The sequence below is a fragment of the Loktanella sp. SALINAS62 genome, assembly GCF_018263905.1.
Classification (GTDB): Bacteria; Pseudomonadota; Alphaproteobacteria; order Rhodobacterales; family Rhodobacteraceae; genus Loktanella.
This window is the reverse complement of record NZ_JAAFZU010000023.1, coordinates 278515-336185: the sequence shown is the minus strand read 5'-3', so window position 1 is coordinate 336185 and position 57671 is coordinate 278515. Positions and strand designations below refer to the sequence as shown.

Sequence of the window (57671 nt, the reverse complement as noted above, 5' to 3'; positions counted from 1 at the left end):
CTGATATAGCTGTCAGCCGGATTACGGGTCAGGATGATTTTTGCACAGCGCGGGTCGGTCAGCGCGATATCCAACACGCGCGGGTCATGGTCGTTAAAGAACCGAAACCCGTTCAGCTCGGGTGCCGCGATCACAGCATCGATCAGGCGCTGCGGGTCGGTTTCGCGGTCCCGCTGGGTCACGCCCAACACATCGTCACTGTCGGGATATCCGATGAAATGAGGATTGAACGCTTCACCCAGGCAGGAAATGCCGTCAAAACTGTTCAGGTTCGCTTCTAGAAAATTAGAGCCCGTGCGCATTTCCGCAAACAGGATGAAGTAATCGAATTTTGACAAATCATTTCACCAGATAGGGTTTGCGAGGCTTTGGCGATTGGTTCAGCGGTGCAGCCTCTACCGGGAAATCACCCATCAGATAGGGGTGCATCCCTTGGTTTTTCAGGTTTTGCAGAAATTGGCCAAAGCCTGTCAAATCATGCATGCGCGGTGCTTCGGTCAGGCGGCGGGTGGTTTTTCCGGTCATTTCATCGACGATCATCTGTAGCGATTCCATCGGATTTTCGATGAATTCAGCCATTGTCCAAACGCGCACGCGCGCCTTTGTCCAAGGGGATCGCAGGACGCTCAGGTGGTCGTTTTCAATCTTTTGCAGGCGCGCCGCTTCATGCCGCAGTTCGGCAAAATTGCGATTCGACTGAAACAGGGGCACGGCCCATGCGCCAGAGATGACGGACACCTGCGCATTGCCGTCCTTGGCCAGCATCCAGTTGATGTTCTGGCTATCGCCGGGCCCGAATTGGAACGCCTGCCGTTCGCCACGGGTGTTCCAGATCAGATTGGTCAGAAACATTTGCGGACTGTGGTCACGCATCGGGGCACTGTCGGACAGCGCGCCGTTGAAACAGGTCTGCCGCCCGTCAAATTCAACACGGTCCGGCGCATACAGATGCCCATGCACCCGCGCGCCAGAAATTTTGGCCAGCCACGGTTCAAAGTTGTCAAAAAGCTCGGTGAAGCCCTGAAAGACGGAATAGGGCGACGCGGTGATGCCGTTTTCCCAATCCTGATTGGGCCACCTGCTTTGCATATAAAGCCCACGACGGCCCTGCGTGCGGCGTTCCACAGCCTTTGCGAAAATGCGGTCGATCTTGGCGGGGTTGGGTTCCGCGCCTTTCATGGATGCCGCGTCGTCGGACAAAAATACCTGATAAAGACGATCTGCAAAGGGCCAGATCTTGCGCGCGACAAAGCAGTCCGACCGCCGCAGCAATTGCAGGTGATCGTCATAAAAGATGTGCGGCTTACCCTGAAAATCGAATTTTGACAGCGTCAGCGACCGGCTTTCGATGTTGAACGAATAGCTGCGCGCAAGGGTCTGGAAATAGCTTTCGTCCGGAATCCAGACCTTGCGGAAATATTTGTCATAAACCGGGCGATCCGGGTCTTGCAGGATTGCGGACAGGGTCTGCCGGGTCAGGCACCACCACTGTGACCCCATGTGCGGCACAAGCCCGTCGGGTATCCTGCGACGGATGCCAAACATGCGCTGAAATGCGACGTATTTATCGAACATGTAACGGTTCGTCCGCCACGAAAACGGGAATCGCAGGGTGAACCGTTCCTGATCCAGCCCCCCCACCGTCCAGGGCACGTCTGCGGTCGTCGCGCTTTCGATGAAATCGGTGCGGGGGCGGCTGTCAAGATAACGGCGCAGCTCGCGCACAGGGCGCAACGGCATGCAGACCCCGGACGCCAGATAGACATGGCGCACATCGGGATAACTGGCCAGCATCACCTCTGCTGCGGATTGGGTGCCGGCGACGATACCCCAGGTGCCCCATTCGCAGCGGTGCCGTTTGCAAAACTTGATGATACCGACATCCGCCAAGGCGGACTTGAACGCCTGAAATGTCTGATCGGGCACGTTTTTATCGACGTGGATGACAACCGGGCAGCCGCCCTTGACCCAATGGCGCGCGATCTGTTCGGCACGGTCGAATGCCGTATGCACCAACATGATGATGCCAAGGGTCATGCCCAGTTCCCTTTGGACATGATTCCCAGAATTTCCAGCTGACGCCAGTTGATGTAACGCTCCGACCACGGGCACCACAGATCAGGCGAATCGTCCTGCGCATAGGCGCGGTATTCGTGGCTGTTGGCGTAGTGCTGTTTGCGCTCCATCTCCTCTTTGGCCTTGTCGGAAAAGGACGACAGGAATTTCGTGTGCAACAGCGCGCCACTGGCTTTTTCGCCACCCCATTCGTCGTAAACAAGGTTCAACCCGCGCGGCAGCAGCATATGCGTGGAACTGACATAGGCATAGCGCCGGTTCCATTTGACCAGCGGCACCTTGTTCAGCGCGGGCGCGCGTTCGGGTTCGCCGGCAAAAAACGTGCGCGATCGCGGACCACCCTGAATCCACAAATTCGCGAAATTCGGGTTGCGGTTGATCGTGTAATTGCCGCTGTCGAACCATTCCGCGATCTGCAATGGATCGGTGCCACGCTGATAGGGCACATCGTTGATACGCCCCTTGGGGTACATATCCAGCAGCATCGCGCCAAAGGATTTGATCGACGACGCATCCAGCCAGTCTGTCAGGGCGCGCAACGGTCGGGTATCGCAGAACGGATAAACCAGCAATTCGTCCGGATCGACCACAAGCGTCCAGTGCCCGTGACCATACCGGCTTTGCAGCCAGTTCAGCCAATCCACACCGAAACGCGCGCGTTTGTAGCTGCCTTGCGCCAGAAAAAGCGTGACGTCCGGCTGTTCCTTCAAAAAGGCGCCGCCGCCATCTGTGCTTTGGTTATCGACCATGATGAAATGATTGACGCCAAGCTTGCGATAGTAATCCAGAAAATAGGGTAGCCGGATGTCTTCGTTGCGGAACGTGGAAAAGACGAGGATATCATTGGGTTTGATCTGTGCAGTGCGGTTGACCACGGCCGTTAGCTGCCGCCGCTTGCGAAAAGCGCGGACAAGCCAGCGCTGACGCTGCACCCTTAGCCGGTAAGACCGCCAGACGCCCACCGATTTCCTTTCCTCAATCCGACCTGCTCAATCGTCAACCAATGCGGTTAACATCTTATCAAAATGTGCGTCCCATGTGGGGACATCGCGTTGTTCATTGCGGCTGTACGGGCTGTGCCGCACCAACGTCTTTATTTCAATTTCCCAATTATAGCGATCAGTGTGCTTCAGGTAAACGGGCCAGTCTTTCATCACTTCGCGGCAGGCTGGCAAATCGGCACATATGACGGGCACGCCCAAAGCAGCCGCTTCGATCGGGGGCAGACCGTATCCTTCGGCCATCGACGGAAACAACAAACCCTGCGATCCCTGCAACAGGGCCGCGATGGCACCGTCGGACAAATCGTTCGCTTCGGTGACGTGGGGGATACCGGCATCCAGCCGCGCGAAAACATCATGGTTCAGCCAGCCCCGCCGTCCACAGATCAGCAATTCCGGCGCGCCGCTGCCCAAGTCATCCCAGATATCCAGCAGCATGGCGTGATTTTTACGCGGCTCAATGGTGCCGACCGTCATGAAATAGGGTCGTAGTGGCATCAGACCCGGTGGGATTTCTTCGGGGGCCGGCACCGGGGGTTCAACGCCAAGCGGCGCGACCACGATATTCGGTCCGCAAGCGGTGCGGCACGTATGCCGCAGCAGATCGGCAGCGCAGGCGTCGGTCGAACAGATCAGCACGTCCGCGTGATTGACCGACGCGGTCAGCAGTTTGCGAAAACGCGGCACTGTCCCCGCGCGCTGTTGCGCAGGAAAATCCAGCGGGATCGTATCGTGGATCAGCACGGCTATCCGTGCGCCGGGATGGCTGGAAATGGTGCGCAACAGCGCCGCTGACAGGTTGCTATGGCCCACATTGAAATAGGTCATCGGCCCCGGCACCCGCCGTAGCATCCGCGCCAACCCGCGCGGCCTGCACCGCCCGACTGCGCGCCAACGTACGAACGTCTGTCCGCGCCGCGCCGCCGGTGACAGGTTCCGGTTCAGGCGCGACAACACGTCAGGCAGGTCAAACCGTCGACTGCGCCAAGCTGCGGCAAACGCTTCCAACCCCGTACGGTCCAGCAAAACCAGCCCCAGCGCCGTGCGCGACAGGCCAAAGACATTGATCGACGTGTCCCGCAGGAACCAGTCCAGATAGGCCAGTTCAACACGGTCAACGCCCGTCGGCATCAAGCCAGCACGCGATACCAGACGGGAAATGTCCAGTAGGCGGGTCCGGGGTACATCAGCCCTTTGCAACGATCTCGTTCAGGTACTTGCGGAAACCTTCGCCCAGTTCCGGGTTGGCCAGCGCAAAGGCTACCGTTGCTTCCAGATAGCCCGCTTTGGACCCGCAATCGTAGCGTTTGCCTTCGAAACGGTAGCCGAACACGTCACGATCCTGTCGGATTTCAGCGGCAATCGCGTCGGTCAACTGCACCTCGTTGCCCGATCCACGTCCGATGTGGTTCAGGTTCGACATGACGTCGGGCGTCAGGATGTAACGCCCGATCACGGCCAGATTGGACGGTGCGGTGCCCGGCGCAGGTTTTTCGACCATGCCGCGCGCGCGCACCAGCCGGTTCTGGCCTTGATCCGCATCGGTTTCCGCAACGTCCAGAATACCATAGGATTTCGTCTGCTCGGGTGCGACTTCCATCGTGGCCACCATCGAGCCGCCGCAGTCCTCGTAGGCGTCGACCATCTGCGCCAGACAGGATTTTTCGCTTGCGATCACATCGTCGGGCAACATGACGGCAAAGGGTTCATTGCCGATCAGACGGCGGGCACACCAGACGGCATGGCCCAGCCCCATTGCCTTGTGCTGGCGAATGTAGGCGATTGCCCCGCTTTCCATATTGGTGGATTTCAGGGTTTCAAGCAGTTCGGTCTTGCCGTCCTTACGCAGGCGATTTTCCAGTTCCGGTGCGTTGTCGAAATAATCCTCCAGCGCATTCTTGCCGCGCGCGGTGACAAAGATGAATTCCTTGATCCCGGCTTCACGCGCTTCGTCGATGGCGTATTGCACCAGTGGCCGATCCACCAAAGTCATGATTTCTTTCGGCACAGCCTTGGTCGCGGGCAGAAAACGTGTGCCCATCCCTGCGACTGGAAAGATGGCTTTGGAAACTTTTCTGCGCATGTTGGCCTCACGTTCAAAACATTTTCAAATTGGATATGCGTGTAGGCGAGTGCTGCAACAAATCCAAGACAGGATGGCATTTCACATATGCCCATCCGGTGGGTGAGGGATACGTAGCTTGGCGATCCTTTGTTCCTCTTGTATGGCGCGGCCTTCGGCGGTGATCAGCCGAAACAGCGGTCCATCACGATCGGCGCGCCCAAATTGACCGCCCGATTGTTCCCAAAACCCGGCATCGGTGAACCGCACCCGGTGAAACAGTGTCGAATAGGAAAATAGGTAAAGCGTCACGATGGACCCGGCCTGCACGTCGGCGCGAGCCTGGGCACGCAGGGCACGGGCCTGCCAGAACCGACCGCGCAAAACGACATGGGGGCGCACGCGCGTTGGAAAATCAACGCGGGGCGCGGCCATGGCGGCGATCTGCGACTGTCCTGCCTGCCGGGTCAGCCCATCGGTCCATCCAGCGTCAAACGTGGCCAACAAGCGCCCGACATCACCGGGCATGATCCGGCCAGCGACCATGTGGTTCAGCAATCTGCGGCGCTGCGCCCTGCGGTGCATCGTCGGTGACGGGGTGCGGGTTGGCCCGTGTTTGCGCAAAAACACCGCAAGGCTTGCGCCGATCTCAAACAGACTGCGCGGCACGCGGTCATGCGTCCGCCGCGCGCTGGGGGCATATCCGTGATGAACCTGCGCCATTGGGACTAGCGCCGTCACCGCGCCCAGCGCGGCCAGCCGCATGTTCAGATCAGTTTCATCAAGGTAGAACGCAAAGGATTCGTCAAAGCCGCCCAGTTGCAGCAGCACATCCCGGCGGACCGCCATATTGGTGCCTTCGGTCTTGACCGCACGGCCCGCAGCGCCTGCGACGCGCAATGGTGCATCTCCATCAACCGGCAGATCGGCGGTCTGGGCATCACCGAACACCATCCGCCCGCGCCATTGAAAGCTGATCCCGTTGCGCCCGCGCACAAAACCGCCAGCCGCCTGCACTGCATCGTCGGCAAAGGGCGCGATCAGATGCGACAGCCAGCGCGGTTCTGGCACGGCGTCGTCATCGATAAACGCGACCACGTCGCCGGTCGCCTGTGCGACACCCAGATTGCGCGCGGCAGAGATATTGGGCACATCGCAGGGGATCAGCCTGACGACATCACCCAGCCCGGCGCGCGCAATCGCGGGTGTGGACCCCGCGTCTGCGACCACGATGATTTCGACATGGGGATAATCGATCTGCGACAGCCCGGTCAGGCAACGAAACAGCGCATCGGGTCGGTTTTGACTGACGACAACGACGCTGGCGGTCAGCATTCAGTCCAGACCCATCTTTTGCAGCATCGCTTCGATCCGGGGCACGTCCTGGGGGTTGTTCAGCTCCCAGAATTCACGACCGCGCGCTTCGACGCTGACGCACAGCACGCGTTGCGCCTGTTCCAGGAACCGGAGCTGTTCCAGACCTTCAAGCTGTTCAAGCGGACCCACAGGCCACGTGGTATAGGCGCGCAAGGCGTCAGGGCGGTAGGCATAGACACCGACATGGTGCCACACCGGGGTCATCGCATCGTCGGCATAGGTTTCGCCGCGATAGGGAATGACCTCTTTGGAAAAATAAAGCGCGTTCATCGCAGCCCCGAACACAGCCGTCGTGCCGCCGACACGGCCCGCCTGACGATCTTCCAGAAAACCGCGCAGGGCAGCGCCTTCGGTCTGCAAAACGGGGGTGGCGACCATTGCGTCGGGATCCGCGCGCAGACCGTTTACCAGATCCTCGACGAACCAGGCGGGAGTCAGGGGGGCGTCGCCCTGCAGGTTCACAATGATGTCGGGGGTCGGTCCATCCAGCACATCCAGCGCAGCCGCACAGCGGGCCGTGCCGTTTTCACAGGATGCGGGGGTCATCACGACCTCTGCCCCGAATGCCTGTGCGGCGTCGCGGATACGGTCGTCGTCGGTGGCGACCACCACCCGGTCCACCCCGGTCACCGACATGGCGGCATCCCAGCTGCGGCGGATCAGGCTACGGGCCTGCCCGGATGCCCCGCGTAAATCAACCAGCGGCTTACCCGGATACCGGGTAGAGGCATAGCGCGCCGGAATGACGATCACGACGCTCATTGCGTCAGCAATTCGACGTCGGGCGCGCAGGCGATAAAGAACGGATTGGCAAACCCAGCCTTGCCATAACGCAGCGGCTGGTGATCGTCGAAACGCACGACACGCCCGCCCGCACCGTTCAGCACGGCATGGCCCGCGGCGGTATCCCATTCCATCGTGCGGCCCAGTCGCGGATAAAGATCCGCCTCTCCGGTGGCGATCAGGCAGAATTTCAGCGACGAACCCGCCGATTTCATATCCTTGACCATATACAGATCGATGTAATCATCGGTTGCCTGATCACGGTGCGATTTCGACGCCACAACCATCAGCGCATTGTTGTCGGGACGCGAGACCCGGATCGGTTCGGCGTCTGTGACCGTATCCTTGTCGAATGGTCCCGATTCCTCGACCGAGGTGCCATCGGCTTGCGTGTAGAACATGCGCTGTTTCGCGGGGGCATAGACCACGCCGCGCACCGGTTCGCCGTCGACGACATAGGCGATGTTCACGGTGAAATCGCCGCGCCGCTTGATAAATTCCTTGGTGCCGTCCAGCGGGTCCACGATCAGAAACGTGCTGGCCGTTTCGCCATGGGTTTTCGATTGTTCTTCTGTCACCAGCGCCACGTCGGGAAAGGCCGCGCGCAGGCCCACACTGATAATCGCATCGGCGGCTTCGTCGGCGGCCGTGACCGGGCTGTCGTCGGATTTGGACCGGACGTCGAAATCGGGGCTGTCATAGATTTCCATGATCCTGTCGCCCGCTTCTAGCGAGAGGCGGCGCATCACGTCGGTCAGTTTGTCAAAATCCATGGTCATACTTTTTTCGCAATCCTGAGGCACACATTGAATTGATTGATGAACGATGTTGCGGCCCTTATGCTGCGACCCAGCACAGACGGCAAGAATTTCGTCGCACGACACCGTTAGGCAGGCACATGTTCCGACCCACACTTCAACGCACGCGGACCAGGACGGTCTTTGGCATGATGGAATTGATCTATCACAGCGCCGTCCGTGACATCCGCAAAAGCCATCGCAACGCGTTGCTGGGTCTCATGTTGAACATATTCCAGACGCTGCTGTTTGTCCTAAGCTTTTATGCCATGTTCATGCTGCTGGGTATGCGCGGGGCCGCCGTGCGCGGCGATTTCCTGCTGTATATCATGTCGGGCATCTTTCTTTACATGTGCCATACCAAGGCGATGGGCGCGATTGTCCAGTCCGAAGGGCCGGCAAGTGCGATGATGCAGCACGCGCCGATGAATACCGTCATTGCGATCTGTGCCGCCGCCCTGTCATCGCTTTACCTGCAAATCCTGTCGATCCTCGTGGTGCTGTTTTTTTACCACGTGATCTTTACCCCGGTGTATATCCACGACCCCATCGGCGCACTGGGCATGATCATCCTGTCGTGGTTTTCCGGCTGCGCGGTGGGCACGATTTTTCTGGCAATCAAACCGTGGCTGCCCGAATTCGCCAAAATCGGCAGTTCGATTTATGGCCGGGTCAACATGATCGCCAGCGGCAAGATGTTCGTTGCCAATGCACTGCCCGCCACCATGCTGGCGATGTTCGACTGGAACCCGCTGTTTCACTGCATTGACCAGATGCGCGGCTATGTGTTCGAGAACTATCACCCCTACAACAGCAACATCAGCTATCCGATCAAGGTGGCGATTGTCCTGGTGGTATTGGGCCTGCTGGGTGAATTCTACACCCGACGTCATGCCTCTGCATCGTGGAACGCGGCGCGCTGATCTTTTGGCAGCTTTGGCTGTCGCTGAAAATATCCCGGCAAAGATTCTGCGCCGTTCTGTCGCGCATCCCGGTTGCAGGCCCTGAAACCCCTTCCTATATACGGCCAGTCGGCGTCACGGGCAAAGCCCTGCGCCAGAAACATAAACCAGGCGCAGGTGCCGCAACGGGTCTGCGCCTCTCAAACCGCCTGATGTAAAAGGGATTTGAACCATGGCCAAAGTGATCGGTATCGACCTCGGTACGACGAACTCCTGCATTGCCATCATGGATGGCAGCAAACCACGCGTGATCGAAAACAGCGAAGGTGCCCGCACCACGCCGTCGATCGTCGCATTTACGGATGACGAACGCCTTGTCGGCCAACCGGCAAAACGGCAGGCCGTCACCAACCCCGAAAACACAATCTTTGCCGTCAAGCGTCTGATCGGTCGTCGGTTCGACGATTCCGATCTGGCCAAGGACAAGAAGAACATGCCGTTCACCGTCGTCGACGGTGGCAACGGTGACGCATGGGTTCAGGCCAAGGGTGAGAAATATTCCCCCAGCCAGATCAGTGCGTTCATTCTGGGCAAGATGAAAGAAACCGCCGAATCCTATCTGGGCGAAGAAGTGACGCAGGCCGTCATCACCGTGCCCGCCTATTTCAACGACGCCCAGCGTCAGGCCACCAAGGACGCAGGCAAGATCGCCGGTCTGGAAGTGCTGCGGATCATCAACGAACCCACTGCTGCTGCGCTGGCCTACGGTCTGGACAAAAAAGACACCAAAACCATTGCCGTCTATGACCTTGGCGGCGGTACGTTCGACGTCACGATCCTGGAAATCGACGACGGTTTGTTCGAAGTGAAATCCACCAACGGCGACACGTTCCTGGGTGGTGAAGATTTCGACATGCGGATCGTCAACTATCTGGCGGACGAGTTCAAAAAAGAACACTCTGTCGATCTGACGAAGGACAAGATGGCGCTTCAGCGGCTGAAGGAAGCTGCCGAAAAGGCCAAGATCGAACTGTCCAGCTCGTCCTCGACCGAGATCAACCAGCCCTTTATTTCGATGGGGTCGAACGGTCAGCCGCTGCACATGGTCATGAAACTGACCCGCGCCAAGCTGGAAAGCCTGGTGGGCGACCTGATCAAAAACTCGATCAAGCCGTGCAAGGACGCGTTGAAAGACGCCGGTCTGTCCGTCAGCGACATCGACGAAGTCGTGCTTGTCGGCGGTATGACCCGCATGCCCAAGGTCAAGGAAGAAGTCGCCAAGTTCTTCGGCAAGGAAGCGCATCAGGGTGTGAACCCCGACGAAGTCGTCGCCATGGGTGCCGCCATTCAGGCCGGCGTTCTGCAAGGTGACGTCAAGGACGTGGTCCTGCTGGACGTGACGCCGCTGTCGCTGGGCATCGAAACGCTGGGTGGCGTGTTCACCCGTCTGATCGACCGCAACACGACGATCCCGACCAAGAAATCGCAGACCTTCTCGACCGCCGAAGACAACCAGAACGCCGTGACCCTGCGCGTGTTCCAGGGTGAACGCGAAATGGCGGCCGACAACAAGATGCTGGGCCAGTTCAACCTTGAAGGCATCCCGCCCGCACCGCGCGGCATGCCCCAGATCGAAGTGACGTTCGACATCGACGCCAACGGCATCGTGTCGGTCGGCGCCAAGGACAAGGGCACGGGCAAGGAACAGACCATCACGATCCAAGCCTCGGGCGGTCTGTCCGACGATGACATCGAGGAAATGGTCAAGGACGCCGAAGCCAACGCAGAGGCCGACAAGGAACGCCGTGGGCTGGTCGAAGCCAAGAACCAGGCAGAAAGCCTGATTCACTCGACCGAAAAGTCGATGGAAGAACACGCCGACAAGGTGGACCCGACCACCATCGAAGCCATCGAACTGGCCATCGCCGCCCTGAAGGACGATCTGGAAAAGAACGACGCCGCGAAAATCAAATCCGGCATCCAGAACGTCACCGAATCCGCGATGAAGCTGGGTGAAGCCATCTATAAGGCCAGCCAGGACGCCGAAGACGGCGGTGCGGACGAACCGAAAAGCGCCGACGAGGATGATATCCTCGACGCCGATTTCGAAGATCTTGACGACGAAAAGCGCAACTAAGGCATCCGCCTGACGGGATAGACCGGCCCCTTTAACCGGGCCGGTCTTTTTCCATTCCCAAGGGGGACGAAATGGCAAAACGCGATTATTACGAAACACTGGGCCTTGCCCGTGGGGCCGACGCGGCAGACATCAAAAAAGCCTACCGCCAGAAGGCCAAGGAACTGCATCCTGACCGCAACGCGGACAATCCGCGCGCAGAAGAACAGTTCAAGGAAGCCAACGAAGCCTACGAGGTTTTGAAAGACGCCGAAAAGAAAGCCGCCTATGACCGCTACGGTCACGCTGCATTCGAAGGCGGCATGGGCGGCGGCGGTGGCCCGCGCGGTCCGCAGGGACAGGGCGATTTCGCATCTGCCTTTTCCGACGTCTTCGACGACCTGTTCGGCGATTTCATGGGTGGCCAGCGCGGTGGCGGTGGTGGACGAGCACGGGCCACGCGGGGATCGGACCTGCGGTTCAACCTGCGTGTGAAACTTGAAGACGCCTATACCGGTCAGCAAAAGACGATCACCGTCCCGACCGCCGTACAATGCGGCAATTGCAAAGGCACCGGTGCCGACGACGGATCAGAAGCCGTCACCTGTCCGACCTGTTCGGGCATGGGAAAGGTGCGCGCGCAGCAGGGCTTTTTCACGGTCGAACGGACCTGCCCGACCTGTAACGGCGCGGGCCAGACGGTCAAGAATCCGTGCCATGTCTGCCACGGGGCCGGTCGCGTCGAAAAAGAAAAATCGCTGTCGGTCAACATCCCTGCCGGTGTCGAAACCGGCACCCGCATCCGGCTTGCCGGTGAAGGCGAAGCCGGGATGCGCGGCGGGCCGGCGGGTGATCTGTATATCTTTATCGAAGTCGAAGATCACAAGCTTTTCGAACGTGAATCGACCAACCTGTTCTGTCGCGTGCCGGTCAGCATCGCCTCTGCCGCCTTGGGTGGCGAAATAGAGGTGCCGACCATCGACGGTGGCCGGTCCCGCGTAAAAATTCCCGAAGGCAGCCAGTCAGGCCGCCAGATGCGCCTGCGTGGCAAGGGCATGCCCGCCCTGCGCGGCGGCGGCGCGGGGGATATGTTCATCGAACTGGCCGTTGAAACGCCGGTGAACCTGACAAGCCGCCAAAAGGAAATCCTGCGGGAATTCGACACTCTGTCAAAGGAAAACAACCCGCAAGGGTCGTCATTTTTCAAAAGCGTCAAAGGCTTCTGGGATTCGATGAAGGGCTAGATCCAGTCACATCGCAGACAGACTGTGATTATCGAACGGCGCTCCATCGGGGCGCCGTTTCACTTTGCAAAAGGCGGACGCTGCGTCGTCAGCTGACGTTAACCGACGATTCATTCCTGCAAAGCTACCTTGAGGCATGATGTCAGGATTTCAGGATGCCCTCCCGCTGTTCGGTGATCCGGACGAAGCACCGGTTCAGCCGGTCACAGGCCGCTTGCCATCCTACATCCGTGACCACCGTGCACGTCTGCGCGCGCGGTTCAGGTCCGGCGGTGCCGCCGCGCTGCCGGATTATGAATTGCTGGAATTGCTGCTGTTCCGGTCCATCGCCCGGCAAGATGTAAAACCGTTGGCCCACCGTCTGATCGACCGCTTCGGGGATTTGGCGGGGGTGCTGTCCGCGTCCCCGGATCATCTTGCGAACATCGACGGTGTCGGTGACGCCGTCATCACAGACCTGAAACTGGTCGAAGCCGCGACGCACCGCATGGCGCGCGGACGCGTCATGCAGCGCCATGTGGTGTCCAGTTGGGCCGCGTTGCTGGATTATTGCCACACGGTCATGTCGCACCGTGAAACAGAACAATTCCGCATCCTGTTTCTGGACACCCGCAACACCCTGATTGCCGACGAAGCACAGGCCAGCGGCACCATCGACCACGTCCCGGTCTACCCGCGCGAGGTTGTGAAACGTGCGCTGGAACTGAATGCCGCATCGATCATTCTGGTCCACAATCATCCATCGGGCGACCCCACGCCGTCAGACGCCGATATCAGCATGACAAAACAGATCGCAGCTGCGGCGGATGCTTTGCGCATCACAGTTCATGACCACCTGATCATCGGAAAATCGCATGAACTGTCTTTTCGCGCCGAAGGATTGCTTTAGTCACCGATCCAGACTTCGACCCGCCTGTTCATACGGCGTCCGCGTTCGGTATCGTCACATCCGATGGGCAAGGCCTCGCCAAAGGCTTCTGTCGTGATCCGGATCTGATCCGGCACATCACCCAACACGGCCATCAGTCTGCTTTTGATTTCTTCTGCACGCCCAGCCGAAAGGTCGTGGTTGGCCGCAGCCGGTCCTTCACCGTCGCTGAACCCCATCAGCAGAATTTCGCGCCCGTCATAGGCGCCTGCCCGGATGTTGTGCGCCAGCGTCAACAGATTTGCGCTTGATACCGGGTCCAGCGTCGTACCGCCGACTTCGAACCGGAACGTCAGGGACGACCGCGCGCGCAGATGCATCATGGAAACCATGCGCTGCAATTCCGGAAGTGGCGTATCGACGCCTGCAATCGTGATGGCATGGGCAAGGCGACCGCCTTGGGCATCCAGCGGAATAGGCACGACACCCAAATCCATCAGCCCAGATCGACGGATGATCAAATGTGCCTCTGGTGTGCGCAGAAAGGCCAGAAAATCCACCACGATCTGCGGTTGCCGTTTCTGGGCCAGCGTCAGAAAAACCGGGGTCGTCAACGGATAATCCTGCGTTTTGACACCGGCCAGACGTGGTGCAGATGTCAGGCCGCAGGCATCGGACAGCCCCAGCGCCTGTGCGACGCCGGTTGCATTCAACGCCGTCACCCCCAACGCGCCGGGATCGGCGGCAACAGCGCGGCTTAGCGTTTCGGCGTCCGTATGAAAGGTGATCGCGCCGGGATCGTCCGGCAATGAGGCCAGAAACGCATCCACCTGACCATCTGACTGCGGTCCAAGATGCAGGGACAGCGCCGCGCCATCAGGCCAAGTCTGCAAACCACCCGTAAAAGCCGCATCAAGGTCGGCAGGGTCAATCGTGCGAACAGGATTAACGGGCGACACGATCGGCACCAACGCATCGATACCCAGAACAACCACATGCCCAAGCCCACGCAGGTTGGCCAATCCCACGTCCGCCGCACGCATGTTTTCCTGATCGGACGCTTCACGAAATGCCAAAACCGCGTCGGCCTGAAACGCCACGATGTCGGCAAACCCTTCGGCGCTGTTGGACGATACGATCGGCAGATCCAGCACCGGGACATCCTGCCCATCGACCAGTGACACATGCGTTGCGTTCGGGGTGACGATTTTTTGCACGGCGGACAAACCCTGTGCGCGGGCAAATCCATCCAGCAAGGCAGGCAGCAGGATTTCAGTCAGCCGTCTATCGCCCACCACCCGCAGTCGTGGCACGAAATTGGCCGGGTCAGGACAGGCATCGCCGCGGCAGGTCACCCGACTGTAATCCACCGCCAACGGGCCGTAATCCGATTCGATCCGCAGGTATGTGCCGTCGTAGCTGACGATCCGGCCAGTCAATTCCAGACCACCCTGCGCCGACGTGATGGTGACGTCCTGGGCATAGGCCGCTGACCAAAAGAAAAGACATGCGGCAACCAAAGGCGTCGCATGTCTTGTCAGGTATTTCAAATTGTCACGCGCATTCATTTCGCGGCGAGTGTCAGGTCCTCGAACATATTATTCAACACCAGAAATTCACCCACAGCGTCGCAGCCCGGCATCGTCATCACCAGATCGGTGGCGTCGGTCAGGGCGTCAGGGCCGACCTGCAGGCTTTGTGCCGCAACATCGCGTCCGCAGTTGCGATCCGACACTTCGGCCTCGACGCTGAGCAGAACACTGCCATCGCGGGCATTCGCGCCGCTGGGAAAGGTGTAGACCTCTGCCATGAACGCGTCGCTGATCGCCACGTTGCCAAGCCGCGTCAGCACGCCGCCCTGCCCATATTCAGCCGCTTCCAAACTGCCGGTTGATCCGTTCCAGATGTGACCCTCTTCGAAATAGGCGGCCCCGAATTCAAGCGCATGCAGCTCTACCTGCGAATCACCCTGCCATTGCAGAACGGCGCGGTGAAACTGTTTCAGTTGGGGCACGGCCACACTGGCAGACACCCCTTGACCGGAACCGAAATCGGCGACGAACAGCGCATCGGACGACAGCGCCGGGATCGTGACCTGCAACAGACCGTTGGCGTCCGTCAGTTCCTGAAACATCATGCCGCGGTGATGTATCGTGACGACCGTATCGGGTCGGCAGGCATCGGACAATGTCACCTTGACCATTGCGATCGGCTGAATTTGCGCATCCATTGTTGGGTTGCAAACAACCTCTTCGGTTGCCGGTTCAGGCAGTACCGGTGTGTCCGGCACCATCATCGGCACATCGTCAGGTGCCGCGACCGGTACATCAACGGTTACAGATGCGCTGACGGGGTCCGGCATGATCGGTTGCGTCAGCATCGGCGCGGGCGTTTCGACGGGTAAATCACCAATCGCAGCCATGCGGCTGTCGGTTGGCCCGGCAGGAACAGGCGTTGCGACAGTGGCCGCGCGCACCTGTACGGGGGCAGATGCCGCGACCGGCGGCGTCACCATCGCAGAAGGCGCATCGTCAGTATCACCGCCGATCCGGGACGCAAGTGCGTCACCGTATTGCATGATCGTGCCAATTCCCAACGCCGCGCAAAACGTCACGCCGGCGGTCAGAATTTTCTTTACCTTCAGTCGCATCGCGAAATCCTTGCCTGCAAACTCTGGCGCCAGAAGTGCAGGACAAAGGTGTCCCTAGAATGATGCAATATGGCAAAACATGTGGCCATAACGTGGCCATCCGCGATGCAGCACCCGTCGTGGGGCGCTGCATGCTAGGTTTGGCTTCGTGATTTCAGGTCAGCGCGACGGCGTCAAACGCGCCCGTGGCAATGTTTGAACTTCTTGCCCGATCCACAGGGGCACGCATCGTTACGTGCCGGGTTGCCCCATGTTTTGGGATCGTCTTCGACGAAACCGTCACGTGCTGACGCATCGCCTGCTGTCTTGGCGGATGTTGCACGTTCCACAGCACTGTCTTCGCGCGCTGCGGCCTGTGCTTTCATTTGGGCGATCAGTTGCTGTTGCTGTTCCGGCGACATCGGCTGGATCTGTGCCAGCTTTTCCGTCACGTCGATCCGCAGACCGTCCAGCAGGCGTTCGAACAGCTGAAAACCTTCGGTCTTGTATTCGTTCAGCGGATCACGTTGTGCATACCCCCGAAAGCCAACGACAGACCGCAGATGTTCCAGCGTGATCAAGTGTTCACGCCACTTGCTGTCAATCGTCTGCAGCAGGATCTGCTTTTCGACGCTGCGCATGGTTTCCGCACCAAAGGATTCTTCCTTTTTGCCCATCGCTTCGTCACTGGCGGCTTCAAGCCGTTCGCGCATGATCGCGTTGTCGACGCCTTCTTCTTCGCCCCATGTCAGCACGGGCACGTCGATCCCCAGCACGCGCTTTACCTCTGCATCCAGTCCGTCCAGATCCCACTGATCGGCATAGGACCGTTCGGGCATATGCTCATCGACCATGTCTTCGATCACCTGATGGCGCATGTCGCTGGTGATTTCGGACAGATCCTGCGCTTCCATGATTTCGCGGCGCTGGCCAAAGATGACCTTGCGCTGCTCGTTCATCACGTCATCGTATTTCAGCAACTGCTTGCGGATGTCAAAGTTGCGGCCTTCGACCTTGGCTTGCGCACGTTCTAGCGACTTGTTCACCCATGGGTGGATGATCGCTTCGCCCTCTTTCATGCCCAGCGTCGACAGCACTTTTTCCAGACGCTCGGACCCGAAAATCCGCATCAGATCGTCTTCGAGCGACAAAAAGAACACCGAACGACCGGGGTCGCCCTGACGCCCGGACCGGCCACGCAGCTGGTTGTCGATCCGGCGGCTTTCATGGCGTTCGGTCGCCAGAACGAACAGGCCACCGGCTTCCAGCACCTTGTTCTTTTCGCTTTCGTGTTCCGCGTTGATCCGCTGGCGCAGCGCATCGGGGTCGGCATCGGGATCGGCGGTCAGCGATTCCTGCACCTTTATCTCGACGTTGCCACCCAGTTGGATGTCGGTGCCGCGCCCGGCCATGTTGGTGGCGATGGTCACGGCCCCCACCTTGCCCGCGTCCGCGATGATCTGGGCTTCCTGTTCGTGCTGGCGCGCGTTCAGGACGTTGTGGGTAATGTTTTCCTTGGTCAGCAACTGCGACAGGAATTCCGACTTTTCGATGGATGTCGTTCCAACGAGCACCGGCTGACCCTTGGCATAGGCCAGTTTGATTTCGTCGACCACACCCGCAAATTTTTCCTGCGCCGTGCGGTAAACCTGATCGTGTTCGTCCTGCCGCGCGATGGGCCGGTTCGTCGGCACCTCGACCACGCCAAGGCGATAGATTTCCCGAAATTCGTCCGCTTCGGTCAGGGCGGTGCCTGTCATGCCTGCCAGCTTGTCATACAGCCGGAAATAGTTCTGAAAGGTGACAGAGGCGAGTGTCACGTTTTCGGGCCGGATCTTGACGCCCTCTTTCGCTTCGATGGCTTGGTGCAGACCGTCGGACAGACGCCGCCCGGTCATCATGCGGCCAGTGAATTCGTCGATCAGCACCACATCATCGTCACGGACGATGTAATCCTTGTCCTTGGTGAACAGCTTGTGCGCCCGCAAAGCCTGATTGACGTGATGGACCAGCGATGCACTTTCGGGATCGTACAGGGATTGGCCATCGGGCAATTGGCCCGATTTAGACAGCGCGTCCTCGATGAAATCGTTGCCTTCGTCGGTATAGGTGACCTGGCGGGTTTTTTCGTCCAGCGTAAAATGCTCATCCAGAATACCCGGCACGATCTTGTCGATTTCGCGGTACATTTCCGACCGGTCCTGCGCAGGACCAGAGATGATCAGCGGCGTCCGGGCTTCGTCGATCAGGATGCTGTCGACCTCGTCCACAATCGCAAAATTGTGCGGACGCTGATACATCTGCTTCAATTCCGACTTCATGTTGTCGCGCAGATAATCGAAACCCAGCTCGTTGTTCGTGGCATAGGTGACATCGCACTGGTAGGCATGGCTTTTTTCGGCGTCCGGTTGCTGCGGCACCACAACCCCGGTCGTCAGTCCCAGCGCACCATAAACCTTTGCCATCCAGTCCGCGTCACGGCGCGCCAGATAATCGTTGACCGTCACGATATGCACGCCCTTGCCGGACAGTGCGTTCAGATAGGCCGGAAAGGTCGCGACAAGGGTTTTACCCTCGCCCGTCTTCATTTCTGCGATATTGCCCTGATGCAGAAAAATCCCGCCCATCAACTGGGTGTCGAATGCCCGCAGACCCAGCGCGCGGCGCGCAGCTTCGCGGCAGTTGGCAAAGGCTTCGGGCAACAGATCGTCCAGGCTTTCGCCGTTGCGGGCACGTTCCTGCAGGGACCGCGTCCGGGCAAGGATGTCTTCGTCGGACAACGCGGTGAATTCGGGTTCCAGTTCGTTGATCTTGGCGACCAGCGGGCGCGCGGATTTGACCTTGCGGTCGTTGGAGGTCCCGAAGACCTTTTTGGTAATGGTTCCAAGACCCAGCATATATTCTCCGCAGGCGATTGCCGCCCATGTGATCCGATTGACAGAGGAGGTTGCTTGAAGGCTGTCGCATGCGCCCCTAAACAGGGCCCAAGACCTGCCCCCTGTCGGCTTTGAGCCGATGTAAGGGGCGGACCCTGCACTGTCAACGTGCGCCCCCCTTGGGCGCCACGCACAAAGGACAAAAGACTATGACCAGACTATCCGCGCTGATGGGCGCAGCCGCCATCGCCATGACCGCACAGACGGCTTCGGCACAGGACGCATCCACCGTTGTCGCCACCGTCGGCGACACTGACATCACGCTTGGCGAAATGATCATTGCCCGCGCCAGCCTGCCTGAACAATATGACCAGTTCCCGCCTGATGTCCTGTTTCAGGGTATCGTTGACCAGTTGGTCCAGCAGCAACTGCTGTCCGAACAACTGGAAGACGTTCCGTTCCGGGTCGACATGGCGCTGACCAACGAAGAACGCTCTCTCAAGGCCGGTGAGGTCATCACCCAGATCAGCGAAAATGCCGTCACGGACGAAGCCGTGCAGGCGCGCTATGACGAAATCGTCGCAGAATTCGAAGCCAACCCAACAACGGAATACAATGCCAGCCACCTGCTGGTCGAAACCGAAGAAGAAGCACAGGCCGCTGCGGAACGCGCGCAGTCAGGTGAAGATTTCGCTGCATTGGCACAGGAATTGTCCACGGGTCCGTCCGGCCCGACTGGCGGTGAACTGGGTTGGTTCGGACCGGGTGCGATGGTCGCTGAATTCGAAGAAGCGGTCACCGGGATGGACGTCGGTGCCGTATCCGACCCCGTCCAGACCCAATTCGGCTGGCACGTGATCAAGCTGAACGAAACACGCCCGGTCGAAGCGCCAGCATTGGATGCCGTGCGCGACGAAATCCGCGGTGAAATCCAGCAAGAGGCCATCACCAGCCGGATCGACGAATTGCGCGCAGCGACCGAGATCACTCTGCCGGAAGAAGGCGCCTTCGACCCTCAGGTGCTGAACAACCTCGAACTGCTGGAACCCTGATATGCCATTGTCCCCGCTTGCACCTGCAGCCTTTCCCGACTTACCCGTCATTGACGGCGTCACCTTTGCTGCGGCGCAGGCGGGGGTGAAATACAAGAACCGGACCGACGTGATGCTGGCGTTGCTGACAGACGGTAGCACAGTCGCCGGTGTGTTCACCCGCTCCGCGACCCGGTCCGCCCCTGTGCTGGACTGTCAGGCCAAACTGGGCGCGGGGACCGGCCCCGCCGCGATTTTGGTGAATTCCGGCAATTCCAACGCCTTTACCGGGCGGGCGGGCACAGGATCGGTCGATGCGATCTGTGCAGCGGTATCCGATGCGACAGGCGTGGCGCAGGACCGCGTTTTTACCGCGTCCACCGGCGTGATCGGTGAACCCCTGCCCCATGACCGCATCATCGCGTCATTGACCACGTTGACGGACAGCATGTCACCCAACGGGATCGGTGACGCAGCCCGCGCGATCATGACGACCGACACCTTTGCAAAGGGCGCGACCAGGACCGTGACGATCGACGGACAGGATGTGCAGATTGCAGGTATCGCAAAGGGGTCGGGCATGATTGCGCCCGACATGGCGACCATGCTGGTCTATATCTTTACCGATGCGGTCTGCGCCTATGACGTGCTGCAACCGATGCTGGCACGCCTGACCGACCGGACATTCAACAACATCACCGTCGATAGCGATACATCAACGTCCGACAGCCTGATGCTGGCGGCAACCGGCGCCAGCGGTGTCGATGTCGCGGGGAACCCCGCGTTCGAGGATGCACTGCATTCCGTCATGCTGGATCTGTCACATCAAGTCGTGCGCGACGGCGAAGGTGCGACAAAATTCGTGACCGTCGCGGTCACCGGCGCTGAGTCGGATTCCGATGCCCGGCTGGTGGCGATGGCGACCGCGAACAGCCCGCTAGTGAAAACCGCGATCGCGGGCGAAGATCCGAACTGGGGCCGCATCGTCATGGCCGTCGGCAAATCCGGCGCGCAGGCCGACCGTGACCGCCTGACAATCAAGCTGGGTGATCTGACGCTTGCCGAAAATGGCTGGCGGTCCCCCGATTATTCGGAATCCGATTGCGCCGCCTATATGAAAAACGCGGACCTGACGATCGGGATCGATCTGGGTTTGGGCGACGGTGCCTGCACTGTCTGGACCTGCGATCTGACCCACGAATATATCCGGATCAATGCAGATTACCGGTCGTGAAGACAGTCCTCGTCTCTGCCGTTGCGTTGATCGATGTCGACGGACGCGTGCTGCTGGCCCAACGCCCCAAAGGCAAATCGCTGGCGGGACTTTGGGAATTTCCCGGCGGCAAGGTTGATCCGGGCGAAACACCGGAAATCGCCCTGATCCGCGAACTGCAAGAAGAGTTGGGCATCGACACCTGGGCATCGTGCCTTGCACCGCTGACGTTCGCATCGCACAGCTACGATGATTTTCATTTGCTGATGCCGCTGTTCGCCTGCCGCAAATGGAACGGCACACCGACCGGGCGTGAAGGCCAGACGTTGAAATGGGTCCGCGCCAACGAATTGCGCGACTATCCCATGCCACCCGCCGACATTCCGCTGATCCCGATTCTGCGCGACTGGATCTAGCGCGGCAACGCTTGTCGGGGTTTTCAAACAACTCAGAACGCGGTGCCTGCAACGCACGGCAAATTTTCCATCCCGCACTGACAAACGCAAACGGCCCGCAGGATTTCTCCTGCGGGCCGTATTTTCAAGAAGACCGGTTCAAAGCGACCGTTCGACCGATTCGCGTTCGAAGATTTCGATCACGTCACCTTCGCGGACGTCTTCGTAGTTTTCAAACGCCATACCGCATTCCTGACCCGACTGGACCTCTGCCACTTCGTCCTTGAAGCGCTTCAGCGTTTTCAGCGTGCCTTCGTGGATGACCACGTTGTCGCGCAGCAGACGGACACCGGCGGACCGGCGGGCAACGCCTTCGGTCACCAGACAACCCGCGACCTTGCCGATACCGGTCACCTTGAACACTTCCTTGATGTTCGCGTAACCGATGAACTTTTCGCGGATTTCCGCGCTCAGCAGGCCAGAGGCCGCGGCTTTCACGTCGTCCACAAGGTCATAGATGACCGAGTAATAACGGATCTCCACGCCCTTTTGGTTGGCGGTGTTCCGCGCCGTGGCGTTGGCACGGACGTTGAACCCGAACACCGGCGCGCCGGATGCTTCGGCAAGACCGATATCGGTTTCGGTGATCGCACCCACGCCCGAATGCAGCACGCGCACGCGGACTTCGTCGTTGCCGATCTTTTCCATCGCCTGAACGATGGCTTCGGCTGACCCCTGCACATCGGCTTTCACCAGAATAGGCAGTTCGTTGACGTTTGCGTTCGCCTTTGCGTTTGCCATTAGCTGTTCCAGCGTCGTGGCGGCACCCAATGCGGCGCGCTTGTCCTTGGCGACCTGCGCACGATAGTCCGCAATTTCGCGGGCTTGCGATTCGGTTTCGGTCACGTTCAGCACGTCGCCTGCTTCTGGCGTTCCGTTCAGACCCAGAACCTCGACCGGGACGGACGGGCCGGCTTCCTTGATGCGGTCGCCCTTGTCGTCGATCAGCGCACGGACCTTGCCCCATTGTTCACCGACGACAAAGATATCGCCCTGCCTCAACGTGCCGTTCTGCACCAGAACCGTCGCAACGGGGCCACGGCCCACGTCCAGCTGCGCCTCGATCACGGCACCCATGGCAGCGCGGTCTGGGTTGGCTTTCAGTTCCAGAATTTCCGCCTGCAACGCGATGGCGTCCAACAGCGCATCAAGCCCCTGACCCGTCTGGGCAGACACTTCGACGTCCTGCACATCACCGGACATCGCTTCCACGATGACTTCGTGTTGCAGCAGATCCGTACGCACCTTGTTGGCGTCGGCAGCGGGCTTGTCCATCTTGTTGATGGCCACGATCATCGGCACCTTGGCCGCTTTGGCGTGATTGATCGCTTCGATCGTCTGCGGCATCACAGCGTCATCCGCTGCAACCACCAGCACCACGATATCCGTGACCTGCGCACCGCGCGACCGCATCGAGGTGAACGCGGCGTGACCCGGTGTATCCAGGAACGACAGCGTCTGACCCGATTTCGTGATCACCTGATAGGCACCGATGTGCTGGGTGATCCCGCCCGCTTCGCCCGCGACAACGCGTGCGTTGCGAATGGCGTCCAGCAGCGATGTCTTGCCGTGGTCGACGTGGCCCATGATCGTGATGATCGGGGCACGCGGTTTGAGATCGGATGCCTTGTCTTCGGTCTGGTCAATGACCTGTTCAACGTCGGAATCGGACACGCGCACGACACGGTGACCGAATTCTTCGATCAGCAGTTCCGCTGTGTCAGCATCGATGGTTTCGGTCTGCGTGACCATCATGCCCATCTGCATCAGCGATTTGACGATATCGGATGTCCGTTCGGCCATCCGGTTCGCCAGTTCACCGACAGTGATCGCTTCGGGCAACTGGACGTCGCGCACGACCTTTTCACGCTCGACCTGACCGCCCATCGCCTTTTGGCGATTCCGTTCCTGCTTGCGCTTCATGGCGGCCATGGATTTCGGACGACCACCGGCACCGCCGCGCAGAGCGTCGTTTACGGTCAGCTTGCCGGACCGGCGACCATCGTCGCTGCGGCCGGGTTTGCTGTCGCGCGGTTTCACATCGCGGTCACGATCGGTCTTGCGCGGAGCGGCGGACGGACGCGACACGGCGGTTTCGCCCGGTGCAGCAGCAGCCGGGTTCGGCGCAGCAGCGGGGGCAGGCGCGTTCTTGGCGGCCTCTTCCTTGCGGCGCTTTTCGTCTTCTTCCGCAGCTTTCGCCTTGGCGCGCTCTTCGCGTGCGCGATCCTCGGCCTCTTTGGCTTCGATTTCGGCACGACGGCGCTCGCGCTCTTCGGCGCGGGATTTTTCTTCGGCTTCACGCTTTGCGTTGTCTTCGGCTTCACGAGCCTTGGACATCGCCAACGCCTTCATCCGGCGTTCCAGCTCGACATCGGAAATGCCGGCAGGACGTTTCGACGGATCACCGCCGATCCGGGTTCCGGTTGTCGTCGTTGTTTTCGCCGCGCCGGGCTTCGGCACGACCACGCGCTTGCGCTTGGTCTCCACGACAACATTCTTGGTCCGCCCATGCGAAAAGCTTTGCTTTACGTTGCTGGGTCGAGAGCCGCCAAGGCCGAGTGGTTTCTTGCCGTCAGTATCGCTCATCTAGCTACATATCCTTCCCGACAGCCGGATCGCTGTCGTCAATCTCGCGCAGGCCGCGCAGTCTTGCGGCCTCCATTACTACACGGTCGCTAATTCCGCCAGCGGCGAGCGCGCCATGTATCACACTTTGCCGACCAAATGCCAAACCCAGTTCGGCGCCCGTCAGGCAGTTGAAATAACGGGCCCCTTCCGGGGTCCAAAGTTTTGCCTTACCTCGTTCCGATCCATCGGCGGCTTGCAACAGGACACGCACACGCGCGCCCCCTGCCAACCAGCCCTTGACCTTTTCGAAGCCACAGACCGCAAGTCCGGCCTTGCGGGCCATTGCGATCAGATCGACGACCCGGCGGGACAACTGGCGTTCCACCTCTGCCGTCAGGGCGTCTGGCACCGTCACCGCCTGTTTTGCGGATCGGCTGAATTGCCCCTTTTTGGCCGCATCAAGTGCATCGCGGGTCGATGCCACATAGATGCCCCGCCCCGGTAATTTTTCCAGCACATCCGGCACGACCGCATGATCAGGCCCCACGACAAAGCGGATAAGTCCCGATTTCGGGGCCGTCTCGCCGGTGACGATGCACCGACGTTCGGGGCCGTCTTCCCGGTTCTTAGTTGTTCCACCGCGCGACATATCTGACGTCAGAGGCTTAAGCCTCTGCCTCTTCTGGCATATCGGTGTCTTCTGCGTCCGATACAAGATCATCGGGATCGACCCAGCCCAACATCACGCGCGCGGTCATCACCATGTTCTGCGCTTCTTCAAGGCTGATGTCGAATTTTTCCAACGCACCTTCATCCTTGTGGCGTTCGCCGTTCACGATCGTCCAGCCGCCCGCCAGTTCCCAGTCGGCACAGGTGGCAAAATCTTCCAGCGTCTTGACGTCGTCCTGTGCCAGCGCTTCGACCATCTGCGGGGTCAGGCCTTCGAAACCGATCAGGCTGTCTTCGGCACCCAGTTCACGGGCGCGTTCCAGTGCCTTGGTGTTCTGCGCTTCCAGATAATCGCGGGCACGGGCCTGCAATTCGCTGGCGGTGTCGTCGTCGACGCCTTCGATGACCAGCAGCTCTTCTGCCTCGACATAGGCGACTTCTTCAAGGTTGGTGAACCCTTCGGACACCAACAACTGGGCAAAGAATTCGTCAAGATCCAGCGTGTCCATGAACAGTTTGGTCCGCACTTCGAATTCGGCCTGACGACGCTTTGATTCTTCTTCTTCGGTCAGGATGTCGATATCCAGACCGGTCAGCATCGACGCCAGACGCACGTTCTGGCCACGACGGCCAATCGCCAGCGACAGTTGTTCGTCGGGCACGACCACTTCGATCTTGCCGGCTTCTTCGTCCAGAACGACCTTGCTGACCTCTGCGGGTTGCAGCGCGTTCACTAGGAACGTCGGCATGTCTTCGTTCCAGGGAATGATGTCGATCTTTTCGCCCTGCAATTCGTTCACGACGGCCTGCACACGGCTGCCGCGCATACCGACGCAGGCCCCGACCGGGTCGATTCCCGAATCATAGGAAATAACAGCGATCTTGGCACGCGACCCGGGATCACGGGCGACCGCCTTGATTTCGATGATGCCTTCGTAGATTTCCGGCACTTCCATCTTGAACAGCTCGGCCATGAATTCGGGCGCGGTCCGTGACAAGAAGATCTGCGGTCCGCGCTGTTCGCGGCGCACGTCCTTGATGTAGCAGCGGATGCGATCGTTCGGGCGGTATGCCTCGCGGCCGATCTTTTCGTTGCGGCGCAGGATCGCTTCGCCGGAACCCACATCGACGATGACATTGCCGTATTCTTCGCGCTTGACCAACGCGTTGATGATCGTGCCTGCGCGGTCCTTGAATTCTTCGTATTGCTTGTCGCGCTCTGCTTCGCGGACCTTTTGCAGGATCACCTGCTTGGCCGATTGCGCGGCGATCCGGCCCAGTTCCACGGGCGGCACCTGTTCAACCAGCGTGTCACCGACCTTGGGGTCTTCGATATAGCCCTTGGCGGTTTCGACAGTAAACTGCGACTGATAGTTTTCGTATTCTTCTTCATCCACCACCGTGCGCACACGGGTGAATGTCGCACGACCGGTCTTGCGGTCGATGTTGACGCGGATGTCCATTTCGGCGCCGTAGCGCGACTTTGCCGCACGGGCGAGCGATTCTTCCATCGCTTCGACCACCAGACCGGGATCGATGTTCTTTTCGCGCGCCACGGCTTCTGCGGTCTGCAAAAGCTCTAGCTGGTTGGCGGATGTAATGGCCATCAGTTCATCTCCTTGCGCGAACTCGGTCGCTTTTTCGTTCTTTTGTCCGGCGCGACATTGTCGTCGCTGTCAATGATCGTCTGCACTTCGTCAAATTGCGCTTCGTCGATCTGACCCCCGTCCTTACGGCCTTTCAGCGCCTCGCGGATCAGGTCGTCGGTCAGCACCAGCTTGGCGTCCGACAGCCAGTCGAATTTAAGACCGATGGTGCCTTCCTCGATCTCGATCAGCACCTCGTCGCCTTCGACGCCCACCAATTCGCCTTTGAACCGGCGGCGGCCGTCGATCAGTTCGTCGGTTTCGATCTTGGCCTCGAACCCCTGCCACTGCTCGAAATCCTTTAGCCTGGTCAGCGGTCGGTCGATGCCGGGGCTGGACACTTCCAGCGTGTAGGCATCCAGAATCGGGTCTTCGACATCCATCACGGCGCTGACGGCCGTACTGATCTGGCCGCAATCGTCGACTTCGATCGTACCGTCGGGTTTCTGCGCCATGATCTGCAAGGTGGTTTCCTTGCCCGACATCAGGCGAATCCGCACGACTTCGTACCCCAAGTCCTCGATGACGGGGGTGATGATTTCCGAGATGCGGCGGTCAATGGCCGCCTTGGCAATCAGGTCATTCATGGAAGATCCTTCCAGGCACAAAAAAACGGGCGCGCGGCCCGTTTTGAATTCCGGTTGGGCGCTGGGGGTGGAAGCCAGCGCGCCGCTGTTGGCAACCACATAGACCCAGCGTGCGCGGATTGCAAGCAGGTCAGCGACACGTCAGACGCGCCACCACCGTTCCGCCATGCGCGCGTCGTCCATCTGCCAAAGATTTCCGATCTGCGACGGCGTCCCGATGCGATTTGCGACGCCCTGCAGATGATTGGCAAAGGCCGGAATGATCGTGCCGCCTGTGTCACGCAGAATCTGCTGCATATAGGCGTAAATGTCGCGCCTGATATCGCTGTCCAATTCAGATCGCCCTTGCAGCAGCAACGCCTGAAACCGGGCATTGCTATCCCCGTCATGCCACAGGACGTCCGCCGCATCGGCGGTCGACAACATCCAGTCTTCGGTCGCGCGCCCGGCCCAATGTGTCGCGCGAAACGTGGCCGTGGGCCAGACCTGCGCCCAATATCCATCTGGCGCGCTGTCGATCACATCAATGTCGATCCCGGCAGGGCGGGCCGCATCGGCAAACGCCGCAGCCGCGTGCCCGGCCCCGTCAAACGCCCCATCGGATGTGTGCAGCGTCACAGCCAACCGGTCCAGACCTGCCCGTTTGCGGTGGAACGCGGCGCGGTCGGGGTCATAGGCAATCTGGTCCAGATCGGCGGCATAAAACTGGTTGGCACGACCGATCGGGGTGTCATTGCCGACCTGCCCGTGCCCCAGCAGAAACCTGTCCACAAAATCCTGACGGTCGATCCCGTATTTCAGCGCCAGCCGCACATCCACATCGGCAAAGGGTGCCGCCCGCGTCTGCATCGCGAAACCGTAATGCTGGTTGCCCGGAATATTCTGCAGGCGCAGCCGGGGGTGCGCGGCCACCGCCGCTGTATCACGCACGTTGACCCGGTTGATTGCATCGACTCGACCGGCGCGCAGCGCTTCTGTCCGGGCGCGACTGTCGTTCATGGCGATATAGTCGATCCGGTCAAACCAGCCCGCAGCGTCGCCCTTGTAGTGATCGGTGACGCGTAGCGCCGTCATCCGGCGACCGGGGTGGAATGTTTCAACCCGGTAAAGCCCCGTGCCGATCCCATGCACCATCGCATCGGCCATGTGATCGGCGGGATAAATCAGCAGATGATAGTCGGACAAAAGGTAGGGGAAATCCGCATTCGGTGCGGTCAATGTGAACGTCACCTGATGTGGACCGGACCGCGCCATCATTGCGATATTCTGCACGATGGGCCGCGCGGGTGACGGCACATCATCGTCCAGATGCAAATGAAGCGATGCGATCACGTCATCGGGGCCAAACGCCTGCCCGTTATGAAAGGTTACACCGCGCCGCAGGTTGAACACCCATGTTTGCGCATCGCTGCTGTCCCAGCTTTCGGCCAGTTCGCCCTTCAGGCTGCCGTCCGCCGCAATTTCCGTCAGGCTGTCGAACACGGCACCCTGCGCCGCCGCCATCATGAACAGGTCGACGTGCGTTCGCGAATCCCAGGTATCGCAGCTATGGGCACCGCCAAGCGCCGCTGTCAGCGTGCCGCCCCGTGTTTGCGCGCGCAATGGCAGACCTGTCAGCCCCAACACGCCCGCCGCGACAGCGCCCTGCAACAGACGACGGCGGTTCGGCGTGCCGTCAACTTTGCGGTCCAGACCCATCTTGCTATCGTCCCATCTGACAGACGCGGGCTGACCCGCGCGCAGGGTGAAGTCTAAAGTCCCAGCGCATCGCGCTGCAACACAAACCGGTCCATCGCGCGCACCAGTTCAGCGCTGATGCCGGGTTCCGACAGCGCATGACCGGCCCGACCGACCAGCTTTAGCGTTGACAGTGGCCAGGCCTTTGACAGGCGATAGGCGGACAGCGGCGGGCAGATCATGTCGTACCGCCCCTGGACGATCACACCGGGAATATCGGCCAGACGGTCGGTGCGGTTCAGGATTGCGGTTTCTTCATCCAACCAGCCGTGGTTCTGGAAATAATGATTTTCAAGCCGCGAAAAGGCCCGCGCATAATCCGCCGGTGATTCGCCCGTCATGCCGTCGCTGTCCATCGCGGCGAGCGCATTTTCCCACGCCGCCCATGCGCGGGCGTATTTGACCTCTTGCATCATGTCGCCGGAAAACAGGCGTTTGTGATAAGCGGCGATCAGATCGTCGTGTTCGTCGTCAGGGATCAGTTTGGTGAACCTGTCCCACAGATCGGGCCAGAACCGACCCGCACCGCCGCCATAGAACCAGTCCAGTTCGGGCTGCGTCATCAAAAAGACACCACGCAACGCCAGCGCTGCCGTCCGGTCGGGATGCGTCTGGGCATAGATCAGCGACAGGGTCGCACCCCAACTGCCGCCAAACACGATCCAGCGGTCGATTCCCAGCGTGGTGCGGATCAATTCGATGTCGCGGACCAGATGCCATGTCGTGTTGTTGCTGACCGCCGCATGGGGCCGCGACCGTCCGCAGCCGCGTTGATCGAACAGCACGATCCGGTAGTGTTCGGGATCGAAATAGCGCCGCATCGCAGGGCTGCATCCGCCGCCCGGTCCACCGTGCAGAACAACAACGGGTATGCCCTGCGGATTGCCGCATTGTTCGACATAGATCACATGGCCGTCACCCACATCCAGCGTCCGCTGATCGAACGGGTCGATCGGCGGATAAAGATAAAGTGCTGCGCTCTTTTGTTTCAGATCCCTGTCCATGACAGTGGCATATAGTGTGCTACCTGCTAAATCCACGCCCAACCCACGAGGACGCGATGAATACGAATACGATTGATGACAGCGAAATCGCCAAGTTCGAAGCAATGGCCGCCGAATGGTGGGATGAAACGGGCAAGTTCAAGCCATTGCACATGATGAACCCGGTGCGGCTGGATTACATCACGCAGCAGGTTTCGGCCCATTACAACCGTGATCTGGCAGTGGATCGTCCCTTTGCCGGATTACGCATTCTGGACATCGGCTGCGGCGGTGGCCTGCTGTGCGAACCGATGGCGCGGCTGGGGGCGGACGTGGTGGGCGTCGATGCCGCACCCCGCAACATTCCCGTGGCGCAGTTGCATGCCGAACAATCCGGGCTAACCATCGACTACCGCGTCGGCACAGCCGAAGCGCTGGCCGCCGCCGGTGAACAGTTCGACGTGGTGCTGAACATGGAAGTGGTCGAACACGTGGCCGATCCCCAAGGTTACATCGACGCCTGCCAGACCTTGATGAAACCCGGCGCGATCCATCTGTGTTCGACGATCAACCGGAATGCGAAATCATTTGCCATGGCCATCGTGGGCGCGGAATGGGTCATGCGCTGGCTGCCAAAGGGCACACATGAATGGTCGAAATTCATCACACCGGACGAATTGTTCACGCTGCTTTCGAACGCCGGGCTGACGCCCGTGGACCGCACGGGATATGTCTTTAATCCGCTATCGTTCACATGGGGCACGTCGGAACGTGACTTATCGGTGAATTACGTGACGGCGGCTGTCAAACCGGACTGACCGATCAGGTCTGATCCGCCAGCTTTACACGTAATTCGCGCAGCAGCGGCAGGGCGGCACGTACGTTATCCTCTCCGACACGGGCGGCAACATCGGCGACCAGCGGCGTAATCGCGGCAATCGCGGCATCACGCGCGGCACGGCCAGCGGGACTGATCGACACCATTTTCTTGCGGGCATCGTCCCAATCAGGCCGCACGTGCACGTATCCGGCCCATTCCAGTTTCGCCAAGGTGTTGGTCATCGCACCCCGCGTCAGGTGAAAGGTCAGCGCCAGCTGCGTCGGTGACCGTTCCGACGCGGAATGCGCCAGATGGTTCAACACACTGAAATGCGACAGTTCCATCCCCTTTGGCAACACGCGCGCCAGTGAATGGCGCACCAGTTGATCGACGGCCAAAAGCTCGCTGAACAGGGCGACGGCAAGATGTTGGGTCGTTTCGGTCACAAGGGCCCCCTGAACGTGCGGTCGTGGGTCAACGATGCCACACGACCCCGCGCCTGATCCACCCGTCCGGCGTCCAGATCGACGAGTGTTACGCCCATTTCGGTCCCAGCGTCGGCGATCACCTCCCCCCACGGGGCGACGGCCAGCGTGTGACCATAGGTTTCGCGGGGACGACCGGCTGTCGCGGCATGGGTGCCGGTCTGCGCCGCTGCCAACACGTAGCAGCCTGTTTCGATGGCGCGCGCACGCAGCAACGTGTGCCAATGGGCGGCACCCGTCACGGGTGAAAACGCCGATGGCACCAGCAGCACCTGCGCGCCCGCCTGCGCCAAGGTGCGGTAAAGATACGCAAACCGCAAATCGTAACACACGGTCAGACCCAGCGTCAGATCATCCGCCTGCGCCAACACAGCACGATCACCGGGGCGATAGCCTGCGGATTCGCGGTAGCTTTCGGTTTCACTGACAGTCACGTCGAACATGTGGATCTTGTCGTATTGCGCCGCAATGTTTCCCCGTGGATCAATCAGGAAACTGCGGTTGGCGAAACGCCCGTCAGGATCGTCGGTTTTCAAAGCCAGCGACCCGATGGAAAGCCAGATGCCCAGCGCCGCTGCCTGTTCGCGCAGGGCGGCCAGTGTGGGATCATCGTCCTGATGATGCAGCACGCGGCGCTGATGCGCGCGGTCCTGACTGACGCAATTCGTCACTTCTGGTGTGCAGATCAGGGTCGCACCCCGGTCTGCGGCACCCGCAATGAACCCTGCGGTGATCGCTAGATTGACAGCGGGGTCGTCACCGCTGGTCAGTTGAACCAGCGCGGCCTTCATGCGGCCAGCAGCGCGTCCAGCTTGCCAGCCTGTTCGAGTGCATAAAGATCGTCACACCCGCCGACATGGGTATCGCCCACAAAAATCTGCGGCACGGTGCGGCCGCCATTGGCACGCTGCATCATTTCCGCCCGCTTGTCCGGTTGCTGTGCCAACGAGATTTCGGAAAAGTTGACGCCTTTGGACGACAACAGCCGCTTTGCGGCGTGGCAAAACCCGCAGGTCGGTGTGGTGTAGATTTCGACGTTTTTCATATGGCCCTCTTGCGCATGCGATTTGTCCATATCTAGGCATCTTTCACCACCCTCGCCAGTGTCAGGACATGAACGCGTGCCGCACCGGCCATGTGCGCCGCTTCGGTTGCCGCCGCAAGCGTGGCCCCCGTCGTCATCACGTCGTCCACGATCAGCACGCTGCGCCCCTGCAAAAACGTCATGCGGCGCGGATGCGGACGGATGGCGCAATCAAGTGCTGCAAAGCGCGCGGCGCGGGTCGTGTCCTGCATTTTAGGCGACCGTTTCGGGCGGATCAACGCGTCGGGCACATGTGTCAGGTCCAGACCCCGCGCCACCAATCGTGACAGCAGGTTGGCCTGGTTGTAACGCCGTGTCAGCAACCGCGACCAATGCAGGGGGACCGGCACGACCACCATGTCATCATTGCGCAGATCGGCCGCCACAGCGACCATCCAACGCGCAGCGGGCACCGCCAGATCGGTGCGGTCCGCGTGTTTCAGGCCCAGCACCATGCGCCGTCCTACACCATCATAAACAAGCGCAGCCCGACCGCGCTGCCACGGGCGCGCCACCGTCATGCAATCGTCACAGTGCAAGATCGCGGTGCCGTCGTCGTCACCCGGCAGGGGCGCGCCGTACAGATCGCAGATTGCACCGCTGATAAACCGGGTGTTTTTTCGACCGCCGTGGGCGTATCGCAGGCAACGCAGGACGCGGGATAGATCGCGCGGATCACGCTTTGCAACTTCATCCCTGTCACCCTACATGTCGGCCATGCAGCCATTGACCGACCGCACCGCCCTTCTTCGTTATCGCGCCCGCGCGACACAAACCTTTCTGCGCGATCGCGCCATCGCTGATATCGAGGAAAGACTGGAAGAGATTAACAGGTCGTTTACGCAGGTCGCCATTGTCACGCCGCGCCCCGACCAATGGCAAGACCGCTTTCCAGCCGCGCAAATTGTCGCAGACGAAGACATTCTTGATCTGCCGCAAGGCGCATTCGATCTGGTCATCCACGACCTGTCATTGCACTGGGCGCAGGATCTTGTCGGGCAGCTTGTGCAATCGCGCAGGGCGCTGGTCGCGGACGGTTTGTTCGTTGCAACGCTGTTCGGTGGCCAGACCCTGAACGAATTGCGCAGCGTCATGGCGCAGGCGGAATCGCAGGTCACTGGCGGGCTGTCACCGCGCGTCGCGCCGATGGCTGAAATCCGTGATCTGGGGGGGCTTTTGCAACGCGCTGGTTTCGCCCTGCCAGTGGCGGATTCTGATGTAATAAGGGTAACTTATGCCGACACGACCGCGTTGATGCATGACCTGCGCGCAATGGGCGAAACCAACGCGCTGACCGACCGTTTGCGACGCCCGACGCGACGATCCGTCATGCAACGCGCGGCACAGCTTTATGCCGATCATTTCAGCGATGCCGACGGGCGCATCAGCGCCACATTCGAGATCGTCACCCTGACCGGATGGTGCCCGTCCGACAACCAACAAAAACCGCTGCGGCCCGGCTCTGCCAAGACGCGACTGGCCGATGCGCTGGGCGTGCCAGAGGCACCGCTGGACCCGGGCACAGATTGACCTGAGCCTGAAAGCCGTTATCTGAGCCATCACACACCGCCGCCGAGGAAGTTTTCGATGTTCGATGCAAAATCAGAAGCACGTCCCGCAACCTGCCCTGTACACGCCCCGGCGGATCACCCAGCGATTGAACCCGCGCGCGTCGGCATCCTGCTGGCAAACCTAGGGACACCTGACGGCACCGATTATTGGTCGATGCGCCGCTATCTGAATGAATTCCTGTCCGACAAACGCGTCGTCGATTATTCGGCCTGGATCTGGCAGCCGCTGCTGCAACTGGTGATCCTGTCGAAACGTCCGTTCACGTCTGGCGCGGCATATCGGTCGATCTGGAACACGGACGCCGACGAATCGCCCCTACTGACGATCACAAAGGATCAGACCGCCGCAATCCGTGACGAGATGCACAAGCGTTATGGCGACCGTGTCCACGTCGATTTCTGCATGCGCTACGGGAACCCGTCGACGCTGACCAAAGTCCGCGAGATGACAGAGGCCGGATGCCAGAAGATTCTGTTTTTCCCGTTGTATCCGCATTACGCCGGGGCCACGTCCGCCACCGCAAACGACCAGTTCTTTCGCGCATTGATGAAAGAAAAATGGCAGCCCATCGCCCGGATCGTTGAACCCTATTACGAAGATCCCGCCTATATCGACGCGCTGGCCCAGTCGATCGAAACAGCCTATGCCAAGATGGACAAAAAGCCGGAAAAGCTGATTTGCAGCTACCATGGCGTGCCGGAACGTTACCTGCGCGAAGGCGACCCCTACCATTGTCAGTGTCAGAAAACGACGCGCCTGCTGAAGGAAAGGCTGGGCTGGGACGACACGCAGATCATGACGACGTTCCAATCGCGGTTCGGTCCCGAAGAATGGCTGAAGCCCTATACCGTGAAAGAGGTCGCCCGGCTGGCCGAAGAAGAAGGCGTCAAGAACATCGCCGTCTGCGCGCCGGCGTTTTCCGCCGACTGCATTGAAACGCTGGAAGAGATCAACGAAGAGATCAAGGAAAGCTTTGAAGAGGCAGGCGGAGAACATTTCACATATATCCCTTGCCTCAATGCCGATCCGGCGCATATCCACGCGCTGGCAGGTGTGATTGACCGTAACTTGACGGGTTGGATCGACCAGTAATCTTATCTACGGATAGGAAACCGTTTAGAAACAGTTAATTGCCGGAACATCCGGCCAGAGGTTCCGATGTTCCTGAGTGCGCACCGCCGCGTCTTTGCGGCCTTTGCGATCTATTCTTTTTGTCTGGGTCAGCTTTTTACCCGTCTTCCCGCCGTCAAAGAGACGATGAATGTCCAAGAGGGCGCATTGGGGTTGGCCCTGATCGGCGCGTCGGTCGGCACCCTGATTGCGCTGACGCTGGGCAGCCCTGTCATTGAACGGTTTGGCCACAAACGGACCCTGATCGCGTCGCTGACGCTGATGCCGGTTCTGTATGCCATCGCTATTCTGGCACCCGGTCCCGGCGCGCTGTTTCTGTTGCTGATCCCCGCCGGTCTGACGCTGGGGCTGACAGAGGTGATCATCAACGTCGAAGCCGACCGGACAGAAGCACAGGTTGGCCGCCGGATCATGAACCGCGCCCATGCGTTCTGGTCCTTTGGATTTTTCGGGGCCGGGCTGTTCGGGGCAGCGATGGCACAGATGGACGTGCCGCCCGCGATCCACATGCTGCTGGTGATCCCGCTGGCCTGGGGCGCGTTGTGGCTGTTGTTGCGGGATTTTACCCCCGCACCAAAGCGCGGGACGGACAGCGCCACGGATTCACCGATGATCGCAAAACCGACGATGGCCATTCTGGTTCTGGTCGGCGTGTGCCTGTCAGCCATGGTGCTGGAAGGTGGTTCGCTGGACTGGTCCGCGATCTACATGTCGTCCAGCTTTGACACGGCGGCGGTGTTCGGTGGCTTGGCCGTGGCGACGGTCGCGCTAAGCCAAGCGATTGTGCGTTTCTTTGCGGACCGGCTGATCGACCGATTTCGTCCGGTGCCCGTCGCCCGCATCATGCAGGTGGCGATGGCGCTGGGGGTGGTATGTGTGTTCTTTGCCGCGTCGCCGCTGGTGGCGCTGGCAGGTTTCGCATTGATCGGCGGCGGCACGGCCACCCTGTTCCCGCTTGCAATCTCAGCCGCAGCGCAACGCAGCGACCGGCCTGCTTCACTAAATGTCGCGGCGCTGGCGCAGTTCAGCTTTGTTGCGTTCCTGCTGGGACCGCCGCTGTTGGGATACGTCGCGGAACATGCCGGGTTGCGTTGGGTCTGGGGCGCGACGCTGCCGCTGGTGCTGTTGTCGCTGGCGCTGTCGCACAAGCTTGCACCCGTCGAACCGCCAAAGCACGCGGCATAGCGTTATGCAGGCGGGGCCGGTGACGGCCCCACCTGAATGGCTTACAGGACCAGAACCTGCGTGCCCAACTGCGACATGGCAAACAGTTCAGCGATATGTTCGTTATACATACCGATGCAGCCGTTCGACGACCGGCGACCGATCTTGCGCGTGTCGTGAGTGCCGTGGATCCGGTAATACTGCCACGTCAGCCACAGCGCGTGGGTGCCCAGCGGATTGTCCGGGCCGGGGCCGATGTAATCCGGCCATTCGGGATTACGTTCTTTCATCGACGGGGTCGGGCGCCAGTCGGGACCATCGACCTTTTTGATGATCTCTGTCTCGCCGCGGCGGGTCAGGTCATCGGTCAGCGGCACGGATGTCGGATACAGCTTGTAGACGCTTTCATCCGCGCTCCAATAATGAAGCGCGCGGCTTTGCAAATCGACAAGGATCGCGCCGTTGGTCAGGCTGCCGAAATAGGGTCGCCAGTCCAGCGACCGAAAACTGGCGACATTGCGCGTCACAGCGCTGCCGCCGCGAATGTTCGCTTCCATCTCTGTGCTGTTGCTTTGGGCCAGTGCGGGTGTCGCAAGTGCGGCGGCACCAGTGGCCAGCATGGCGCGACGGGTCAAAAACGGCTGTTTCATGTTCTTTTCCACCTCAATCTTCATTCTTCTTTTGTCTCGCTTAATCTGGGCGTATCCATCAAACAATTCAAACTTGCGTGCATTGGGCAATCCTTTGCCCACGCGTGTTTGAAACGCATCGCCAGCTAGGCTAAGACTGCGCCTAGTTCATAGGATTTCCACATGCATCGACGTCTTTTACTGACCGGGTTCGCCGCAATGACCCTGACTGCCTGCGCCAGCACGCCGCGCGGACGAATCGGCCCGGACGGGCTGCCCCTGCCGCAGATTTACACCATCAACCCCGGTGACGAGGATGATATCCAGTTCCGCATGCTGGATAGCGTCAACACCCTGCGCGCCGCCGCCGGCGTGCCCGCGGTGCAGCTTGATCCGCAGTTGACCGCAGCGTCGGCGACCCATGCCCGCGACATGCAGGCACAGAACCGCCCCTGGCTTTTTGGGTCAGACGGATCGTCACCACTGGACCGCGCGCGGATTGCGGGATTCCGGGGGCGCGTGCTGGGCGAAAACATCTCTGAATCCTATGAAACAGAGCTGGAAACGCTGGCTGCGTGGATGAAACAGGATGACACGCGCCGCGTTGTTCTGGACCCCGCCGCCCGCCGCATGGGGCTGGCATGGTCACAAGAGGCCGCAGGCAAACTGTGGTGGTCGATGACGATGGGCACGGACCCGCAGTTTCAGGCGCCGATCCAGACGATGGCAGGCTTTACCCCCGCCATCACACGTTAAGGGTAGATAAAGATCTGGGTGCCCTTGCTGACCATCGCATAGATTTCTTCCATCTCTGCGTTGGTCACGGCGATGCAGCCCCATGTCCAGTCTTTTTCACCAAGGTAGTTTTGCGGCGTGCCGTGAATGAAAATGTCACCACCCGGCTCCTTGCCCAAGGCGCGCGCCGCCGCGATATCGCGTGAATTGGGATAGGAAATCCCCAACGACAGATGAAACCGGCTGTTGGGGTTTCGGCGGTCGATCAGATACGCACCTTCGGGCGTGCGCCCGTCGCCTTCAAAAACCTTGTGACCGTCGGGCGTGAAACCCATTTCCATATTATATTGCTTCAAAAGCTGATTCTTGTGCAGCAACTGGATGATGCGCTGTGTCTTGAACACCTGAATCCGCGTTACCGGCGGGCCGTCGTATGTCAGGAAGCGGGCAGGCTTACCGGCACAGGCCGATAGGAATGCCCCAAGCGCGCCCAGAATTGCAAAGCGGCGTGTCAGTGTCATGGCTCGTCCCCAAATTTCCGGTCTGCGCCGGTCGGGTGCAGGCTACATGACTGCCGGGATTGCCGCTAGCGGTTTGGTGGCGATGCGTCAGCCACGTGTCAGCTGCGCCACCACTTCTGCGTGAGGTGACCAGCGGAACTGGTCCACGACCTGCACCCAGTCCAGCGTAAATCCGTCGGCTGTCAGCGCGGCGACGTCGCGGGCAAAGGTGACCGGATTGCACGACACCATCGCCACGCGTCCGATCCCGCTGGCCCCCAAGGTCGCCACCTGTGCCGCAGCACCAGCGCGGGGCGGATCCAGCACAACGGCGTCGAAGCCTTTGAATTCATCGGGTTCCAGCGGTCTGCGGAACAGGTCGCGGGTCTGGGTCGTGACGCGTTTCAGCCCGCGCGCTTCGCGCCAGCCGCGATCCAGCGCAGTCATCATTGCAGCGTCGCCTTCGACTGCCAGAACCTCTGCCGTGGCGGCCATGGGCAGGGCAAATGTGCCCGATCCCGCGAACAGATCGACGATGCGCGCGGAATCGGCAACAATCTGCTGCACGGCGGTGCGCAGCGCGTCCTCTCCGTCGCGGGTCGCCTGAAGAAAGGCACCGGGGGGCGGGGTCACGGTCGCAGGACCGAACGGCTGCGACGGCGCATTGATCGTGACGAGGGTTTCATCGTTCCACGTCAGCCGCGCCAACCCATGGGACTGCGCAAACACCGCAAGATCCAGCCGCAACTGATCGGTCAGCGGCTGTTCCGTGTCGATCAGCACATCCAGACCGTTCTGGCTGTCGGTCACGGTCAGCGCAATTTCACCGCGCCGGGATGCGGCGATGACGGTCAGGTTTTCCAGCATCGGGATCGCGGATACCAGCGCGGGCGTCACCAACTGGCAATCCGGCACTGCGACAAGCACATCGGACGCGCGCGCATGGAACCCCACCATCGCGCCTTTTTTTGTGCGACGTCCGGCGAATTTCGCACGGCGACGTGATTGCGGCGGCGATGTGTGCAGGGGCCGGAACGGCGGCGTCAGCCCATGTGCGGACAGTGCGCGTTCGACGATGCCTTGCTTAAACCCCGCGACATAGCTGTCAGAGGCATGCTGCAACGCGCAGCCGCCGCATGTTTTGAAATGACGACATGGGGGCGCCACGCGATCAGCAGAAGGCACCAGAATTTGTGCGGTGCCATCATCGCGCAGGGTCACATCCTCACCCGGCAAGGTGCGAGGGATCAGCGTGCCATCCTCTGCCCGGCCAAGGCCCAGATGCGTCATCGCAGTGATTTTCATTCGGCGGCGTCCTTTAGCGACAGGAAGCCACCCGATTGCCGGTTCCAGTAGCGCGCGTAAAGCCCGTTTTCAGCCAATAGTGTGTCATGTGTGCCCTGTTCGACGATTGCGCCGTCTTCCAGCACGATAATCCGGTCCATCTGGCGCAGGGTCGACAAGCGGTGCGCAATCGCGATGACTGTCTTGCCATCCATCACCTGATCCAGCGCTGACTGGATCGATGCCTCTACCTCTGAATCCAGCGCGCTGGTCGCTTCGTCCAAAATGAGGATCGGCGCGTCCTTCAGGATCGCGCGGGCGATGGCGATGCGTTGCCGCTGACCGCCGGACAATTTCACGCCGCGTTCACCCAAGTAGGCGTCGTATCCCGTGCGCCCGGCATGATCGCGCAGACCGGGGATGAAACCTGCCGCCTCTGCCCGTTCGGACGCGGCATCCAGCGCATCGTCGCTGGCCTGCGGATTGCCGTAGCGGATGTTGTCGCGGGCGGATCGATTGAACATGGACGTTTCCTGCGTGACCATTCCGATTTCGCGGCGCAGGCTTTCCTGTGTTACATCGCGCAGATCCTGACCGTCGATCAGGATGCGCCCCTTTTCAGGATCATAAAGCCGCAACAGCAAAGCCACGAGCGTCGATTTACCGGCCCCCGATGCGCCGACGATCCCCAGCTTTTCACCACCGGCGATGTGCAGGCTGACATCGCGCAATCCGCCCTGCCCCCCGCCATAGGTAAAGGTCACACCGTCCAGCGTCACGGTTCCGTCGGTCAGACGCAACGGGGCGGCGCCGGACCTGTCGGACAGGGTATGCGGCGGTGACAGGGTCTGGATTGCGTCCTCGATCTCTCCGACGTTGCCATACATTTGCATCAGGGTGAAACTGACCCAGCCGGTCATTTGTGACAGACGCAGCCCGATGGTGCCCGCGATGGCGATATCGCCCGCCGTGGCCGCGCCATTTGTCCACAAAAACAGCGTCATGCCCACCAGCAACACAGGCAACGTGCCTGCCAGCGCCATCAGCCACAGCCGGAACCAGACGTTCACCCAGCCATAAGACAGCGAGGCGACCCGGAACTTGTCCATCGCGCCGATGGCGGCGCGGTCTTCGTGGTCGGCATGGGCGAACAATTTGACCGTTTTGATGTTCGTGATGGTGTCCACGACCTGCCCGCTGACCATCGCCCGTGTCGCCGCACGCGATTTGGACGTCGCACGGATTTTCGGCATGAATGCGCGAATCAGACCCACATAAGCCAGCATCCAGACCGCCAGCATCAACGACGACCACAGGTCGATAGACGTCAGCAGGAACACCGACCCGATCACAGACGCCAGCGCATACAGCACCGTCTGAATGAAATCGACGGCCGTGTCGGTCGTGGCGCGTGCGGCCTGCATCTGTTTCTGGCTGATACGTCCCGCGAAATCGTTGTCAAAGAACGTGACCGCCTGCCCCAGCGTGTGTCGATGCAGCCGCGACAGCACCAGCGTATACAGCCCCGGCCCCATCACCACGACGTTCAACAGCGCCGACAGGCCCAGCGTGATCGGGCGCGCCAGCACGAAAAACGCGACGACCGCGATCAGCAAAAGCGCGTTGCTGCTGAAAAAACCCGATGTTTCGGACGCCAGTGCACGGTCGATCACCCGGCCAAGGATCAAGGCAGAAATCACTTCGAGCACGCCCGCCGCAATGGACAGCGCGGACCCCGCGCCCAGCGCGCGACCGCTGCCAGCCAGCGCCCACCGCAAAAAGGCGAATAGCGTATCGGGCGGCGGGCCATCCGCCGCTGCAAACGCGTTGATCATCCGTTCGGGTTTCATGTGTCGTCCCCTAAAAATCCGCCCGACTGCCGCGCCCAGAACTGCGCGTAGCGGCCGTTCTGCGCCAGCAGGCTATCGTGCGTGCCGTCTTCGACGATGCGACCGTCATGAATGACCACGATCCGGTCCATCCGGGCAATGGTGGACAGGCGGTGCGCCACGGCGATCACCGTCTTGCCCTGCATCATCGTGACCAGTGACGACTGGATGGACGCTTCGACTTCTGAATCTAGCGCACTTGTGGCTTCGTCCAAGATCAGGATCGGCGCGTCCTTCAGGATCACGCGCGCAAGCGCAATCCGCTGGCGTTGTCCACCCGACAGTTTGACCCCGCGTTCACCGACCAACGCGTCATAGCCGCGTCGCCCTTCGCTGTCTTCGAGCGTCAGGATAAAGTCGTGTGCTGCTGCCTGACGGGCAGCGGCGATCATCGCGTTTTCGTCTGCGTCGGGGCGGCCATACACGATGTTGTCGCGCACGGACCTGTGCAAAAGAGAGCTGTCTTGCTGCACCATCCCGATGGCGCGACGCAGGCTGTCTTGGGTAACATCGCGAATGTCTTGCCCGTCGATCAAAATGCGACCCTGTTCCGCATCGTAGAACCGCAAAAGCAGCTTGATCAGGCTGGATTTACCCGCGCCGGATGCACCGACCAGACCGACCTTTTGCCCCGGTGGAATGGTCAGGTTGATGTGATCCAGTCCCCCGGCGGCGCGCCCGTAATGATGGCTTAACCCGTCGATACGCACTTCGCCTTGCACGATGGTCAGGGGCTCCGCACCGGGGCTGTCCACCAACTGCACCCGCTGACCGATGGTTTCCAGACCTTCGGCCACAACGCCAAGGTTCTGGAACAGGTTTGATACCGCCCACATGATCCAGCCGCTCATGCCGTTCAGGCGCAGGGTCAGTGCGGTTGCGGCGGCAACGACGCCACCGCTGGCTAGCCCGTTCAGCCACAGATAGATCGCATAGCCCACGACGCCGACGATCAGGCCGCCGTTCAACACCAAAAGTGCGATGTCCATGATCGAATACAGCCGCATTTCGCGCTGGAACGTGGTGCGGGCGTTTTCGATGGCGTGCTTTGCATATTCGACTTCGCGGTCGTGGTGGGCAAACATCTTGACCGAGTGGATGTTGGTATAGCTATCGACGACGCGCCCCGTGACGACAGATCGCGCATCGGATGCCGATTTGGACGCGGGACCGATGCGGCGGATCGTCCAGCGCAACAAAAACAGATAGGGGATCAACCACAGCATCATCGGCAGGATCAGTCGGGAATCGCTGTTGCCCAGCAGGATCACCGCGCCGATCAGATAGGCGATTGCAAAGGCAATGGCGTCGAACACCTGAAAAATCGCCTCTCCGGCGGCGGGGGGTGTCTGCATGATCCGGTTGGCGACGCGCCCGGCGAAATCGTTTTCGAACCAGCCGACGGATTGGCGCAGCACCTGACGGTGCGCCCGCCAGCGGACCAGCGTGGTAAAGTTCGGCAGGATCGTGTTGTTTAACAGGGCCACCTGCGCACCCTGCACGATGGGCCGCAAAAGCAGGATGAACACGGCCACCGCGATCAGTTCGACGCCATGCGCGTCCCAAAAGGTGTCGCGCCCGGTATCCAGCAGATCAACGAGTCGGCCCAGATAGTAGATCAGCCAGACCTCTATCGCGGCGACGGCAGCAGCCAGAACGGCCGTTACCACGAACATCGCGTTGAACGGACGGGCGTAGTCCCGCAGGAACGGAACCAGCCGCTGGGGCGGTGTGTCGGTTTCCTTATACGGGGTATAGGGATCGACAAGGCGTTCAAAGAAACGGAACACGGCGAGCCTGACAGGTTTGAATGCGCAAGGTTTCTGCCCCTTGCGGGCGGGTTTCAACCCCCGGTGCGGACCAGTTCAGCCCGACTTAACGTGAAGCCAGACAAGATCCAGCGCGATTCTGCCTGTTGCAATGCCTTGCCCAGCGCCGGACCTTGCAGCTCTGGCATGAAATCGGCGGCAGTGACCGGCAGGGTCTGCGCTGCGCCGATGCGTGCCCGTTCGACATCGACAGGGTCCAGCAATTGCCCCAGTGACGCGGCAAGGATCGCCAGCTTGTCGATGGCGATGGTTGCACCGAGGCGGTAGCCCATTTCGCCTGCGGATGCAGCCGGGAAGGTCAGTGCGTCGATCCGCGTGGCCTGTGCCTTGCTTAGTCGCAGACGATCCCGCGATCCGCCCAGTGCTGCCAGACGGCGCAACGGATCAGGTTTCAGACCGGCGTCCTGTTCGACATGGACCAGCACGGTCAGCACATCCTGCGCTGCACCCGTCAGAACGCGCACCAGCACGCCGCTGGCCGCCATGCTGGCGACGGCGGGGGCCGGATCAGGGGCAGACAGCAGTTTCAGCATCTCTTGCGTGACGCGTTCGGATGACAACCCATCCAGCCCGTCGGCATTCATCGCACAGGCCGCCAGACCGTCGGCATCAATGCCAAGTGCCGGATCGCCATACCACGCAAAGAACCGGAAAAACCGTAAGATCCGCAGATAATCTTCGCGGATACGCGATTGCGGATCGCCAACGAACCGCACGCGGCCTGCCTGCGCATCGGGAACACCACCCAGCGGGTCCGCGATGGTGCCGTCGGGGGCAGCGTAAAGCGCGTTCATGGTGAAATCGCGCCGCGCCGCATCGTCAGCCAGATCGTCGGCAAAGGCCACCGTGGCATGCCGCCCGTCGGTATCTACATCGCGGCGAAAGGTCGTGATTTCGAACGGTTCGCCATCCGCGATGACGGTGACGGTGCCATGCGCGATGCCCGTCGGCACCACCTTGAACCCTGCCGCCTGCGCCAGTTCCATAACGCGGTCGGGCCGCGCGTCGGTGGTCAGATCCAGATCGCTGACCGGCGCACCGATCAACGCATTGCGAACGCAACCTCCCACGAACCACGCCTGATGGCCCGCATCGGTCAGCATTGCGCAGACCGCGCGCGACCGATCCGTTCGTAGCCAGGGCGCATCGAGTGTCGTCATGGGGACATCCTGTCGGCTAGCGCGCGCAGGATGCGGCCCGTCGCACCCCAGATGTAATAGGGTCCGAACGGCACTGTGTAATAATGGCGTTGCCGCCCCTGCCAACGGCGGCTTTGGATCATGAAACGTGACGGGTCGGTCACATGGGCCAGCGGCACCTCGAACACTTCTGACACTTCGCCGGCTTCGGGGCGGGGGATAAAATCACCATCGACCAGACCGATCACAGGGGTCATGTCGAACCCTGTGACGGTTTCATGGGTCGGCATCTGGCCCAGAATACGCACCGCGGACCGGGGCAGGCCGATTTCCTCTTGTGCTTCGCGCAGGGCCGCGTCGGTGGTGTCGCGGTCGCCCGCGTCCACCTTCCCCCCTGGAAAGGCGACTTGGCCGGGGTGGTGCAACAATGCGGCGGACCGTTTCGTCAGAATGACCGTGCCACGGGCCGGACGTACAGCGATCAGCACCGCAGCGGGCCGCAACTTGCGCCCAGCCTGAACCACGACTTCGGGATTCAGGTCGTAGTCGGTGGATGGCCGCCCCGTTCGGGCCAGCGCAGCCCGCAGACGCTGTTCCAGTTCAGGCGTCGCCATCAGAGGATTCAGCCTCGAACCCAAGGGTTTCCGGCGCAAATTCATAATGGGCGCCGCAGAATTGGCAATCTGCCGTCACCGTGTTGTCGTCGGTTGTCATGGTGCCGATATCCTTGGCCGAATAGATCGACAGGCTTTGCCGGACACGTTCCGCCGAACAGGTGCAGCCAAAGGTGATCGGCTGCGCGTCATAGACACGCGGCGCTTCTTCATGGAACAGGCGCACCAACAGATCGGTGGGCTGAACGGTGGGACCGATCAGTTCGATGTCATCGACAGTATCCAGCAACAGATTGGCGCGGCGCCAGTTTTCGCCTTCGTCTTCGTTCAGGATATCCTCTGCCGCGAGCAGGCCGTTTTCGCCACTGCCGCCTTCATCGCCCGCAAAAGGGGACGATTTCGGCATGTGCTGCAGCATGACGCCACCGGCGCGCCAGCGCGCGCCATCATCGCCCGCGTTCTGGTTCAGACCGTAGGACAGCGCAAAACGGGTCGGGATCTGTTCGGATTGCGCGAAATAGGTTTCCGCACAGGCAGACAGATTCGTCCCGCTCAGCGGGGTGATCCCCTGATAAGGCGTCGTGCCGCTGCCCTGATCGATCAGAATGGCGAAATAGCCGTCACCCACCTGCGAAAACGGGTCGGCGTCGGCATCCAGCAAATCGGCATCGTATCCCGCATAGGCGCGCATCCTTGCAGGCTGGCCGTCTTCGGTCGGGCCATAGTAATCGGTTGCGATCAAACGTGCCGCACCTGACGACCGCACTTGCAGGGACAGTTTCCAGCGCAGCTTCATGGTCTGGCCGATCAATGCGGTCAGCAAGGCCATTTCTGCAACCAGTGCTTCGATCACGGGCGGATAGTCGTGCTGCTTCAGCACGTCGTCCAATACGCCGTCCAGCCGCGCGACGCGGCCCCGGATATCAGAGGCGTCAAGCGTGAACGGCAGGACGGTATCGTCCCAGGCAATCTGAGAGCCTAAGGTCATGGGCTTTCCTAACATGTGCGGAATCGGCATACCGGGTCCATATAGGGACGGCAAGCGATGGTCCAAGGGGGCAAAGATGATCCGTAGATATGGCACACCCGCACGCACAGGAGTCACATACGGCCTGCGCCCGGGCGCTTATGCCATTTTGCCGCGGGACGGCATGGTGCTGGTGACGTGGCAGGGCGACCCACATAACGAACTGCAACTGCCGGGCGGTGGCATCGATCCGGGCGAAGGCGCCATTCGGGCCCTGCACCGCGAGGTGTTCGAAGAAACTGGCTGGCGCATCGCCGCACCCCGCCGTCTGGGCGCGTTCCGGCGTTTCACATGGATGCCGGAATACAAGCGACATGCCGAAAAACTGTGCCACATCTATCTGGCCCGCCCGGTGCTGAAGCTGGGCCAGCCGTCAGAGCCGAACCACACCGCCATCTGGGTCAGCCCGCAGGACGCCGCAGGAATGCTGGCAAACGAAGGCGACCGGGCGTTTCTGACCGCGCTGATTCTGCAGGATATGGTCTGACCACATCCCGGCGAAACCTTGCCCCGCATCAGGAAACGCAGTATCGCGGCGAACAATCTGAACCGTTGCAAAGGCCCATGCCATGACCGCGCCCAAGAAAGTCGTCCTCGCCTATTCCGGTGGTCTGGACACGTCCATCATCCTCAAATGGCTCAAGACCGAATATGGTTGCGAGGTGGTCACCTTTACCGCTGATCTGGGTCAGGGCGAAGAACTGGAACCCGCGCGCAAAAAGGCAGAGGATATGGGTGCTTCCAGCATCTATATCGAAGATCTGCGCGAAGAATTCGTGCGCGACTTTGTGTTCCCGATGTTCCGCGCCAACGCCGAATACGAAGGTCTGTATCTGCTGGGCACATCCATCGCGCGGCCGCTGATTTCCAAGCGTCTGGTGGAAATTGCCGCAGCCGAAGGTGCCGATGCCGTGGCCCACGGCGCCACCGGCAAAGGCAACGATCAAGTACGGTTTGAAATCGCGGCCTATGCGCTGAACCCCGACATCAAGGTCATCGCGCCCTGGCGTGAATGGGACCTGACCAGCCGCACAAAGCTTTTGGAATTCGCCGAACAGCACCAGATTCCCGTGGCCAAGGACAAGCGCGGCGAAGCACCGTTCAGCGTCGACGCAAACCTGTTGCACACATCATCCGAAGGCAAGGTGCTGGAAGACCCCGCACAGGAAGCGCCTGAATACGTCTATCAGCGCACCGTCGCACCCGAAGATGCGCCCGATACGCCCGAGATGGTGGAAATCACGTTCGAACGCGGCGATGCGGTTGCGATCAACGGCGAAGCGATGTCGCCCGCCACGATCTTGACAAAGCTGAACGAACTGGGCGGCAAGCACGGTGTCGGACGGCTTGATCTGGTGGAAAACCGTTTCGTCGGTATGAAATCACGCGGCATTTATGAAACGCCCGGCGGCACCATCCTGCTGGAAGCGCACCGCGGCATCGAACAGATCACACTGGATTCAGGCGCAGGCCACCTGAAAGACAGCATCATGCCGCGTTATGCCGAACTGATCTACAACGGGTTCTGGTTCAGCCCCGAACGCGAAATGCTGCAGGCGCTGATCGACAAAAGCCAGGAACACGTGCAGGGCACCGTCCGCGTGAAACTGTATAAGGGGTCCGCATCCACCGTGGCCCGTTGGTCCGATGCGTCGCTGTATTCCGAAGCACACGTCACGTTCGAAGACGACGCCGGTGCCTATGACCAGACCGACGCGCAGGGGTTCATCCAACTGAACGCGCTGCGCCTGAAACTGTTGGCCGCGCGCAAACGGCGTCTGTCCTCTTGACCCAGACAACAGCCCGCCCCGGTAAACCGGGGCGGGTGTAACAGGATACTCGTGAACGCCGGGCGAAAGGCACTGTTCAACAGAAAACTGGTTATCCGCCCGGATGTCGCAAACACAGATACGTTGCAAAACCTGCTGACAGGACCGCAACGAAAGCGGGTTACAGGCAGATACACGTCACACCGAAGGACAGAGTTTCAGCTGTCGGCCCGTTTTTGCAGGCGCTGGGCATAAAGCCGGTCGTAATGCGGCAGGGCACGCCGGGCCAGATCGGCGGCATCATCCATCAGCGGCGGCATCGGGCCTTCGGGTCCGGCGAACCCGGTGCTGTTGTGGATCGCACCATACCAATGCGCGGCCCAGACGCCATCATCCGGGTGCCCACCTGCCGGCCATGACAGCATGTCACCGTCGAACGGCAGGCCGATGGCGGCACACAAGGTGCGCAACATGCCGTCAGGATCATCGCGGATATCGGCACTGTCGATGACAAGCCCGCCGATCCGGTCAAATAGCGCCGCCTGTGCGGCAAAACCGATGTCGTCGTCGGTCACGCTGTCCCGTTTGGCCCCGTAGCTGGCGATGACGCGGGCGGGATGACGGATCAGGTGGACGTTGACGCAATCGGCCGCCCAATCCAGCGGCATCCCGTCCATATGATGCGGCATGTGTTTCATGTAAAAATGCGGTTTTCCGGTCGGGATCGGCCCTGCACAGCGCGCAGCAATGGCATCCGGATCGGTGTCATGGGCTGCGATGATGGCATCGCGCATCGGGTGGTCGGCCCCGGTGCGCGCCAGATAGGCCGCATAGAACGGTTCGTCCCAGACCGCGAAATCGCCGCGCGCACCAAAGGCATACATCATCGCCGTCGACAGGTTGCGCGGCCCCGACCACATCGCGATTTTCATGCCGCGTCCACCAGCGCCTTGTAAAGCGAACGGATGCGCAGGGTCATCGGCCCCAGATCACCATTGCCGATCTGGCGTCCATCAATCGTGCCGACGGGGGTTTGCGCGCCGAATGTGCCGGTCAGAAAAGCCTCGTCGGCGCCATAGGTATCGACCAGTGAATAATTCCGCTCGAACACCGGGATTCCATCGGCGCGGCAGACGTCGATCACCTTTTGCCGGGTGATGCCGTTCATGCAGTAATCGCCAGTGCTGGTCCAAACGGTACCTTTGCGCACGATGAAGAAATTGCAGGCGTTGGTCGTGTTCACAAAGCCATGCACATCCAGCATCAGGGCTTCGTCGGCGCCTGCCTTTTGCGCGGCGATACAAGCCAGAATGCAATTCAGTTTGGAATGGCTGTTCAGCTTGGGGTCTTGGGTCATCGGCAGCCCGCGCTGGTGCGGCACGGTCGCCAGATTGATGGGACGCGGGATCGACGGTTTCGAATGTTCCATGATGATCACCATCGTCGGTCCCTGACGTGACAGCGACGGGTGCTGGAACGGACGCGTCTTGACCCCCCGCGTCACCATCAGTCGGGCGTGGGCATCGCTGGTCATGTCGTTGGCGGCGCGGGTCTGTTCCAGCGCCTGTTTCACGCCGTCACGGTCCATCCCGATATCAAGGTCGATGGCCTTGGCCGCTTCGAACAGACGATCAAGGTGTTCATCCAGAAACGCCCAGCGCCCGTCATACAGACGCAAACCTTCCCAAACGCCATCGCCCAGCATGAATCCGCTGTCATAGACACTGACCACGGCCTGTGCGCGCGGTTTCAGTTCGCCATCAACCCAGATCAGGATGTTTTCGTTGCGCGCGTCCTCTGCGGACTGGTGGGTCGAAACTTCGGCCATGCGTATTCCTTGCGTTGGTTTAGTAAAATCCGATCCGCGGCCCGATATGCGGTAACGACCCCGTGAGACCGCATCACGGCGTTTGATCGGAATCATGCCTTATCCCACATAGGTCTGGAACCCGGAGGAGTGACAGATGAAAAAGAAATTGATCGCCGCAGCCATCCTTGCGATTGGATTTGGCAATGCGGCTACGGCCCAGCAAACCCAGACAGCCATCGTTGCGGGGGGCTGTTTTTGGTGCGTCGAAGCCGATTTCGAAAGCGTCGCAGGCGTCGGTGATGTGGTGTCGGGCTATACTGGCGGCACCACCACCAACCCGACCTATCGGCAGGTGACGGGCGGCGATACCGGCCACTACGAAGCCGTGCGGATTCCGTTTGATCCTAGCGTCATCAGCTACCGTGAAATCATGGATCTTTTCCTGCGGTCCATCGACCCGCTGGATGCCGGGGGCCAGTTCTGTGACCGTGGCGACAGCTACCGCACCGCGATTTTCGTGCAGACGCAGGAACAGGCAAATACCGCCACTGCCGCCGTCAACGCAGCCCAGCAAGAGCTGGGACGCCAGATCGTCACGCCCGTGGTGCAGGCTGCCCCGTTCTACATGGCCGAAGATTACCATCAGGACTACTATAAATCCGAAGGGCTCAAGCTGACCCGTGGCGGGGTCAAGACGCAGGAAGGCGCCTACAAATATTACCGCGATCGCTGTGGACGCGATCAGCGCGTTGCCCAGATCTGGGGCAACGACGCACCGTTCATCAATTAATCCGGCAGGATCATGTCCTGGACCTCTTTCAGGTCCGGGATCACGTCTGCGGTGCCGTGGCGCTGAACCATCAGCGCCCCGGCCCGCATCGCCACCCCGATGGCCTGTCCCATCGGCTGACCCCGATCCAGACCAGCCAGCACGTATCCTGTGAATGTATCGCCTGCCCCGGTGGTATCGACGGCATCGACCGGGATCGCGTCGAAATGCTGGGGTCCCATCGGTCCGAACCAATCGGCGCCGTCCGCCCCCAACGTCACCACGACATCGCGGATTCCCAGATCATAGGGTTTCTTGCCGGTGGCGTCGCGCAATTGTCTGGCCTCGACCGCGTTCAGAAACAACAGGTCGATGGACGGCAACACGGCCTGCACGCGGTCCGCGTCAAAAGGTGCGGCTGCGTAGGCCACGCGCAGGCCCATCTTGCGCCCCAGTTCGGCGGCGGTGCGTTGCAGGTTGGTTTCGTTTTGAATCAGCAGCCAGTCGCCGGTTTGCGCTTCTGACAGCGCTTCTTGCAGGATGGCGTGGGGGATGACCTCGTTCGCGCCGGGGGACAGGACGATCGTGTTTTCGCCGTCCTTATCAACAAGGATCACGGCCTGCGTCGTATCCACATCGGCACGGGCGATGAACCGCGTGTCGACGCCGTATTCCATCAGGCGATCGACGCACCATTCGCCGTCGTCCCCCACTGCACCGATATGGTGGACGGTCGCGCCCGCACGCGCACAGGCGACGGACATATTGGTGCCCTTGCCGCCCAGAAATTCCGCGTGATCCGTGGCGGACAGGGTTTCACCGGGGGCGGGCATGTGTGGCACCGCGTAGACCTGATCGATATTGATCGATCCAAGGTTCCAGATAGCCATCAGGCGACCTTTCCGGCGGCGATCACCGCCATGTTGAGGATATCGTTGACCGAAGACACGGTGGAACAGATCTGCACCGGTTTGCCGACACCTGCAAGGATTGGACCGATCACAGTCGCGCCCCCCATTTCCTGCATCAGTTTCACGCTGATACTGGCGGAATGGCGGGCCGGCACGACCAAAACGTTGGCAGGTCCGGTCAGTCGGCTGAATGGATAATGCGCAGCCGCCGACGGGTTCAGCGCAACATCGACGGTCATTTCGCCTTCGTATTCGAAATCGACGCCGCGCTGGTCCAGAATATCGGGCGCGCGGTGCATCTTTTCAGCGCGTTCGGACACCGGATAGCCGAATGTCGAAAAGCTGCAAAACGCGACGCGTGGGTCCAGCCCAAAGCCGCGCGCGACCTCTGCCCCGCGGGTGGCGATATCGGCCAGATCATTTTCGTCGGGCCATTCATGCACCAGCGTATCAGCAACCAGCACGATCCGCCCCCGCGCCAACAGCGCGGTCACGCCGACGGCCCCATGATGCGGACGGGCATCGAACACATGGCCGATCAGTTCCAGCACCTGCGCGGATTTACGGGTCGCACCCGTCACCATGCCGTCGGCATGACCATGCGCCAGCATCAGTGCGGCAAAGACATGGCGGTCACGTGCGGCAAGACGGTGTACGTCTTGCCGGTCATGACCCTGACGTTGCAGGCGTTCGTAAAGAAAGCCCTTATAGGTTTCCAGATGTTCAGTATTCGCCGCGTTCACGACGGTCAGTTCGCCAACGGCATCGTCCAGCCGTTCGGCGCGCAACAACGCTTCGACATCACCGGTGCGGCCAACAACCAGCGCCTTACCCAGACCTTGCCGCTGATAAGCGATGGCCGCACGCAGGACGCGGGGATCGTCACCTTCGGCAAATACAATTGTCGATTGGGCGGCACGCGCGCGGTTATGCAGGCTGCGCAGGATATTGGCGGTCGGGTCCATGCGGGCGGTCAGGGCAGCGGTGTAACCACCCATGTCGATGATCGGACGCCGCGCAACGCCTGTGTCCATGCCCGCCTTGGCCACGGCAGGCGGGATGCGGTGGATCAGACGCGGATCAAACGGCGTGGGGATGATGTAATCGCGCCCAAACGTCAGTTTCTTGCCGTATGCGGCGGCGACTTCGTCAGGCACGTCTTCACGCGCCATGGCGGCAAGCGCATGGGCGCATGCAATTTTCATTTCATCATTGATGGCGCGGGCGTGAATATCCAGCGCCCCCCGAAACAGATAGGGAAAGCACAGCACGTTGTTGATCTGGTTGGGGTAATCGCTCCGCCCGGTGGCGACGATGGCATCGCTGCGGACGGCGTGCGCCTCTTCCGGGGTGATTTCGGGATCGGGGTTCGCCATGGCGAAAATCACCGGGTTCGGTGCCATGCTTTCGACCATCGCGGGTGTCACCGCCCCTTTGGCCGACACGCCAAGGAAAACATCGGCCCCTTTCATCGCATCGGTCAGGGTGCGGGCGTCGGTGGTCGCGGCATGGGCCGATTTCCACTGGTTCATGCCGTCGGTCCGGCCCTGATAGATCACGCCTTTTGTGTCGCACATGATGCAGTTGTCATGTCGTGCGCCCATCGCCTTGAGCAGTTCCAGACAGGCGATCCCGGCAGCTCCTGCCCCGTTCAGCACGATACGGACGTCTTCGATCTTTTTGTCGGACAGGTGCAGCGCGTTCAGCAGACCGGCCGCACAGATCACGGCGGTGCCGTGCTGGTCGTCGTGGAACACCGGGATGTCCATTTCCTCTTTCAGGCGCTGTTCGATGATGAAACATTCTGGCGCCTTGATGTCTTCAAGATTGATACCGCCAAAGCTGGGGCCCATCAGCCGCACCGCATTGCAGAACGCGTCGGCGTCTTCGGTATCCAGTTCCAGATCGATGGAATTCACGTCAGCAAAGCGTTTGAACAGGACGGATTTACCTTCCATCACGGGTTTGGATGCAAGCGCCCCAAGGTTGCCCAGCCCCAGAACCGCCGTGCCGTTGGAAATCACGGCGACCAGATTGCCCCGGTTGGTATAATCATACGACAAGGCGGGATCGCGTGCGATTTCTTCGCAGGGGATGGCGACGCCGGGCGAATACGCAAGGCTTAGGTCGCGTTGCGTGGTCATCGGCACGGTGGCGTTGATTTCCCATTTGCCCGGTGAAGGCTGCGAATGAAACGCAAGCGCGTCTTCTCTGGTCACTTTGGCCATATGGTCCCCCTTGCCTGAATGCCTTTGGTAGCGGGGTCGCACGATTGGCTCAAGCGCGGGTTTTCCATGCAGGCGGCGGGTGCTAGACCCGGCCAGCAGACCGGGGGAAGCAATGACCGACACAGTCACACCGATGATGGCGCAATATCTGGACCTGAAGGTCCAGTATCAAGACGCGATCCTGTTCTACCGGATGGGCGATTTTTACGAGATGTTCTTTGACGACGCGGTGCAGGCCGCAGCCGCATTGGACATTGCGCTGACGAAGCGTGGCAAGCACGACGGCGCGGATATTCCGATGTGCGGTGTCCCTGTGCATAGTGCCGAAAGCTATCTTTTGACCCTGATCCGCAAGGGATTTCGCGTTGCCGTCTGTGAACAGATGGAAAGTCCCGCAGAGGCAAAGAAGCGCGGCCATAAATCAGTCGTGAAACGCGATGTGGTGCGCTTGGTCACCCCCGGCACATTGACCGAAGATTCATTGCTGGATGCCCGGCGTCACAATTTTCTGGCGGCCATCGCACGGGTGCGCGACGACGTGGCGCTGGCGTGGGTCGATATTTCCACTGGCGTGTTGCGTGTCATGGCGTGCCCGCGCGTGGCACTTGCCCCAGAACTGGCAAGGCTCGCCCCAAAAGAAGTGCTGCTGGCGGACGGTGACGCTGCCGATTTCCGCGACCTGATCGAAGACGCCGGCGCCAGCCTGACAGAACTGGGCCGCGCCGCATTCGACAGCACCGTGGGCGAAAAGCGACTGTGCGATCTGTTTCATATCGGATCGCTGGACGCATTCGGCAGCTTTGGCCGGGCAGAAGTCGCCGCATTGGCCGGCATCACCGCCTATCTGGAAATTACCCAAAAAGGGCAATTGCCGCTGTTGCGCCCGCCCGTGCTGGAAAGCCGTGCTGCGCTGATGCAGATCGACGCCGCGACACGTCGTTCGCTGGAACTGACACACGCGATGGCGGGGGGGCGCGCCGGGTCGCTTCTGGATGCTGTCGACCGGACGGTAACAGCCGCAGGTGCGCGGCTACTGGAACGCAGGCTAAGCGCACCGTCGCGGCAGTTGGACGTGATCACTGCGCGGCAGGATGCCGTCGCAGCCCTGTACGTTGATCCCACCCTGACCGAAGATATCCGCGACCATCTGCGCGGCGTGCATGATCTGGACCGGGCTTTGTCACGGTTGGCGCTGGATCGGGGTGGCCCGCGTGATCTGGCCGCCATCCGCAACACGATCGAACATGCGGACAGGCTGTATCAGGTGCTGAACCGGGGCGATTTGCCCAAGCTGCTGGCGGACGCGCAAGCCGCGCTGACAGGCCATGATACGGTGCACGATCTGCTGGATGCTGCACTGGTCGCTGATCCGCCATTACTGGCGCGCGACGGCGGTTTCATAGCGGCAGGTTACGACAGCGATCTGGATTCCGCACGACATCTGCGGGACGAAGGACGCGGCGTCATTGCATCAATGCAGGCGGATTTCATCCAACGCACCGGAATCAACGCGCTGAAGATCAAGCATAACAACGTGTTGGGCTATTTCATCGAAGTCACCGCCACCCATGCGGAACGGATGCTGGCACCGCCCCTGTCGGATACGTTCATCCATCGCCAAACCACGGCCAATCAGGTGCGGTTCACGACCGTCGAACTGAACGAGATTGAAAGCCGCATCCTGAATGCCGGGTCAGAAGCACTGGAGATTGAAAAGCGGCTGTATTCCGATCTATCGGAGTCTGTTTTGGCCGAGCAGGGGCCGCTGGGGCAACTGTCCCGCGCCCTTGCCGAATGTGATCTGGCGGCGGGCCTGGCCCATTTGGCGCGACAAGAAGGCTGGGTCCGACCGCAGATCGACGACAGCCGCACCTTTAACATCACAGGCGGCCGTCATCCTGTGGTCGAAGCCGCATTGTCACGCGCAGGTCAACCGTTTGTCGCCAACGGGTGCGATTTGACCGATACGCCGATCTGGTTGCTGACCGGCCCGAACATGGCGGGTAAATCGACATTCCTGCGACAGAACGCATTGATCGCTGTTTTGGCCCAGATGGGCGCGTTCGTACCGGCAGAGGATGCGCATATCGGGATCGTCAGCCAGATTTTCAGCCGTGTCGGGGCATCGGACGATCTGGCGCGGGGACGGTCGACGTTCATGGTGGAAATGGTGGAAACCGCCGCGATCCTGAATCAAGCGGACGACCGGGCACTTGTGATTCTGGACGAAATCGGACGCGGCACCGCAACCTATGACGGGTTGTCTATCGCCTGGGCCACGTTGGAACATCTGCACGACGTCAATCGCTGCCGCGCACTGTTCGCCACCCATTACCACGAGATGAGCAGCCTGTCCGCCAAACTGGCAGGCGTCGACAATGCAACCGTCAGCGTCAAGGAATGGGATGGCGATGTCATTTTCCTGCACGAGGTCAAGAAGGGCACCGCCGATCGCAGCTATGGCGTGCAGGTCGCGCGTCTGGCCGGTCTGCCACCCGCTGTCATCGCCCGTGCAAAGGTGGTGCTGGAAGCGCTGGAAAAAGGCGAACGTGAAGGCGGCAGTGCGCGCAAGGCGATGATCGACGACCTGCCATTATTTGCGGCGACCCCGCCCCCTGCCCCGGCACCCGTGAAACAATCGGCGCTGACTGACCGTCTGCGCAACGTGCATCCGGACGATCTGACGGCGCGCGAAGCATTGGCGCTGATCTACGAGTTAAAAGATCTGACGCAAAAGGACGACGCCTGAGCGTCGTCCCTTGTTGTCGTTTCAACTGTAAAAAAGTTCAGCTCGCCTGCGTCGACGACACGCCGACCTGCGCGGGGCGCAGCAGACGGTCGTGCAGCAGGAAACCCTCGGTCGAGACATCGATGATCTCTCCAGCCTTGGTGCCGGGCAGTGGTGCTTCGAACATTGCCTGATGCAGGTTTGGATCGAATTTGTCGCCGACTTCGGGTGTGATCGGATCGATTCCGTGCTTTTTGAAGACGGAAATCAATTCGCGCATCGTCAGTTCGACACCTTCCAACAGTGATGCGTTCACCGCCTTTTCAGCATCGGCGGTCGATTTCAGCGCGCGGCGCAGGTTGTCGTAAACCGGCAGCAGATCACGGGCGAGTTTTGATCCGCCGTAATTTTCAGCCTCGCGCCGGTCACGGTCGGCCCGTTTGCGGGTGTTTTCCGCATCGGCCAGCGCCCGCATCCACTTGTCGCGGAATTCGTCACGCTCTGCTTCGATGTCCGCGATCCGCGCCAGCGTTTCATCACCCTGCGCGTCCAGTTCGTCGCCTTCGGCGGCGAGTTCATCAAGGCTCATCGGTTCGTCTTGGTCGGCCATATCAATTCCTTCAGGAGCGGTCGGCGATCATCTTGCCGACGCGCTGCGCGGTATAGTTCACGATGGGCACAATGCGCCCGTAATTCAGTCTTGTCGGACCAATGACGCCCACGGCGCCGATGATCTTACGGTCGGCGTTCATATAAGGAGAAACCACCAGAGAGGAACCCGAAAGTGAGAAAAGTTTGTTTTCGGACCCGATAAAAATCCGCACGCCTTCGGCATCATCAGCCAGTTCGAGAAACTGCGCGATATCACGTTTGCGTTCCAGATCGTCGAACAGGTTACGGATAAGGTCGATATCGCCGGTATCGTCCCCCAGCAGATTGCCACGGCCACGCACGATCAGGCGTTCGTTGTTTTCACCTTCGTTTTCCCAGATCACCGCACCGGACTGCACCAGTTCTGCGGCCAGCTTGTCAATTTCCTGACGACGGGCCGCGATTTCACGTTCGATCACCGCCCCTAGGCGCGAAAGGGTCTGGCCTTCGGCGATGGCGTTCAGGAAATTCGCCGCCTCACGCATGGATGACGGGGTTTGCCCCGGTGGCGGGGTAAATAGCCGATTTTCAACGTGACCATCGGCAAAGACCAGCACCACCAGCGCGCGGGTGTTGGACAGCGACACGAATTCGATGTGTTTGATCGGGGCTTCGTGTTTTGGGGTCAGGACAAGCGATGCGACCTGTGTGACACCGGACAGCGCGGACCCAACGCGGTCAAGCACGGCGCTGACATCGGTATCGTCGTCGGTCAAGGTCTGGTCGATCAGGTTGCGATCAGGGTCCGACAGGTCGTTCACCTCTAGCAAGCCGTCGACGAACATGCGCAGGCCGATCTGCGTCGGCACACGGCCCGCGCTGACATGCGGGCTGCCCAGCAGGCCCAGATATTCCAGATCGTTCATGACGTTGCGAATTGTCGCAGGGCTGACCGGATCGGACATTTCACGCGACAGGGTGCGCGACCCGACGGGTGTGCCGGTTTCAAGGTAACCTTCGACGATGCGGCGAAACACCTCGCGCGAGCGGGCATTCATGTCATCGAAGCGTGGCGGTACATGGGTCATGGCGTTGTTACTCTGGCCAAAGGGCACGGGGGCGTCAACGGGACTTGGAATATCGACATGGGACGCGTATGCCGCTTTCGCAACCTATGAAGGAGCTGAACCATGCGCCCATCCGGCCGTAAGACCACCCAAATGCGCGACGTGTCCATCGAAACCAACGTCACGCGTCATGCCGAAGGCAGCTGTATGATACGCATGGGCGATACGCATGTCCTTTGCACCGCCAGTGTTGACGAACGGGTGCCGTCCTTTATG

Annotated in this window: 52 protein-coding genes (2 of these 52 only partly in view); 17 read left to right on the top strand and 35 right to left on the bottom strand. The window is 60.4% G+C overall.

Annotated features, from left to right (window positions below; all coding sequences use genetic code 11):
* The 8 genes from GZH79_RS09160 to cysQ all read right to left on the bottom strand — a co-directional run.
* Positions 1 to 338 carry the 5' portion of a nodulation protein NodH gene (locus GZH79_RS09160; protein ID WP_211643474.1) on the bottom strand. Its footprint begins 1096 nt before the window's first position, so only the first 338 of its 1434 coding nucleotides appear in the window; its start codon is at positions 336 to 338; its stop codon lies off the left edge, out of view.
* Position 339: 1 nt separating this feature from the next.
* A complete protein-coding gene (locus tag GZH79_RS09155) occupies positions 340 to 2037 on the bottom strand; it encodes a beta-1,6-N-acetylglucosaminyltransferase (protein WP_211643473.1) in 1698 nt (565 codons plus the stop codon).
* Entirely contained in the window at positions 2034 to 3038 is a 1005-nt protein-coding gene (locus GZH79_RS09150; protein WP_211643472.1) for a glycosyltransferase family 2 protein, read from the bottom strand. The genes GZH79_RS09155 and GZH79_RS09150 overlap by 4 nt, the downstream gene beginning before the upstream one ends.
* A gap of 27 nt (positions 3039 to 3065) precedes the next feature.
* The gene (locus GZH79_RS09145; protein WP_211643471.1) at positions 3066 to 4208 is read right to left on the bottom strand and encodes a glycosyltransferase; all 1143 of its coding nucleotides are present in this window, start codon (positions 4206 to 4208) and stop codon (positions 3066 to 3068) included.
* Between the two features lie 55 nt (positions 4209 to 4263).
* Positions 4264 to 5160: a UTP--glucose-1-phosphate uridylyltransferase GalU gene (gene galU / locus GZH79_RS09140; RefSeq protein WP_211643470.1), complete on the bottom strand. Its 897-nt coding sequence runs from the start codon at positions 5158 to 5160 to the stop codon at positions 4264 to 4266.
* A gap of 81 nt (positions 5161 to 5241) precedes the next feature.
* A complete protein-coding gene (locus GZH79_RS09135; protein ID WP_211643469.1) occupies positions 5242 to 6474 on the bottom strand; it encodes a glycosyltransferase in 1233 nt (410 codons plus the stop codon).
* Positions 6475 to 7278, bottom strand: coding sequence for a manno-octulosonate cytidylyltransferase (locus GZH79_RS09130; protein WP_211643468.1), 804 nt, complete (start codon positions 7276 to 7278; stop codon positions 6475 to 6477). It abuts the gene before it with no gap.
* On the bottom strand, positions 7275 to 8072 hold the full coding sequence (gene cysQ, locus GZH79_RS09125) for a 3'(2'),5'-bisphosphate nucleotidase CysQ (RefSeq protein ID WP_211643467.1): 798 nt from the start codon (positions 8070 to 8072) through the stop codon (positions 7275 to 7277). The genes GZH79_RS09130 and cysQ overlap by 4 nt, the downstream gene beginning before the upstream one ends.
* 125 nt (positions 8073 to 8197) lie before the next feature.
* Between cysQ and GZH79_RS09120 the strand changes: the two genes are divergently transcribed.
* The 4 genes from GZH79_RS09120 (at position 8198) to radC (ending at position 13247) form a co-directional block, all read left to right on the top strand.
* The gene (locus GZH79_RS09120) at positions 8198 to 9019 is read left to right on the top strand and encodes an ABC transporter permease (protein WP_211643466.1); all 822 of its coding nucleotides are present in this window, start codon (positions 8198 to 8200) and stop codon (positions 9017 to 9019) included.
* Positions 9020 to 9230: 211 nt separating this feature from the next.
* Positions 9231 to 11135 carry a molecular chaperone DnaK gene (dnaK, locus tag GZH79_RS09115; RefSeq protein WP_211643465.1) on the top strand — a complete coding sequence of 635 codons (1905 nt, stop codon included), beginning with the start codon at positions 9231 to 9233 and terminating at the stop codon, positions 11133 to 11135.
* 71 nt (positions 11136 to 11206) lie between these two features.
* Positions 11207 to 12358 carry a molecular chaperone DnaJ gene (gene dnaJ, locus GZH79_RS09110; protein ID WP_211643464.1) on the top strand — a complete coding sequence of 384 codons (1152 nt, stop codon included), beginning with the start codon at positions 11207 to 11209 and terminating at the stop codon, positions 12356 to 12358.
* A gap of 139 nt (positions 12359 to 12497) precedes the next feature.
* Positions 12498 to 13247: a DNA repair protein RadC gene (gene radC, locus GZH79_RS09105; RefSeq protein WP_211643500.1), complete on the top strand. Its 750-nt coding sequence runs from the start codon at positions 12498 to 12500 to the stop codon at positions 13245 to 13247.
* Here radC and GZH79_RS09100 read toward each other — a convergent pair.
* From GZH79_RS09100 to secA, 3 genes are all read right to left on the bottom strand, one after another.
* Positions 13244 to 14776, bottom strand: coding sequence for a phosphate ABC transporter substrate-binding/OmpA family protein (locus GZH79_RS09100; RefSeq protein ID WP_211643463.1), 1533 nt, complete (start codon positions 14774 to 14776; stop codon positions 13244 to 13246). The genes radC and GZH79_RS09100 overlap by 4 nt on opposite strands.
* Before the next feature lie 14 nt (positions 14777 to 14790).
* Positions 14791 to 15876 carry a hypothetical protein gene (locus tag GZH79_RS09095; RefSeq protein WP_211643462.1) on the bottom strand — a complete coding sequence of 362 codons (1086 nt, stop codon included), beginning with the start codon at positions 15874 to 15876 and terminating at the stop codon, positions 14791 to 14793.
* Between the two features lie 173 nt (positions 15877 to 16049).
* Entirely contained in the window at positions 16050 to 18752 is a 2703-nt protein-coding gene (gene secA, locus GZH79_RS09090; RefSeq protein WP_211643461.1) for a preprotein translocase subunit SecA, read from the bottom strand.
* Between the two features lie 188 nt (positions 18753 to 18940).
* Here secA and GZH79_RS09085 point away from each other — a divergent pair, with 188 nt between their 5' ends.
* The 3 genes from GZH79_RS09085 to mutT are packed head-to-tail and all read left to right on the top strand — an operon-like array spanning position 18941 to position 21391.
* A complete protein-coding gene (locus GZH79_RS09085; protein ID WP_211643460.1) occupies positions 18941 to 19783 on the top strand; it encodes a peptidylprolyl isomerase in 843 nt (280 codons plus the stop codon).
* Position 19784: 1 nt separating this feature from the next.
* The gene (argJ, locus tag GZH79_RS09080) at positions 19785 to 20996 is read left to right on the top strand and encodes a bifunctional glutamate N-acetyltransferase/amino-acid acetyltransferase ArgJ (protein WP_211643459.1); all 1212 of its coding nucleotides are present in this window, start codon (positions 19785 to 19787) and stop codon (positions 20994 to 20996) included.
* Positions 20993 to 21391 carry an 8-oxo-dGTP diphosphatase MutT gene (mutT, locus tag GZH79_RS09075; protein WP_211643458.1) on the top strand — a complete coding sequence of 133 codons (399 nt, stop codon included), beginning with the start codon at positions 20993 to 20995 and terminating at the stop codon, positions 21389 to 21391. Before argJ ends, mutT begins: the two co-directional genes overlap by 4 nt.
* Positions 21392 to 21529: 138 nt before the next feature.
* On the opposite strand, the gene infB is transcribed toward mutT, so the two are convergent.
* From infB to pip, 6 genes are all read right to left on the bottom strand, one after another.
* Positions 21530 to 24016 carry a translation initiation factor IF-2 gene (infB, locus tag GZH79_RS09070; RefSeq protein WP_211643457.1) on the bottom strand — a complete coding sequence of 829 codons (2487 nt, stop codon included), beginning with the start codon at positions 24014 to 24016 and terminating at the stop codon, positions 21530 to 21532.
* Positions 24017 to 24020: 4 nt separating this feature from the next.
* Positions 24021 to 24647, bottom strand: a complete 627-nt coding sequence (locus GZH79_RS09065) for an RNA-binding protein (protein WP_211643456.1) — start codon at positions 24645 to 24647, stop codon at positions 24021 to 24023.
* A 16-nt stretch (positions 24648 to 24663) separates the two neighbouring features.
* Complete coding sequence (gene nusA, locus GZH79_RS09060; RefSeq protein WP_211643455.1) at positions 24664 to 26274, bottom strand: transcription termination factor NusA; 1611 nt, start codon at positions 26272 to 26274, stop codon at positions 24664 to 24666.
* Positions 26274 to 26900 (bottom strand): ribosome maturation factor RimP, encoded by a 627-nt coding sequence (gene rimP / locus GZH79_RS09055; protein ID WP_211643454.1) that lies wholly within the window; start codon positions 26898 to 26900, stop codon positions 26274 to 26276. The genes nusA and rimP overlap by 1 nt, the downstream gene beginning before the upstream one ends.
* A 141-nt stretch (positions 26901 to 27041) precedes the next feature.
* Complete coding sequence (locus GZH79_RS09050) at positions 27042 to 28598, bottom strand: ABC transporter substrate-binding protein (protein ID WP_211643453.1); 1557 nt, start codon at positions 28596 to 28598, stop codon at positions 27042 to 27044.
* A gap of 53 nt (positions 28599 to 28651) precedes the next feature.
* Positions 28652 to 29641: a prolyl aminopeptidase gene (gene pip, locus GZH79_RS09045; protein ID WP_211643452.1), complete on the bottom strand. Its 990-nt coding sequence runs from the start codon at positions 29639 to 29641 to the stop codon at positions 28652 to 28654.
* A 56-nt stretch (positions 29642 to 29697) separates the two neighbouring features.
* Between pip and ubiG the strand changes: the two genes are divergently transcribed.
* On the top strand, positions 29698 to 30438 hold the full coding sequence (gene ubiG / locus GZH79_RS09040) for a bifunctional 2-polyprenyl-6-hydroxyphenol methylase/3-demethylubiquinol 3-O-methyltransferase UbiG (protein WP_211643451.1): 741 nt from the start codon (positions 29698 to 29700) through the stop codon (positions 30436 to 30438).
* Positions 30439 to 30442: 4 nt separating this feature from the next.
* Here ubiG and GZH79_RS09035 read toward each other — a convergent pair whose 3' ends face one another.
* Genes GZH79_RS09035 through GZH79_RS09020 form a run of 4 tightly spaced genes read right to left on the bottom strand, consistent with a single transcriptional unit; the run spans position 30443 to position 32530 of the window.
* Entirely contained in the window at positions 30443 to 30886 is a 444-nt protein-coding gene (locus tag GZH79_RS09035) for a helix-turn-helix domain-containing protein (RefSeq protein ID WP_211643450.1), read from the bottom strand.
* Positions 30883 to 31716, bottom strand: a complete 834-nt coding sequence (locus GZH79_RS09030; protein WP_211643449.1) for a carbon-nitrogen hydrolase family protein — start codon at positions 31714 to 31716, stop codon at positions 30883 to 30885. Before GZH79_RS09030 ends, GZH79_RS09035 begins: the two co-directional genes overlap by 4 nt.
* The gene (gene grxC / locus GZH79_RS09025) at positions 31713 to 31970 is read right to left on the bottom strand and encodes a glutaredoxin 3 (protein ID WP_211643499.1); all 258 of its coding nucleotides are present in this window, start codon (positions 31968 to 31970) and stop codon (positions 31713 to 31715) included. The genes GZH79_RS09030 and grxC overlap by 4 nt, the downstream gene beginning before the upstream one ends.
* Positions 31971 to 32002: 32 nt before the next feature.
* Entirely contained in the window at positions 32003 to 32530 is a 528-nt protein-coding gene (locus tag GZH79_RS09020) for a phosphoribosyltransferase family protein (protein ID WP_349291178.1), read from the bottom strand.
* A 187-nt stretch (positions 32531 to 32717) separates the two neighbouring features.
* Between GZH79_RS09020 and GZH79_RS09015 the strand changes: the two genes are divergently transcribed.
* The 3 genes from GZH79_RS09015 to GZH79_RS09005 all read left to right on the top strand — a co-directional run bounded on the left by GZH79_RS09015 (position 32718) and on the right by GZH79_RS09005 (position 35897).
* Complete coding sequence (locus GZH79_RS09015; protein ID WP_211643448.1) at positions 32718 to 33539, top strand: SAM-dependent methyltransferase; 822 nt, start codon at positions 32718 to 32720, stop codon at positions 33537 to 33539.
* A gap of 57 nt (positions 33540 to 33596) precedes the next feature.
* The gene (hemH, locus tag GZH79_RS09010) at positions 33597 to 34673 is read left to right on the top strand and encodes a ferrochelatase (RefSeq protein WP_211643447.1); all 1077 of its coding nucleotides are present in this window, start codon (positions 33597 to 33599) and stop codon (positions 34671 to 34673) included.
* 66 nt (positions 34674 to 34739) lie between these two features.
* Positions 34740 to 35897 (top strand): MFS transporter, encoded by a 1158-nt coding sequence (locus GZH79_RS09005; protein ID WP_211643446.1) that lies wholly within the window; start codon positions 34740 to 34742, stop codon positions 35895 to 35897.
* A 41-nt stretch (positions 35898 to 35938) separates the two neighbouring features.
* On the opposite strand, the gene GZH79_RS09000 is transcribed toward GZH79_RS09005, so the two are convergent.
* The gene (locus tag GZH79_RS09000; protein WP_211643445.1) at positions 35939 to 36526 is read right to left on the bottom strand and encodes a L,D-transpeptidase; all 588 of its coding nucleotides are present in this window, start codon (positions 36524 to 36526) and stop codon (positions 35939 to 35941) included.
* A gap of 162 nt (positions 36527 to 36688) precedes the next feature.
* On the opposite strand from GZH79_RS09000, the gene GZH79_RS08995 reads away from it, so the two are divergent.
* Positions 36689 to 37261, top strand: coding sequence for a CAP domain-containing protein (locus GZH79_RS08995; RefSeq protein WP_211643444.1), 573 nt, complete (start codon positions 36689 to 36691; stop codon positions 37259 to 37261).
* Here GZH79_RS08995 and GZH79_RS08990 read toward each other — a convergent pair.
* The 7 genes from GZH79_RS08990 to GZH79_RS08960 all read right to left on the bottom strand — a co-directional run bounded on the left by GZH79_RS08990 (position 37258) and on the right by GZH79_RS08960 (position 45483).
* The gene (locus GZH79_RS08990; protein ID WP_211643443.1) at positions 37258 to 37761 is read right to left on the bottom strand and encodes a L,D-transpeptidase family protein; all 504 of its coding nucleotides are present in this window, start codon (positions 37759 to 37761) and stop codon (positions 37258 to 37260) included. The two genes, GZH79_RS08995 and GZH79_RS08990, sit on opposite strands and share 4 nt — an antisense overlap.
* 87 nt (positions 37762 to 37848) lie before the next feature.
* Positions 37849 to 39045, bottom strand: coding sequence for an RsmD family RNA methyltransferase (locus GZH79_RS08985; RefSeq protein WP_211643442.1), 1197 nt, complete (start codon positions 39043 to 39045; stop codon positions 37849 to 37851).
* The gene (locus GZH79_RS08980; RefSeq protein WP_211643441.1) at positions 39042 to 40874 is read right to left on the bottom strand and encodes an ABC transporter ATP-binding protein; all 1833 of its coding nucleotides are present in this window, start codon (positions 40872 to 40874) and stop codon (positions 39042 to 39044) included. The genes GZH79_RS08985 and GZH79_RS08980 overlap by 4 nt, the downstream gene beginning before the upstream one ends.
* Positions 40871 to 42703, bottom strand: coding sequence for an ABC transporter ATP-binding protein (locus GZH79_RS08975; RefSeq protein WP_211643440.1), 1833 nt, complete (start codon positions 42701 to 42703; stop codon positions 40871 to 40873). The genes GZH79_RS08980 and GZH79_RS08975 overlap by 4 nt, the downstream gene beginning before the upstream one ends.
* Positions 42704 to 42756: 53 nt before the next feature.
* Positions 42757 to 43902 (bottom strand): CCA tRNA nucleotidyltransferase, encoded by a 1146-nt coding sequence (locus tag GZH79_RS08970; RefSeq protein WP_211643439.1) that lies wholly within the window; start codon positions 43900 to 43902, stop codon positions 42757 to 42759.
* Complete coding sequence (locus tag GZH79_RS08965; RefSeq protein ID WP_211643438.1) at positions 43899 to 44495, bottom strand: CoA pyrophosphatase; 597 nt, start codon at positions 44493 to 44495, stop codon at positions 43899 to 43901. Before GZH79_RS08965 ends, GZH79_RS08970 begins: the two co-directional genes overlap by 4 nt.
* A complete protein-coding gene (locus tag GZH79_RS08960; protein WP_211643437.1) occupies positions 44482 to 45483 on the bottom strand; it encodes an Hsp33 family molecular chaperone HslO in 1002 nt (333 codons plus the stop codon). Before GZH79_RS08960 ends, GZH79_RS08965 begins: the two co-directional genes overlap by 14 nt.
* Before the next feature lie 76 nt (positions 45484 to 45559).
* Here GZH79_RS08960 and GZH79_RS08955 point away from each other — a divergent pair, with 76 nt between their 5' ends.
* Entirely contained in the window at positions 45560 to 46009 is a 450-nt protein-coding gene (locus GZH79_RS08955) for an NUDIX hydrolase (RefSeq protein WP_211643436.1), read from the top strand.
* 82 nt (positions 46010 to 46091) lie between these two features.
* Positions 46092 to 47312 carry an argininosuccinate synthase gene (locus GZH79_RS08950; RefSeq protein ID WP_211643435.1) on the top strand — a complete coding sequence of 407 codons (1221 nt, stop codon included), beginning with the start codon at positions 46092 to 46094 and terminating at the stop codon, positions 47310 to 47312.
* A gap of 197 nt (positions 47313 to 47509) precedes the next feature.
* Here GZH79_RS08950 and GZH79_RS08945 read toward each other — a convergent pair whose 3' ends face one another.
* The gene (locus tag GZH79_RS08945) at positions 47510 to 48223 is read right to left on the bottom strand and encodes an HAD family hydrolase (RefSeq protein WP_211643434.1); all 714 of its coding nucleotides are present in this window, start codon (positions 48221 to 48223) and stop codon (positions 47510 to 47512) included.
* Complete coding sequence (locus GZH79_RS08940; protein WP_211643433.1) at positions 48220 to 49119, bottom strand: D-amino acid aminotransferase; 900 nt, start codon at positions 49117 to 49119, stop codon at positions 48220 to 48222. Before GZH79_RS08940 ends, GZH79_RS08945 begins: the two co-directional genes overlap by 4 nt.
* Before the next feature lie 136 nt (positions 49120 to 49255).
* On the opposite strand from GZH79_RS08940, the gene msrA reads away from it, so the two are divergent.
* On the top strand, positions 49256 to 49891 hold the full coding sequence (gene msrA / locus GZH79_RS08935; RefSeq protein WP_211643432.1) for a peptide-methionine (S)-S-oxide reductase MsrA: 636 nt from the start codon (positions 49256 to 49258) through the stop codon (positions 49889 to 49891).
* Here msrA and GZH79_RS08930 read toward each other — a convergent pair.
* Together GZH79_RS08930 and GZH79_RS08925 are read right to left on the bottom strand one after the other, a co-directional pair.
* Positions 49888 to 50760, bottom strand: coding sequence for a ribokinase (locus GZH79_RS08930; RefSeq protein WP_211643431.1), 873 nt, complete (start codon positions 50758 to 50760; stop codon positions 49888 to 49890). The genes msrA and GZH79_RS08930 overlap by 4 nt on opposite strands.
* On the bottom strand, positions 50760 to 53009 hold the full coding sequence (locus tag GZH79_RS08925; protein WP_211643430.1) for an NADP-dependent malic enzyme: 2250 nt from the start codon (positions 53007 to 53009) through the stop codon (positions 50760 to 50762). Before GZH79_RS08925 ends, GZH79_RS08930 begins: the two co-directional genes overlap by 1 nt.
* Before the next feature lie 112 nt (positions 53010 to 53121).
* Here GZH79_RS08925 and mutS point away from each other — a divergent pair, with 112 nt between their 5' ends.
* On the top strand, positions 53122 to 55758 hold the full coding sequence (gene mutS / locus GZH79_RS08920) for a DNA mismatch repair protein MutS (RefSeq protein ID WP_249219049.1): 2637 nt from the start codon (positions 53122 to 53124) through the stop codon (positions 55756 to 55758).
* 37 nt (positions 55759 to 55795) lie between these two features.
* On the opposite strand, the gene GZH79_RS08915 is transcribed toward mutS, so the two are convergent.
* Positions 55796 to 56347, bottom strand: coding sequence for a nucleotide exchange factor GrpE (locus GZH79_RS08915; protein WP_211643429.1), 552 nt, complete (start codon positions 56345 to 56347; stop codon positions 55796 to 55798).
* A 10-nt stretch (positions 56348 to 56357) separates the two neighbouring features.
* The gene (hrcA, locus tag GZH79_RS08910; RefSeq protein WP_211643428.1) at positions 56358 to 57416 is read right to left on the bottom strand and encodes a heat-inducible transcriptional repressor HrcA; all 1059 of its coding nucleotides are present in this window, start codon (positions 57414 to 57416) and stop codon (positions 56358 to 56360) included.
* A 102-nt stretch (positions 57417 to 57518) separates the two neighbouring features.
* Here hrcA and rph point away from each other — a divergent pair, with 102 nt between their 5' ends.
* Positions 57519 to 57671, top strand: the beginning of a protein-coding gene (rph, locus tag GZH79_RS08905) for a ribonuclease PH (protein ID WP_211643427.1). The gene runs 555 nt beyond the window's last position; only the first 153 of its 708 coding nucleotides appear in the window; it begins with the start codon at positions 57519 to 57521; the stop codon falls past the right edge of the window.

Bases quoted from the DNA above. Each gene is read 5' to 3' on its own strand.
- GZH79_RS09050 (WP_211643453.1), bottom strand. From the start codon at position 28,598: ATGGGTCTGGACCGCAAAGTTGACGGCACGCCGAACCGCCGTCGTCTG.
- GZH79_RS09095 (WP_211643462.1), bottom strand. From the start codon at position 15,876: ATGCGACTGAAGGTAAAGAAAATTCTGACCGCCGGCGTGACGTTTTGC.
- GZH79_RS09000 (WP_211643445.1), bottom strand. From the start codon at position 36,526: ATGAAACAGCCGTTTTTGACCCGTCGCGCCATGCTGGCCACTGGTGCC.
- GZH79_RS08950 (WP_211643435.1), top strand. From the start codon at position 46,092: ATGACCGCGCCCAAGAAAGTCGTCCTCGCCTATTCCGGTGGTCTGGAC.
- GZH79_RS09155 (WP_211643473.1), bottom strand. From the start codon at position 2,037: ATGACCCTTGGCATCATCATGTTGGTGCATACGGCATTCGACCGTGCC.
- GZH79_RS09120 (WP_211643466.1), top strand. From the start codon at position 8,198: ATGTTCCGACCCACACTTCAACGCACGCGGACCAGGACGGTCTTTGGC.
- hemH (WP_211643447.1), top strand. From the start codon at position 33,597: ATGTTCGATGCAAAATCAGAAGCACGTCCCGCAACCTGCCCTGTACAC.
- GZH79_RS09015 (WP_211643448.1), top strand. From the start codon at position 32,718: ATGTCGGCCATGCAGCCATTGACCGACCGCACCGCCCTTCTTCGTTAT.
- GZH79_RS08960 (WP_211643437.1), bottom strand. From the start codon at position 45,483: ATGACCTTAGGCTCTCAGATTGCCTGGGACGATACCGTCCTGCCGTTC.
- GZH79_RS08925 (WP_211643430.1), bottom strand. From the start codon at position 53,009: ATGGCCAAAGTGACCAGAGAAGACGCGCTTGCGTTTCATTCGCAGCCT.
- GZH79_RS09030 (WP_211643449.1), bottom strand. From the start codon at position 31,716: ATGAAGGCCGCGCTGGTTCAACTGACCAGCGGTGACGACCCCGCTGTC.
- GZH79_RS08915 (WP_211643429.1), bottom strand. From the start codon at position 56,347: ATGGCCGACCAAGACGAACCGATGAGCCTTGATGAACTCGCCGCCGAA.
- cysQ (WP_211643467.1), bottom strand. From the start codon at position 8,072: ATGGATTTTGACAAACTGACCGACGTGATGCGCCGCCTCTCGCTAGAA.
- grxC (WP_211643499.1), bottom strand. From the start codon at position 31,970: ATGAAAAACGTCGAAATCTACACCACACCGACCTGCGGGTTTTGCCAC.
- radC (WP_211643500.1), top strand. From the start codon at position 12,498: ATGTCAGGATTTCAGGATGCCCTCCCGCTGTTCGGTGATCCGGACGAA.
- dnaK (WP_211643465.1), top strand. From the start codon at position 9,231: ATGGCCAAAGTGATCGGTATCGACCTCGGTACGACGAACTCCTGCATT.
- dnaJ (WP_211643464.1), top strand. From the start codon at position 11,207: ATGGCAAAACGCGATTATTACGAAACACTGGGCCTTGCCCGTGGGGCC.
- GZH79_RS08965 (WP_211643438.1), bottom strand. From the start codon at position 44,495: ATGGCGACGCCTGAACTGGAACAGCGTCTGCGGGCTGCGCTGGCCCGA.
- GZH79_RS09020 (WP_349291178.1), bottom strand. From the start codon at position 32,530: ATGACGGTGGCGCGCCCGTGGCAGCGCGGTCGGGCTGCGCTTGTTTAT.
- GZH79_RS08980 (WP_211643441.1), bottom strand. From the start codon at position 40,874: ATGAAACCCGAACGGATGATCAACGCGTTTGCAGCGGCGGATGGCCCG.
- GZH79_RS08970 (WP_211643439.1), bottom strand. From the start codon at position 43,902: ATGACGACACTCGATGCGCCCTGGCTACGAACGGATCGGTCGCGCGCG.
- pip (WP_211643452.1), bottom strand. From the start codon at position 29,641: ATGGACAGGGATCTGAAACAAAAGAGCGCAGCACTTTATCTTTATCCG.
- galU (WP_211643470.1), bottom strand. From the start codon at position 5,160: ATGCGCAGAAAAGTTTCCAAAGCCATCTTTCCAGTCGCAGGGATGGGC.
- argJ (WP_211643459.1), top strand. From the start codon at position 19,785: ATGCCATTGTCCCCGCTTGCACCTGCAGCCTTTCCCGACTTACCCGTC.
- GZH79_RS09130 (WP_211643468.1), bottom strand. From the start codon at position 7,278: ATGAGCGTCGTGATCGTCATTCCGGCGCGCTATGCCTCTACCCGGTAT.
- infB (WP_211643457.1), bottom strand. From the start codon at position 24,016: ATGAGCGATACTGACGGCAAGAAACCACTCGGCCTTGGCGGCTCTCGA.
- GZH79_RS08955 (WP_211643436.1), top strand. From the start codon at position 45,560: ATGATCCGTAGATATGGCACACCCGCACGCACAGGAGTCACATACGGC.
- GZH79_RS09135 (WP_211643469.1), bottom strand. From the start codon at position 6,474: ATGCTGACCGCCAGCGTCGTTGTCGTCAGTCAAAACCGACCCGATGCG.
- GZH79_RS08930 (WP_211643431.1), bottom strand. From the start codon at position 50,760: ATGGCTATCTGGAACCTTGGATCGATCAATATCGATCAGGTCTACGCG.
- nusA (WP_211643455.1), bottom strand. From the start codon at position 26,274: ATGGCCATTACATCCGCCAACCAGCTAGAGCTTTTGCAGACCGCAGAA.
- secA (WP_211643461.1), bottom strand. From the start codon at position 18,752: ATGCTGGGTCTTGGAACCATTACCAAAAAGGTCTTCGGGACCTCCAAC.
- GZH79_RS08940 (WP_211643433.1), bottom strand. From the start codon at position 49,119: ATGGCCGAAGTTTCGACCCACCAGTCCGCAGAGGACGCGCGCAACGAA.
- GZH79_RS08985 (WP_211643442.1), bottom strand. From the start codon at position 39,045: ATGAAAATCACTGCGATGACGCATCTGGGCCTTGGCCGGGCAGAGGAT.
- GZH79_RS08990 (WP_211643443.1), bottom strand. From the start codon at position 37,761: ATGACACTGACACGCCGCTTTGCAATTCTGGGCGCGCTTGGGGCATTC.
- mutS (WP_249219049.1), top strand. From the start codon at position 53,122: ATGACCGACACAGTCACACCGATGATGGCGCAATATCTGGACCTGAAG.
- GZH79_RS09065 (WP_211643456.1), bottom strand. From the start codon at position 24,647: ATGTCGCGCGGTGGAACAACTAAGAACCGGGAAGACGGCCCCGAACGT.
- GZH79_RS09005 (WP_211643446.1), top strand. From the start codon at position 34,740: ATGTTCCTGAGTGCGCACCGCCGCGTCTTTGCGGCCTTTGCGATCTAT.
- GZH79_RS09145 (WP_211643471.1), bottom strand. From the start codon at position 4,208: ATGCCGACGGGCGTTGACCGTGTTGAACTGGCCTATCTGGACTGGTTC.
- GZH79_RS08995 (WP_211643444.1), top strand. From the start codon at position 36,689: ATGCATCGACGTCTTTTACTGACCGGGTTCGCCGCAATGACCCTGACT.
- msrA (WP_211643432.1), top strand. From the start codon at position 49,256: ATGAAAAAGAAATTGATCGCCGCAGCCATCCTTGCGATTGGATTTGGC.
- hrcA (WP_211643428.1), bottom strand. From the start codon at position 57,416: ATGACCCATGTACCGCCACGCTTCGATGACATGAATGCCCGCTCGCGC.
- ubiG (WP_211643451.1), top strand. From the start codon at position 29,698: ATGAATACGAATACGATTGATGACAGCGAAATCGCCAAGTTCGAAGCA.
- rimP (WP_211643454.1), bottom strand. From the start codon at position 26,900: ATGAATGACCTGATTGCCAAGGCGGCCATTGACCGCCGCATCTCGGAA.
- GZH79_RS09085 (WP_211643460.1), top strand. From the start codon at position 18,941: ATGACCAGACTATCCGCGCTGATGGGCGCAGCCGCCATCGCCATGACC.
- GZH79_RS08945 (WP_211643434.1), bottom strand. From the start codon at position 48,223: ATGAAAATCGCGATGTGGTCGGGGCCGCGCAACCTGTCGACGGCGATG.